Here is a 55,054-nt window from a genome sequence, read left to right on the forward strand (position 1 = left end):
GATTATTTCAGCCGAATCTCGAACAGTTGCGGCCAGCGTTTGCCGGTGACGAACAGGCGTTTGCCCGCCGCGTCCCAGGCGATGCCGTTCAGGACGTCGTCGTTGGGGTCGAGGTTCGCGCCCGTGGGGACCAGGCCGGTCAGGTCGATGAAGGCCTTGACCACGCCGGTCTCGGGATCGATGCGCGCGATGCGGTTGTCCTGCCAGATATTGGCGAAGACCTCGCCGTCGATCCATTCCAGTTCGTTGATCTGATCCAGCGGTCGGCCGTCGGCGGTGACGGAGACGCGGCCGGTCTCGGCCAGGGTTTCGGGGTCCAGAAAGCGCAGCTGGTCGGTGCCGTCGCTCATGATCAGGCGGCGGCCGTCGGTGGTCAGGGCCCAACCCTCGCCTGGATAGGAAAAGCCGCCCAGCGGCGAGAAGTCGTCCAGCTTCCAGATGAAGCCGATGTGGTTGCGCCAGGTCAGGCTGTAGAGCTTGCCGTTCAGCGTGGTCATGCCCTCGCCGAAATAGATGGTCGGCAGGTCGCGCTGACGCTCCACGCGGCCGGTCTCCAGGTCAACCTTGCGGATGAAGGACGGATACAGGCCCGTGCTTTCGTAGAGGCCGCCGTCGTGGAAGAAGAGGCCTTCGGTGAAGGCCCCCGTATCGTGCGGGTAAGCCCGCACGACCTCGTAGGACTGGACCGGGACCTCGGCCCTGACCGGCAGGGCGACGCCTGTCGTCAACAGCAGGCCGGCGGCAACGCCGGCGAGCCGGGACGACAGGCGCATCATGAGCCTCAGCCCCGCTCGGCGGCGGCTTCGGCCTCGGCCTTCTGGGCGCGGGCCTCGGCGGCGTTCGCCTCGCTGCGGGCCAGTTCGGCCTTTTCCTTCTTGGATGCGGATTTGCGACCCAGCATGTTCAACGCCTCAACACCGGCCGAGAAGGCCATGGCCGCATAGATGTAGCCCTTGGGCACATGATAGCCGAAGCCGTCGGCGATCAACACCATGCCGATCATCAGCAGGAAGCCGAGCGCCAGCATGACGACGCTGGGGTTCTTGTTGATGAAGTCAGCCAGAGGGTCGGCGGCCAGCAGCATGACGGTGACGGCGACCAAAACGGCGACGACCATGATCGGCAGGTGCTCGGTCATGCCGACGGCCGTCAGGATCGAGTCGATCGAGAAGACGATGTCCAACAGGATGATCTGGAAGATGGCCGCGCCAGCGTTGGCGATGACCACGTCCTTCTTGTCCATGACGTCGTGGCTGGGCGTCGGATCGACCGTGTGGTGGATTTCCTTGGTCGCCTTCCAGACCAGGAACAGACCACCCGCGATCAGGATCAGGTCCTTCCAAGAGAATTCATTGCCCATGAGGGTGAAGACCGGCTGCACCAGACCGACCAGCCAGGCGATGATCGACAGCAGGGCCAAACGCATGATCAGCGCCAGGCCGATACCGATGCGCCGCACCTTCTGCCGCTGATGCTCGGGCAGTTTGTTCGACAGAATTGAGATGAAGATCAGGTTGTCGATGCCGAGCACGACCTCCATCACGATGAGGGTCACCAATGCGGCCCAGGCGGCCGGATCGGAGAACAGAGGGATTATGCTGTCGAGCATGGGGGGTCCTGAGGGAGCGAAAAGCTTGAGCGGAAAGCGCTAGGGCCGACGCAGGTTCCGATCAAGCGATGGGGTGCGGCGTCATGGTCGCACCCCTTGGCGGGGCATTCGCCCGGATTTCTGCAGTTTGAGTTGCGGTTCTGACGAACTGTATGGCGTCTAGCGCCTTGAACTCACTTTCAGATTGGGCGCCAAAGGCCGCGCTAACAGCACGACCAGCAGGGCGATCAGGCCCAGAGCGCCGGGCAAGTCCATCCCGACGCCCAAAAACACCCCATGCCCTTGAACCAAGAGCCAGCCGCCGACGATGATGGTGATCACAACGGATGGCATGAGGGCCTGCCATGACGTTAGCTGTGCGCCGACGACCGCCGTCACGGCGGCCGCCAGGGTCGCGATCAGCCCAGGCCACAGCAGGATAAAGGCCGCTTCGGGCGCGACAGCCTGCACAACCCCTCCAAGGAACAGGACAAGCAAAATAGTGCCCAGCCACCCGCCCCAGGTCGTCTCGTCCTCGCCGGCGGGCCAAAGGCTCAGCCCCACAGCGACGACGGCCGCCCCGATGACCGCGAGGTTCAAACCGCCCAGAGCCGTCGCCACGACAGCGGCGCCGATGATGACCCCGGCGACGGTCCGGCGGCCGATCCGCGCCCGTCCTACGACCAAAGCGAGGACCAGCCCGGCAATGGCCAGCGCCACGGCGATCTCCAGGACCGCTAGGCGTCGCAGCAGGGTGTAATAGGTCTCGGCCGAGGCGACGCGGCTGCCCACTGGCCCGGCCAGAACACGCACGGCCTGACAGACGACAATCGCGCTGGCCAGCAGCCAAAGCCCGCCAAGCGCGCCCTTCACCACGGACATCCCGAGCAAGCCCGTGGCGTGGCGGGCGCCCCATGCGGCAAAGGCCGTCGCCAAGACCCCCACGGTCAGCAACAGCCAGCCGATCGCCGGCGAATGCTGGACGACAAACAGACCGAACACGTCGGCATAGACCGCGTTCTGCGTCGCCTGCGGCAGGGTCGGCGCCCGCAACAGGTCATCGGCCATTTCCAACGCCTGGGAGCCGATATGCTGCACGCTGCCCTGATCCAGCGCCTGCGGCGTCGAGGACGGCGCGTGGTACTGCGCCGGGCGCCCGATGAAGGCCAGATTGATCCCCGCCAGCTTGCGATCCGCCGCCACAGTGAAGTCCGTGCCATTGGGCATCAGCCGATAGACGAAGATGGCCAGGGCGTTGCTGGACGGCCCGCCCGTCGCCCTTCGGGTCGCCTGAGCATAGCGGGCGATGGTCTGGGCGTTGCCGGGTCCGGTCTCGAACATCATGGCGCGCCCGCCGCCGCCTCGCGCCTCCAGATTGATCACCGCGCCGATGTCGTCGCGCAGCGGATGCTCGCTGAAGAAGGCCCGCGCCCCATCCAGATTCAGCTCCTCGGCGTCGGTGAACAGGACCACCAGCGTCCGCTCGGCCCCGCCCCGCGCCTTTATCGCGCGCACGGCCTCCAGAATGGCGGCCACGCCGGTCGCATCGTCGGCGGCGCCAGGCGAGTTCGGCACGCTGTCGTAATGGGCCATCAGGACGACGGCGGGCAGGTCGGGGTCACGCCCCGGCAGGACCCCGACGATATTGACCGCCTGGACGCCCGTGGCGTTTCCGCCCTCCCGCTCGATCCGCGCGACGGCGGCGGGCGACAGGGCGCCAGTCTGCAGGCTGGGCTGAAGCCCCAGCGCCGTCAGCCTTTGGACCAGATAGGTCTGAACCTGCCGATGTTCGGCAGAGCCTACGGGATGCGGCGCTCGTGCGATCCGGTTCACGTCCATCATGGCGCGCGCGGCCGAGAACTGAACCGCAGGCGTCGAAGCGGGCAGCGGTTTGGGCGTCTGCGCGGTCAGCACCGCCAAGCCGAGGGCCGCCACAAGGGACGCCAGAAACAACACCCAACGCATATCCAATCCCCCGATCGCTCTGTCCCGCAATCCAGCCCCGAACCACCGCTCTGCGCAAGGCGTCCGATCAGCGCCGCACGATGTTCCGAGCCGCCAGATTGCCCGTGGCCCCGTCGCCGTCGTCCGCGCTGGACCCGAACGGCCAGCCGCGATCGTCGCCGCAGTAGCGTCGCCCGCCCTCGCGCGACCCGATCACCACTGCGCGCGGCCGCAACCAGCCCGCGCCGGTGAACAGATTGTCCGTAATTTGATTATAGGACGGCGTCTGGTGGCGGATCACGCCGTCCTCGCCGCAGTTGCGGTACAGAAACACCCCGCCTTTGCCGTGCAGCGCCAGCCGGTTGCCGACGATGCGGTTGGCGCCCGACCCGTCCACCGCGACCTGCTCGCGCCCGGTGCGGATATCGAAATCGTTGTCCTGGATGAGCGCGCCCGCGCTCTCGGCGTCCAGATAGATGGCGGTCGAGGTCGAACGGCCCACGAAGCGGGACCGCGTCACGGTGGTGCGCGTCACCCCCGGCCCGACATAGAGGGGAATGGTCCCCGCGCCCTCGAACCGAACCCGGTCCAGGGTGACGCGGATCGGCGCGGCGGACTGGGCCGCTTGCGTGTGTCCGGCGGTGCGTGACGAGGCCAGCAGGTCGCGCATCGATCCGCCCGCCCCCATGCCCCAGATCCGCACATTGCCGACGACGGTGCAGTTTCGGATCGTCACATCGACCGGCCGCGACCACCGATCGCCCTCGCGGCGAGACCAGACGGCGATGGTCGGGGCGGCGGTCGTCGCCGGGCCCGGCGCGCGGATCGTCCCGCCTCCGCAATCCAGTGATGCCCCTGAGCCTTCCGCGCCCTCGATCAGCACGCGACGGCGGATATCGACGCCCGACAGGTCGGCTTGGCAGGTCAGGCGATACGGCTGCGTCGATGGCGCCGTCAGCGCCGCCACCTCTTGCGGCGTGCACGGCCGGTCGGCCGGGGCCTGGAGGGTCAGCAGGGCGAGAGCCAGCGCCGCCGTCATATCAGGGCAAGGGGATCGCCAGGGCCGCGCGCTCGGCCGCGCAGCCGGGATTGGTCAGGCCGCTGCGACGCGCGGCCGCGAGCTCGGCCCTCGCCGCCGTCATGTCCGCCTGGAAGGCCGGGGTGGCGACGGCCTTGGCCGCGACGTCCCGCCCGATCCGTTCGCCGACCGCGAAATCGGTCGGATAATGCATGGCGCAGACCAGGCGGCTGACCCCGATCTCGTGGCCGATCCGGCGCACGGCCTCGGCCCGGTCCGGCTCCAGCGCCGCAAAGGCCTCGCCATAGGCCGTCGCGACCGCCGCGCTGCCTGACGGATAGGAGGCGCTGCGTCTCGCCGCCGGCGTCAGGGTCTGGCAGGCGCGGCGACTGGGATCTTCGCCGACCGGCCGCAGCCGCGCCTGGCGCGCCTTGACGCGTTCGGCCGCACTGTTCGCATCATGGAATATCCGCGCCATCACCCGGTCCAGCGCCGGCGTCTCGGCCGACCCCAGCCTCACGCCCAAGGCGCAGTCGAAATGTTGCAAGGCCAAGGGCGGACGCAACTCTGCATGGGCGGTCGCCAGCAGCCATCGGTCGCCGTCTTCCAGCACCACAAACCGCGCCGAGGCAGCCTTGTCCGCCAGGTCCGCGACGGACCCCGGCGCCGGGGCTGGCGGGACCGCATCCGTGAGTTGGGCGATCGCTTCATCGCCTAGGAAGCCCGCCATCGGTGTCGCTTCGCCCGGCTTGGGCGCGCCGGCGCACCCCACGGCCAGCAGGATCGCCGTCGCCGCGCTCAGGGCGGCGACCCGCTTCACTGACCGGCGCTCCAGCCCAGCTGGACCGAGGTCTCGCCGGACTCGGTCGGCGTGGCGACGACCTGCAACGAGGCGCCGTTCGTAGCGTCGGCCGCCGCGCCATAGGCGCGCGTCTCGCCCTGGTTCATACCGGCGACGGACCGCAGGCCCGCCTTCTCGGCGCGCTCGCGGTAGAAGGCGACGACCTCGTCCGGCGACGCGGTGGTGGTGAAGGTGACCAGGCTGCCCGGCCCGGCCTCGCCGCCAGCCGCCAGCGGCTGGCCGTCCACCTGTGCGCCCGGATAGAGGACCGCAAAGGACGGCGCCCCGTCGGCGGCGTCGCGCGCAGCCCCCCCTACAACGGCGGGCGCTTCGGCTGCTGGAGGCGTCGCATCAGCGACGACCGGCGCCGACGCTTCAGGCGCAGCCTTTGCCTCGACCGATTGGGCCGAGCGATCACATCCTGCGAGGCAAAACAGAACCACGACGGCGGAGGCCGCCAAGCGAAGCGTCATCGAGAGATCGTCCTTGGACCGAGAGGGTCAGAGCGCCACCGTGGCGCATGGTTGCGGCGGCGACAAGGCGCCCGCTCAGTCGGCGGCGTCGTCCTGATCCGCCGCGCCCTTATCGGCCGAGCCTTCTTGGGCCAGACGCGCATTGATCTTGGCCGAATCCGGGTCGTCATCCGTGCCTGCTGCCGACCCGCCGCGCAGCGAACCCGCCCGCGTGTCCGATCCCGAATCGCTGCCGTCCAGGGCGTCGATCAGCGTATCCGCCTTGTGACCCAGATCCGGCTTTTCGCCCATGTCGGCCGCTTCGCGGGCGTCGTCGCAATCCGCTTCGGGCTTGGTGGAATCGGTGTCGGTCATGACGCAGTCTCCGTTCGTCGAGATGAGGTTAAAGCGCCTGATCCGGTTGCGGTTCCAGACCCTCGCCCTTGATCCCCGAGGGACAGACCCGATCTAAGCGTCATGATCCCGTTTTCAGTTCTCGACCTCTCCCCCATCGTCGAAGGCGGCGACGCCCGTCGCGCCCTAGACGAGACCCTGGCCCTGGCCCAGGCCGCCGACCGGCTCGGCTATGAGCGGTTCTGGCTGGCCGAACACCACAATATGCCCGGCATCGCCAGCGCCGCGACAGCCATTGTCATCGGTCATGTCGCGGCGGGGACCGAGCGCATCCGCGTCGGCTCCGGCGGCGTCATGCTGCCCAACCATGCGCCCCTGGTCGTCGCCGAACAGTTCGGCACGCTGGAGACCCTGTTCCCCGGCCGCATCGACCTCGGCCTGGGCCGCGCGCCCGGCACGGACGGCGCCACCGCCCGTGCGCTGCGGCGCTATTTCGAAGGCGCCGATCAGTTCCCCCGCGACGTCGTCGAACTGATCCAGTGGTTCGAGCCGGCCGCCGAAAATCAGCCCGTCCGCGCCGTGCCGGGCGCAGGCCTGCGCGTGCCGATCTGGCTGTTGGGCTCCAGCCTGTTCAGCGCCCAACTCGCCGGCCAGCTCGGCCTGCCCTACGCCTTCGCCAGCCATTTCGCGCCCGAACTGCTGCTGGAAGCCCTGGCCCTGTATCGCCGCGAATTCGTCCCGTCGGACCGTTTGGCCGAGCCCCACGCCATGGCCGCGATCAATGTCTTCGCCGCCGACACGGACGCCGAGGGCGTGCGCCTGTCCACCTCGATGCAGCAGAGCTTCGCCCGCCTCTCGACCGGCAAGCCGGGCAAGCTGCCGCCGCCCGTCGACGACATAACCACCATCCTGACGCCGCAGCAGATCGCCGGCGCCAAGGGCCGGCTGCTCTATTCCGCCATTGGCGGCCCCGAGACCGTCAAGCGCCAACTGACCGACTTCATCGCCCTGACCGGCGTGGACGAGCTGATGGTCACCGGCATGATGTTCGACAATACCGCCCGCATCCGCAGCCTGGAGATCGTGGCCGAGGTGCGTGATCAGATGGCGACGAAGCAGGCGGCCTAGAGGACGTTCAGGAAATCCAGCAGCAGGCGGTTGATCTCGTCCGCCCGTTCCTGCTGGATCCAGTGACCCGCGCCCGGCACGACGACGGAGCGGATCAGGTTGGGCGCCCAGTCCTTCAGGCCCGCCTCGTGCCCGCCGGCGTAATGGCGCACAGGGTCGTCCTCACCGACGATGAACAGGGCGGGCGGGGTGATCGTTTGGTCCTGCACGAAGGCCGTCAGCGACCAGTTCAGGTCCATCGCCCGATACCAGTTCAGGGGTCCTTCGAATCCGCCGACTGAGAAGGCCTGCACATATTCGTCGAAATGCGCCTCGGTCATCCATGGCGGCAGGGTCGCCTCGTCGGCGATGGTATCCAGCAGGGCCACGCCTTCCGGCATGAAGCCGGTCGATCTGCGGTCGGCGGGGGTCGCGCCGTCATAGGCGTAAAACAGCTTCCTCAGCGCCATCGCCGGATCGGCGTCCAGCGCGCGGTGCGCGTCCGGCGCCTGGAATCGGCTGATATAGAGGTCGCCCAGCCGGGCCCGTTTCGAGATGGCGGCCATGGCGGCGGTGGGAGGTCCCTTGGGTCGGCGCGGCTGGAACGGCACCGACAGGCCCGCGACCGCCGTGAACAGATCCGGCCTCAACAAGGCGCAATGCCAGGCCACCGGCGCGCCCCAGTCATGGCCGACGACGACGCAAGACGCCTTGCCCAGCGCCCGGACCAGATCGACCATGTCCCCGACCAAGTGCAGAATGGAACAGGCCTCCACCGCCGCCGGCTTGTCCGTCCCGCCATAGCCCCGCATGTCCGGAGCGACGACATGATAGCCCGCCTGCGAGATCGCCTCGACCTGGGCGCGCCAACTGATCCCCAGTTCGGGAAAGCCGTGGATCAGCAGGACCAGCGGCGCGTTGTCATCCTCGAACCCGGCTTCCAGAACCTGTTGGACCAGACCGTCGGTCTTGATATGCCGGGTTCGCATCGCTTCCTCCGACGGCGTCTTCGCCGCTCATTATCGTCAGGACGGACATGACCCGCCTCGTCACCTTTGCGGACGGTACGACCGTTCCCGCCCTCGGCCAAGGCACCTGGGAGCTGGGCGACGACCCGGCCTGGCGCGATGAGGAGCAGCAGGCCCTGGCGCGCGGCATCGACCTGGGCATGACGCTGATCGACACGGCTGAACTCTATGGCGACGGCCGGTCGGAGCGGCTGGTGGGCGAGGTCATCGCCGGACGCCGCGATGAGGTCTTTTTGGTCTCCAAGGTCCGGCCTGAGAATGCGTCGGAGATGAAGATGATGCTGGCCTGCGAGAAGTCGCTGGAACGGCTCGGCGTAGAGCGGCTGGACCTCTACTTGCTGCACTGGGAAGGCCATGTGCCGCTCGAGGAGACCGTCGAAGCCTTCCGCGATCTGGTCGACGAAGGGATGATCGCCCGCTGGGGCGTGTCGAACCTGGACCTGCGCGCCATGGAGCAGTTGATGGAGATCGAGGGGGGCGAGGACTGCGCCGCCAACCAGCTGCTCTATAATCTCGCCTCGCGCGGGGTGGAGTTCGACCTCTTCCCGTGGATGCAGGCGCGCGACATGCCGATGATGGCCTATTCGCCGCTTGGGCGCGGTGAACTGCTGGAGCAGCCCCTGATCCGCGACATCGCCAATCGCCATTCCGCCAGCCCGGCCCAGGTGGCGCTGGCCGCCGTCCTGCGCCACGACGGCGTCATCGCCATCCCCAAGGCCAGTTCGGTCGAACACGTCGAGGCCAACGCCGACGTGCTGGACATCCAGTTCGACCTGGAGGATCTGGAACGGCTGGATGCGGCCTTTCCGCCCCCGAAACACGCCGTGCCGCTGGATATCATCTAGCCGCCGGCGACGATCGCCAGCCGCCGGGCCCGCTCGTCGTCCGTATACGGAACAACCGGCCCGCGCCCCCATACCGGATCGGGCCAAAGACTGTCGTCGCGGCGGCGGCCGACCACATGGACATGCAGTTGCGCCGTCACGTTGCCGATGGCGCCGACGTTCAGTTTTTCGACCGCACCCAGCCGACGAACCAGCGCCCCGGCCCGCACCGTCTCCTCCATCAACATTGTCCGCTGTTCGACGCTCAGATCCTCCAGCTCCACCGCCCCCTCGACGCAGGGGATCAGGATCAGCCAGGGAAAGCGGGCGTCGTCCTGCAGCCGCACATGGCACAGCGGCCATTCGGCGGCGGCGAGGGAGCCCGCCTCGAAGGCGGGCGCGACCTCGAACCCCATCAGTTCAGTCCGTAGATGACGCAGGCGCTGTCTGTCATCACCTGCAAGGGCGGTTGCAGCGCCAGCCGCGCCGCCTGAATGTCCGCCTCGCTGGGTCCCGATCCGCCCGCCATAGGCGCAGGAGGAGGCGCAGGCGGGGGTGCAAAGGCCGTCTCTGCTCGCACCCGCGAGCCCGTCACCACGATGTCGTCCACCGTCGTTTCCTGCCCGCCCCCTGCGGCGTAAGAAGGCCAGCCCGCCAGCACGTCCGTCTGACAGACCCGCCCCGACGGATCGATGATCTTGACCCGGCCCAGGGTCGCACCCGCATTCGTCGCCGCCGCCTCGGCCCGGCGACGCGCATCCTTCATCGCCTCGGCCTGCAGATTGGCCTTCCAGCTGTTGTCCGGCTCCAGGTTGAAGTTCACCTGTCCGATCGAGGTCGGACGCGAGGCCACGATGGTCGCATAGACCCGCTCGATCAGGCGTACGTCGCGCACCGTCACATTGACCGAAGCGTCGGCCTGATACCGGGCCACACGGTCGGCGCGGGTGTTGTCGCGCATCACCCCGTTTTCGTCGCGGTATTGGTCATAGAGCGGCCGGGTGGTGACGCTGGTCTCGACCCGCACCTTGTCCGCGCCATAGGCCGACAGGGCCTGGCTCAGCGCCCGAACCTGATCGGCGGCTGCGCGCGAGGCCTCGGCGACGCTGCGGTCCACCGACTGGAAGCTGGCCGAAACGAAGGCGCGGTTGGCCTGAATCTCCACCCGCACCTGGCCGACGGAGGCGATGACCGGATCACGCATCCACCAAGGCGCGGGGATATAGCGGTCGCCGATGGTCGCGGGCGGCGTCTGGGCCAGGACAGGCGTGGCGACCGACGCCAGCAGCAGGGCGAAAGCGAATGAACGGCGCATCGAAATCCTCCGGTTGTCGCCCGACCTTCGCAAGCCTGACAAAGGCCGTAAAGCGAGGTTCTTGCGACAGTCGCGCGAGGGGTCTAGACCGCCCGCACGATTAATCCCCTTTCGCACACGCAATAAACGGAGACATCCATGGCTCGCGCGAAGATCGCCCTTATCGGCGCCGGCATGATCGGCGGAACCCTGGCCCACGTGGCCGCGCGCGAAGCCCTGGGCGACGTGATCCTGTTCGACATCGCCGAAGGCACCCCGCAGGGCAAGGCGCTGGACATCGCCGAGGCCTCGGCCGTCTTCGGCCAGGACGTGGCCCTGAAGGGCGCCAACGACTATGCCGACATCGCGGGCGCCGACGTCTGCATCGTCACCGCCGGCGTGCCGCGCAAGCCGGGCATGAGCCGCGACGACTTGATCGGCATCAACCTGAAGGTCATGAAGGCCGTCGGCGAGGGCATCAAGGCCCACGCCCCCAACGCCTTCGTCATCTGCATCACCAACCCGCTCGACGCCATGGTCTGGGCCCTGCAGAAATTCTCGGGCCTGCCCAAGGAGAAGGTCGTCGGCATGGCCGGCGTGCTGGACTCGGCCCGCTTCGCCTACTTCCTGGCTGAAAAGACCGGCGTGTCGGTGCAGGACATCCACGCCTGGACCCTGGGCGGTCACGGCGACGACATGGTGCCGATGGTGCGCCACTCGACCGTCGGCGGCCTGCCCCTGCCGGACGCCGTCGCCGCGGGCTTCCTGTCGCAGGACGAGCTGGACGCCATCGTCGAGCGCACCCGCAAGGGCGGCGGCGAGATCGTGGCCCTGCTGAAGACCGGCTCGGCCTTCTACGCCCCGGCTGAATCCGCCATCGCCATGGCCAAGTCCTACCTGCTGGACCAGAAGCGCGTCCTGCCCTGCGCCGTCTGGCTGTCGGGCGAATACGGCCTGTCGGACCTCTACGTCGGCGTCCCCGCCCTGATCGGCGCCGGCGGCGTCGAGAAGATCGTCGAGTTCACCACCAACGACGAAGAAAAGGCGATGTTCGAAAAGTCCGTCGCCTCGGTCCAGGGCCTGCTGCAGGCCTGCAAGGACATCGATTCCTCGCTGGCTTAAGGGCCATCGAAGGGCGCTATCGCGCGGCTCGCGGAGCCGCGTTGCTTGAGCGCATTTTCGAATGCGGAAAAGGGCTGCGGAGCGATCCGCGGCCCTTCTTTTTTCCGTTCAAGCGGGCGGCGTATAGCCCATCTGGCCCGCAAACTGGGGCAGCAGTTGCAGCCAGACCGTCAACGGGTCCGCCAGTTGCGTCACGCCTTCGCCCGACAGCACGACGACATCGTACTGCACCGTCGCCGTCGGCGTTTCGGCGGCGGTGTGGAAGGCTTTCAGATAGCGGTTGTCGCGGTTCCAGGCGTTGACCTTGTCCAGCGTCGCGCCGGCGCCCGGCACCACGGCGCTGAACTGAACCTCGCCGCAGCCAGACGCCTCGCAGCCATAGAAGAAGACCGCCCAGGTCAGGCCCGCATTGGTCACGGTGAAGAAGGTCAGGCCGTTCTCGGTCTGCACAGGCCCGACCCGCCCGCCCAGCCCGGTGATCCACGTCGCGACCTCGGCCGGCGTCAGCCCGCGACTGGCCGTCGCCGGCGCCGTTTGCGCGAACGCTCCTCCCGCCGTCAGCGGCGATAAGGTCAAAGAAAGGGCGGCGGCGAGGGCGAGAGGGCGCATGGAAACACTCCGAGGGTCAGCCCTACCCTAGCCGTCAGTCGCGGACGTGCGCCAGCCAGTCCTTGCTCTGCATTTCATTGAAGCGCGACACGGTGCGCTCGAACTCGAACGCCCCCACCCCTTCGGTATAGAGAGCCTCCGGCTTGGCCGCCGCCAGCACGATGAGTTTGGTCTTGGCCTCATAGAGGGCGTCCACCAGGGTCACCAGACGCCGCGCCTCGTGGTGGTTGGCCGAACTCAGGATCGGCACGTCTTCCAGGAACAGGGTGTGGAACCGCTGGGCGATGGCCAGATAGTCCTGCGGCCCCAGCGGCCTGGCGCACAGCTCCGCAAACGTCGCCCGCGCCATCGATCCCACGGTGCGCTGCACCACCACATCGCGGCCCAACACGCTCAGGTGCGCCGGCTCCTCCGGTTCGCCCCCCTTCAGCTCGCGCCATAACGCCTCGAACGCCGCGCGGTCGTCCGGCGTGTGCCAGACCTGGGCCGAGGTCATCCGGTCCAGCCGCCAGTCCCGCGCCCCGGCCGTCTCGACCACCACGCAACGCTCGCGGATGATGCCGATGAAGGGCAGGAAGAGCTGGCGGTTGATGCCGTTCTTGTAGAGGTCCTCCGGCGCGCGGTTCGAGGTGATGGCCAGCACCACCCGATCCTCGAACAGGGCTTCGAACAACCGGCCCAGGATCATGGCGTCGGCGATGTCGGTGACCTGCAGTTCGTCGAAACACAGCAGCCGGGCTTCCGACGCGATCAGCTTCGCGATCGGCGGGATGGGGTCGTCGCCCCTGTGGGTTCCGAACACGGCCTTGCGGGTCTTCGCATCCCCTTCGCGCCACTGTTTCACCAGGTCGTGGATACGGGCCATGAAGGCGTGAAAGTGCGCGCGCGTCTTTCGCGGCTCCGGCGTCGCCGAATAGAACAGGTCCATCAGCATCGACTTGCCGCGTCCGGGCGGGCCGTAGAGATAGACGCCCCGCACCTCCGGCGCCTTGCCGAACAGGCCGCGTTTGGCCAGATCGACCTCGAGCCGCTCCAGCGCCGTGATCACGCTCTCCTGCGCCGGATCGGGCGTCAGCACGCCCTCTTCCACGCGGATGTCGTAGGCGTTGCGGATACGGGAGGTCATGGGAGGACTGCTTAAAGCCCGGCACAGTGAAAAGCGATTGCTTCGCGGCTGCGAACGCCTAAATGCACAGCACACACCAAACCGCGCTCAAGCAGCAAGGCTCCGCTGAGCCGAGCGGTAGCGCGTCCGAAGGACCAAGCATCATGGGTTATCGCGTCGCCATCGTCGGAGCCACGGGCAATGTGGGCCGCGAAATGCTGAACATCCTCGAGGAGCTGGAATTCCCCGTCGATGAAATCCACGCCATCGCCTCGCGCAAGTCCAAGGGCGTCGAGGTCTCCTTCGGCGACAAGACCGTCAAATGCCAGGACATCGAACAGTTCGACTTCTCAAAGGTCGACATCGTCCTGATGTCCGCCGGCGGCGCGGTGTCCAAGGAATGGTCCGAGAAGATCGGCAAGGCCGGTCCTATCGTGATCGACAACTCCTCGGCCTTCCGCAAGGACGCCGACGTGCCGCTGATCGTGCCCGAGGTGAACCCCGACGCCATCAAGGATGCGACCAAGAAGAACATCATCGCCAACCCCAATTGCTCGACCATCCAGCTGGTGACGGCGCTGAAGCCGCTGCACGATGCGGCCAAGATCAAGCGGGTGGTCGTCTCGACCTATCAGTCGGTGTCTGGCGCCGGTAAGGAAGGCATGGACGAGCTGTGGAACCAGACCAAGGCCATCTACGGCCTGGGCGACGCCACGCCCAAGAAGTTCCCCAAACAGATCGCCTTCAACGTCATCCCCTACATCGGTTCCTTCCTCGAGGACGGCTCCACCGACGAGGAGAAGAAGATGTCGGACGAGACGCACAAGATGCTGGACCCCGACATTCAGGTCACCGTCACCTGCGTGCGCGTGCCGGTCTTCGTGGGTCACTCCGAGGCCGTGAACGTCCAGTTCGACCGCCCCATCGAACCCGACGAGGCCCGCGCCATCCTGCGCGAGGCGCCCGGCGTGCTGGTCATCGATAAACAGGAGCACGACGGCTATATCACCCCCGTCGACGCCGCCAGCGAACATGCCGTCTATGTCAGCCGCATCCGCAAGGACCCGACCGTCGAGAACGGCCTGAACCTTTGGGTCGTGTCTGACAACCTGCGCAAGGGCGCCGCCCTGAACGCCGTCCAGATCGCCCAGCTGCTGGACGAGACCGGCGTGATCAAGTCGTCGTCGGGATATCGTTCGATCACGGTCTGACGCTCCACCCCGTCATCCTCGGGCTTGACCCGAGGAACGGATGTTCCGCCGCTGGTGCGAACGAGCGACGCATTGGCGCCCGCCGCGCCCGATCCTCGGGTCAAGCCCGAGGATGACGGCGGGGATGAAGGACCCCATGACCGCCTCCCCCTCTCCCAACGCCCCCCGCGCCGTCGGCACGGCCATCGCCTGCTATACACTGTGGGGGTTGCTGCCGCTGTTGTTCATGGCGATGGCGGCGCACGGCTTCGGCGCGCCCGAAATTCTGGCGCACCGGGCGGTCTGGTCGGTCTTCGTGGCGGGCCTGGTCCTGCTGCTGGCCGGGCAATGGGGCGAGGCGCGCCGGGTGCTGGCAACCCCGCGCACCCTGGCCTGGCTGGCCCTGTCCGCGCTGCTGATCGGCACGAACTGGAGCCTCTACGTCTTCGCCACCACGCATCATGCGACGCTGGAGGCCAGCCTTGGCTATTATATCAATCCCCTGCTCAACATGGCGGCCGGCGCCGTGCTGTTCCGCGAGAAGATCGACCGCTGGAGCGCGCTCGCCATCGGTCTCGCCGCCATCGGGGTCGTGATCCAGACGATCGCCCTGGGCCATGTGCCGATCATCGGCCTGACCCTGGCCGTCACCTTCTGCGCCTATGCGGTGATCCGAAAGCGCGTGCCCGCCTCGGCCCAGACTGGTCTGTTCGTGGAATGTCTGGTGCTGCTGCCCATCGGCGCGGTCTTTTTGGCCTGGCTGACCACCCACGGTCAGGCGGTCGGATTTGCGTCGCCCTCCGGCCTGATCTGGGCGCTGGTGAACGGCCCCGCCACCGTGATCCCGCTGGCGCTGTTCGCCTGGTCGGCACGCCGCCTGCCCCTATCCACGGTCGGTTTCATCCAGTTCCTGGCCCCGACGCTGCAGTTCGCCTGCGGCGTCGCGACCGGCGAGCCGCTGACCGTGCTGAGGATCGTCTCCTTCGTCTTCATCTGGGCCGGCGCCGGCGTCTTCGCCCTGGCCGCCTTCAATCGCAGCCGCGCCGCCAAGCGCGCCGTCGCCCTGTCCGAGCCGGTCTAGACGGCGGCGTAAAGCGCGTCCAGCAAACGCTTGGGGCGGGGGTCGCCGATCAGGTGCGGCGACTGGCGCGTCATCACATAGGCCGCCGACAGCTTCCGCGACGGATCGGCCATGGCCATCGACCCGCCCCAGCCGTAATGGCCGAAAGCGTCGTTCGGCCCGAACACCTTCAGCCCGTCATTGCGCATCAGCCCCGCCGCCCAGCTGATCGTATAGGGCAGCACCTTGTCCGGCCCATGGATGCGCTCGCGCGTCAGCTGATCCAGCATTCCCGCCGATAGCACCGACCGGCCGTCCAGCACGCCGCCATTAGCGACCACCCCAAGCATCTTCGCCAGCCCCAAGGCCGTGCCGTGCAGATTGGCCGACGGGATCTCCATCTCGCGCCAGGCCGCCGAGCCGCGCCCGCCCGGCGCCGAGCCGCGATCCAGGAAGGCCGCCTGTTTGATCGGATCGATGGTTCCCAGGCTGGGCGCCGCCGTGGGCTTGCGCATCTGCGCCACCCGTCCATGCTCGCTTTCCGGTAGGCCGATCCACAAGTCCAAGTCGGGGAAGTCCTGGCGCAGCGCCTGGCCCATCGTCCTCCCGGTCGCCCGGCGATAGACCTCATTGGCCAGATAGCCGACGGTGATCGGGTGATAGCCAGACGCCGTGCCCGGCGCCCACATCGGGGCCTGGGCCGCCAGTCGCGCCAGAACCGCAGACACATCGAACCAGATCGTCGGATCGACCGCCTCGGAAAAGCCCGGCAGCCCCGACTGGTGGCTCATCAACTGGGCGACGGTGACCTCCGCCTTGCCCGCCGCGCCGAACTCGGGCCACAGCGAGGCCACCGTTTGATCATAGTCGATCTGACCCGTCTCGACCGCGCTCGCCATCAAAATGGCCATCACCGCCTTGCCGGTCGAAAACACAGAGGTCAGGGTCGTGTCGGTAAACAGCGTCGTCCTGGCCGTATCCGCATGACCCGCCCACAGATCGACGACCGTTTCGCCCTCGACCAGCACGCTGAACCGCGCCGCCTGCTCGTTCAGCCCCTCGGGGGCCTCGGTGAAGTTGGCGGCGAAGGCCTCCCGCACGGCCTTATAACCGGGTGCGCAAACGCCGTGGATGTCGATGAGATCGGTCATGGGCCGGTCCTAGCGCGCCCGCCGCCCACGAAAAAGGCCTCCCGCCGAAACGGGAGGCCTCAAATCGTTCGATCCTTCGACGGATCAGGCCGCGACGACCTCGGTGGCCTGTTCGGCCAGGATGGTCAGGCCTTCGCCGTTCACGTCGGCGAAGCCGCCGTGGACGTCGTACTGGGTCTTGGCGCCGTTGTTATAGACGGTCACCAGACCCTCGCGCAGGGCGGTCATGAAGGGCGCATGATCCGGCAGAACGCCGAAGTCGCCCTCGACGCCCGGTGCATCGACCTGGTCCACGAGGCCCGAGAAGACCTCGCGTTCCGGCGAGACGAGGGAGAAGTTCAGCTTGCCGGCCATGATCAGGCTTCCGACGCCATCTTCTCGGCCTTGGCGACGGCCTCTTCGATGGAGCCGACCATGTAGAAGGCGGCTTCCGGCAGGTGGTCGTATTCACCGGCGACGATGCCCTTGAACGAGCGGATCGTGTCGGCCAGCTCGACGAACTTGCCGGGCGAGTTGGTGAACTGTTCGGCAACGAAGAAGGGCTGAGACAGGAAGCGCTGGATCTTGCGGGCGCGCGAGACGACCAGCTTGTCCTCTTCCGACAGCTCGTCCATGCCCAGGATGGCGATGATGTCCTTCAGGCCCTTGTACTGCTGCAGCACTTCCTGAACCGAACGGGCGACGTTGTAGTGTTCGTCGCCGATGACCAGCGGGTCCATGATCCGCGAGGTCGAGTCCAGCGGGTCAACGGCTGGGAAGATGGCCTGGGCGGCGATGTCGCGGCTCAAAACCGTCGTTGCGTCCAAGTGGGCGAACGAGGCGGCGGGCGCCGGGTCGGTCAGGTCGTCGGCGGGCACATAGATGGCCTGGACCGAGGTGATCGAACCCTTCTTGGTCGAAGTGATGCGCTCCTGCAGGTTGCCCATCTCGGTGGCCAGCGTCGGCTGATAGCCCACGGCCGAAGGGATGCGGCCCAGCAGAGCCGACACTTCCGAACCGGCTTGCGTGAAGCGGAAGATGTTGTCGACGAACAGCAGCACGTCCTTGCCTTCTTCGTCACGGAAGTATTCCGCGATCGACAGGCCGGTCAGGGCGACGCGAGCGCGGGCGCCGGGGGGCTCGTTCATCTGGCCGTACACCAGGGCGCACTTGGAGCCCTCGGTCGAGCCGCCGTTCTTGGACGGGTCCACGTTCACGTTGGACTCGATCATCTCGTGATACAGATCGTTGCCTTCGCGGGTGCGCTCGCCCACGCCGGCCAGAACCGAATAACCGCCGTACGCCTTGGCGATGTTGTTGATCAGCTCCTGCATGGTCACGGTCTTGCCCACGCCGGCGCCGCCGAACAGGCCGATCTTGCCGCCCTTGGTGTAGGGGCACATCAGGTCGATGACCTTGATGCCCGTGACCAGGATTTCCGACGAGGTCGACTGCTCTTCGAAGCTCGGCGCTTCCTTGTGGATCGGGCGGTATTCGGTGGTGGCGATCGGGCCGGCTTCGTCGATCGGCTGGCCGACGACGTTCATGATGCGGCCCAGGGTGCCGGGGCCGACCGGCGCCTGGATCGACGAGCCGGTGTCGGTCACGGGCTGGCCGCGCGTCAGGCCTTCGGTCGTGTCCATCGAGATGGCGCGGACCATGTTCTCACCCAAGTGCTGGGCGACTTCCAGAACCAGGGTGAAGGGCTCGCCCGTCTTCTGGTCGATGTTCTGGGTGTGCAGGGCGTTGAGGATCGCCGGCAGGTGGCCGTCGAACTCGACGTCGACGACGGCGCCGATGACCTGGGCGATCTTGCCCGTGGCGACGGCCGCGCCGGGCGCGATCGCGGCGACAGGCGCCTTCTTGACGGCGGGCTTTTTGGCGGCGGGTTTCTTGGGGGCGACGGTGTCGGTCATGGTTGGGGTCCGTATCGGAATGTCTGTTCGGTCGGGATCAGAGGGCTTCGGCGCCGGCGATGATCTCGATCAGCTCGGTGGTGATCTGGGCTTGGCGCTTGCGGTTGTATTGCAGCGTCAGGGCGTTGATGAGGTCGCCCGCATTGCGCGTGGCGTTGTCCATCGCCGCCATTTGCGAGCCGAAGAAGCCGGCTTGGTTCTCATACAGCGCGGCCAGAATCTGGGTCGTCAGCGCGCGCGGCAGCAGGGTTTCCAGGATTTCCTCTTCCGAAGGCTCGTACTCATAGACCGCGCCGTTCAGGTCGATCGGGGCCGCGTCGCCCTCGACCACGGCCGGAATCAGCTGCTTGGCCGTCGGGACCTGTTGGATCACCGACTTGAACTGGCTGTAGAACAGGGTGACCACATCGGCCTGACCCTCTTCGAACGCCGTGGCGATCATCTCGGCGACCGGCTGGGCCGACGGCAGGCCGATCGTCTTGTGGTCCGACAGTTCGAAGGTGTGGACCACCTTGTCGCCGTATAGACGCGCCAGCTGATCGCGCGACTTTTTGCCGACGGCGATGATCTTCACGTCCTTGCCGGCGTTGATCAGGCTGTTGATCCGCTCGCGCGCGGCGCGGATGACGTTGGTCGAGAAACCGCCCGCCAGACCCTTGTCCGCCGTCGCCACGACGATCAGGTGACGCTGGTCCTGACCGGTGCCCGACAGCATCTTGGGCGCGTCGGCGCCCGAGACGCCGGCGGCCAGATTGGCGATGACCGAGGCCATCTTCTGCGCATAGGGCCGGGCGCTTTCGGCCTGGTCCTGGGCGCGCTTCAGCTTGGCCGCGGCGACCATCTGCATGGCTTTCGTGATCTTCTGCGTGGCTTTCACGCTTCCGATCCGATTGCGCATTTCCTTGAGGCTGGCCATCCGGCGCTTACTCTCTCAGCTTACCAGACGGGTTCAGGCGAAGGTCTTGACGAAGGCGGCCAGGATGTCCTTCAGCTCGGCTTCGAGGTCCGAGGTCAGGTCCTTCTTGGTGCGGATGCCTTCAAGCAGGCTGGCGTGGTTCGCATGGATGCGCGCCAGCAGTTCCTTCTCGAAGCGGCCCACGTCGCCGACGGCGATGCCATCGATGTAACCGCGCGTGCCGGCGTAGACCGAGACGACCTGCTCTTCCATCGCCAGCGGCGAATACTGCGGCTGCTTCAGCAGTTCCGTCAGGCGGGCGCCGCGCGCCAGCAGCTTCTGGGTCGAGGCGTCCAGGTCCGAGCCGAACTTGGCGAAGGCGGCCATCTCACGATACTGGGCCAGCTCGCCCTTGATCGAACCGGCGACCTTCTTCATCGCCTTGGTCTGGGCCGACGAGCCGACGCGCGACACCGAGATGCCGACGTTCACGGCCGGACGGATGCCCTGATAGAACAGGTCCGATTCCAGGAATATCTGGCCATCGGTGATCGAGATCACGTTGGTGGGGATGTAGGCCGAGACGTCGTTGGCCTGGGTTTCGATGATCGGCAGGGCGGTCATCGAGCCCGAACCGTAATCTTCGTTCAGCTTGGCCGAACGCTCCAGCAGGCGGCTGTGCAGGTAGAAGACGTCGCCGGGATAGGCTTCACGGCCGGGCGGACGGCGCAGCAGCAGCGACATCTGGCGATAGGCCACAGCCTGTTTCGACAGGTCGTCATAGACGATCAGGGCGTGCATGCCGTTATCGCGGAAGAACTCGCCCATGGCGGTGCCGGCGAACGGGGCCAGGAACTGCAGCGGGGCCGGTTCCGACGCCGTGGCGGCGACGACGATTGTGTACTCCAGCGCGCCCGACTCTTCGAGGGTCTTGACGATCTGGGCGACGGTCGAACGCTTCTGGCCGATGGCGACGTAGATGCAGTAGAGCTTGGCGCTCTCGTCGTCGGTCTTGTTGACGTTCTTCTGGTTCAGGATGGTGTCGACGGCGACGGCGGTCTTGCCGACCTGACGGTCGCCGATGATCAGCTCGCGCTGGCCGCGGCCGACGGGGATCAGGGTGTCGATGGCTTTCAGGCCGGTTTGCATCGGCTCGTGAACCGACTTGCGCGGGATGATGCCGGGCGCCTTGACGTCGACGCGGCGGCGCTCGGTGAACTGGATCGGACCCTTGCCGTCGATCGGCTCGCCCAGCGGGTTGACGACGCGGCCCAGCAGACCCTTGCCAACCGGAACGTCCACGATCTCGCCCAGGCGGCGCACGTCGTCGCCCTCGGCGATGGCGGCGTCGGCGCCGAAGATCACGGCGCCCACGTTGTCGCGCTCGAGGTTCAGGGCCATGCCCTTCACGCCGGCCTTGGTGAACTCGACCATTTCACCGGCCTGGACATTGTCCAGACCGTGGATGCGGGCGATGCCGTCGCCGACCGACAGCACGCTGCCGACGTCGGAAACGTCGGCTTCGACGCCGAAGTTGGCGATCTGCGACTTGAGGATGGCCGAGATTTCAGCGGCGCGGATGTCCATGACGGGCTCTCTGTTCTTCAGTCTTCTGCGGGTGCGCCGTTCAGGCGCGCATTCTGGGTGGCGGGAGCGCGTTTACGCGCGCTTGAGGGCGAACTTCATCTGGTCGAGCTTGGTCTTCAGCGAGGCGTCGAACAGTTTCGAGCCCACCTTGACCTTCAGGCCGCCCAGGATCGACGGATCGACGCGCGCGGTCAGTTCCGGGGCCTTGCCCAGGCTCTTCGACAGGGCGGCGGTGATGGCGGCGACCTGTTTGGCGTCCAGCGGCTGGGCCGAGACGACCTCGGCGGCGACGACGCCGGCGTGTTTCGCGTAGCGCGCCTCGAAACCGGCGATCACGGCGGGCAGATCCTTGGCGCGATGGTTCTGAGCCAGCAGACCCAGGAAGTTGGTCGTGGTCTGCTCGAACTTGGCCGTGGCGGCGATGGCCACCAGACCCTTGGCCTGGTCGGGCGCAGCGATGACGGGCGAGGTCGCCAGGCGACGCAGGTCGGCGCTTTCGCTCCAGGCCGCCTTCAGCGACTTCAGGTCGGCGCGGACGGCGTCCAGGCGGCCGGTTTCCAGCGCCAGGTCGAACAGCGCCTGTGCGTAGCGATCGCCGACTTCCGTCGTTCTGAAATCATCAGCCACTGATTAGGGTCCGAGGTCGTTGTGTCAGGGTCGCAACCGACTGCGAGGCTCGCAACGGTCAAAAGCTTGAAATGCTTACGGAAAGCACGACGGAGGCCGTATCCGTAAATACGCCCCCTTCAAGCCGGGCGCCTGATAGCACGGGGTTTCGCCGCTCGCAACATTGCGTGAAGGCGCGCCGATGCCGCAGGGGCCGCATCGCCATCTCGTTTCCTCGCCACGCGTGGGGAGGGGGACGCGGAGAGGTGGCGAGAGCGGATGGAACGGGGGCGGATCTGAAACGGCTCGCTCCGGCGACACAAGGTGCGCCTTCTAAGGGTAGAGGGGGAATACTTGATCGCACTCGGGACGGTTTCGCAGGGACCGCCGACCCGTCGGAGGCTTATGGCGTAGGCGATAGGACTGCCGCCTTTTGTCCCTATCAGCATGATGGCGGGCAGCGTGGCGGATCGCCTGAGCGATGCATCTACGTCAAAATCGGTCGTGAGATTTCCGATGTTCTTGTTTTGATCGATGAGAACATCTTGTGAACCAGAACAAACCATGCACATAGTCCGCCTCACGAAACGGGGGCGGGTCCAGGCGGGTCTCTCCCAAGCTGAATGACGGGAATCATGGCAAGGGAGACGAAGGCAATGGCTTCACAGGCGGCACTCAAATTGGTGGGCAAGGACGACGGCGACAAGCAACGCGCCCTGGAGGCGGCGATCGCGCAGATCGATCGCGCCTTCGGCAAGGGTTCGGTGATGAAACTGGGCAAGGCGGGCGTGGTCGCCGAGATCGACAGCGTCTCGACCGGCTCGCTGGGCCTGGACATGGCGCTGGGCATCGGCGGCCTGCCGGTCGGGCGGGTGATCGAGGTGTTCGGCCCGGAATCCTCGGGCAAGACGACGCTGGCACTGCACACCGTCGCGGAAGTGCAGAAGAAGGGCGGGGTCGCCGCCTTCGTCGACGCCGAACACGCGCTGGACCCGGTCTACGCCCAGAAGCTGGGCGTCAATCTGGATGATCTTCTGGTGTCGCAGCCGGACACTGGCGAGCAGGCGCTGGAGATCGTGGATACGCTGGTCCGGTCGGGCGCCGTGGACATTGTGGTCGTCGACTCCGTCGCAGCCCTGACGCCGCGCGCCGAGATCGAGGGCGAGATGGGCGACAGCCTGCCGGGCCTTCAGGCGCGCCTGATGAGCCAGGCGCTGCGCAAGTTGACGGCCTCGATCTCCAAATCGAAATGCATCGTGCTGTTCATCAACCAGATCCGTCACAAGATCGGCGTCATGTACGGCTCGCCCGAGACGACGACGGGCGGCAATGCGCTGAAGTTCTACGCCTCGGTGCGTCTGGACATCCGCCGCACCGGCGCGATCAAGAACCGCGACGAGGTGGTTGGCAACACCACCCGGGTCAAGGTGGTCAAGAACAAGGTCGCCCCGCCGTTCCGCGAGGTCATCTTCGACATCATGTATGGCGAGGGTATTTCCAAACTGGGCGAGGTCATCGACCTGGGCGTCAAGGCCGGCATCATCGAGAAGTCGGGCAGCTGGTTCAGCTATGACTCCACCCGGATCGGTCAGGGCCGCGAGAATGTGCGCGAGTTCTTGAAGCAGAACCCCGACATTGCGGCCTCGATCGAAAAGGCCGTGCGCGCCTCGACCAACAAGATCGCCGACGAACTGCTGGGCACGCCCGAGCCGGACGAAGGCCAGGATCTGGAAGGCTGACGCCAGCCTCCGAGGCTGGGCGGACTGTCAGAGTTTGTCCCGGTCTCGGTCCGGTCTTTTCACCGCTACTCCGTCGCCCCTAGCGACCCGCCACCGACCCCGCGAAGGGCGCCGGAGCGACCCGCTCGACCTCGTGTCGGGCGGGTCTTTTTTATGCCCTCGTCATTCCGGGCGGAGGGCCGCTTGGCCCGAAGACCCGGAACCCAGCGGCGCTGAAGGCGAAACCTATCCGCCGCACGACCTCGCGCAGCGAGTCCGCGACAGGTTCGCGCTTTCGCGCGCCGCTGGGTTCCGGGTCTTCGCTACGCTTCGCCCGGAATGACGAAAGGGCAAAGGCGCGCCAAACGAAAACGGGCGACCCGAAGGCCGCCCGTTCCGTCTTCTGTGGATGTCCGCGACCGATCAGGCGGCGGCCTTCTCCGGGGCGAACTTGCCATAGAAGGTTTCGTTCTTCGCGGCCATGTCGCGCAGCAACTGCGGTACCTTGAAGCGGTCGCCATAGGTCTCGGCCAGACGGTCTGCGGTTTCGACGAATTTGGCCAGGCCGATGCCGTCGATCATGCTGATCGGACCGCCGGTCCAGGGCGCGAAGCCCCAGCCCAAGATGGCGCCCAGATCGGCTTCGCGCGGATCGTCGATGACACCTTCTTCCCAGCAACGCGCCACTTCGACGGCCTGGCGATACAGCAGACGTGTCTTCAGCTCGTCGATCTGAGCGAAGGCGGTCGCCTCTTCCGGCTGATCGATGCCCTTGGTGGTGGGGGCCAGTTCGCCCAGACCCTTCCAGATCGTCTTGGGCTTCTGATCGTAATCGTAGAAGCCCTTGCCGTTCTTGCGACCGAAGCGACCGCCCTCGACCATCTTGGCGACGATGTCGGCGCCTTCCGACGGGACGTATTTGTCGCCCAGATCCAGCGCCGTCTGTTTGGCGATCCTGTAGGACAGGTCCAGGGCGACGTCGTCGTGCATCTCCAGCGGGCCGCGCGGCATGCCGGTCATGCGACCGACATTGTCGATCAGGGCCGGGCCGTAGCCCTCTTCCAGCATCGCCATGCCCTCCATCAGGAAGGTGGAGAAGCAGCGCGAGGTGTAGAAACCGCGGCTGTCGTTGACGACGATCGGCGTCTTCTTGATCTTCAGCACATAGTCCAGCGCCTTGGCGATGGCGGCCTGACCCGTCTGTTCACCCAGGATGATCTCGACCAGCATCATCTTGTCGACGGGCGAGAAGAAGTGGATGCCGATGAAGTCCTCGGGCCGCACCGAGGCCTCGGCCAGGCCGGTGATCGGCAGGGTCGAGGTGTTGGAGCCGAACACGGCGCCCTCGGCCAGTCGCGCCTCGGCGCGCTTAGTCACATCGGCCTTGATCTCGCGGTTTTCGAACACGGCCTCGACGACCAGATCGGAACCCTTGATCAGCTCATAGTCCGTCGTCGCCGTGACTGAACCCAGCAGGGCGTCGTATTTCTCCTGCGTCAGCTGACCGCGTGAGAGGCGCTTCTTCAGCAGCTCCTCGACGTGGGCCTTGCCCTTGTCGGCGGCTTCCTGCGTCTGGTCGATCAGGATGGTTTCGATGCCGGCCAGCGCCTGCACATAGGCGATGCCCGCGCCCATCATGCCGGCGCCGATGACCGTGACCTTCTTCGGATCGGACTTGGGCACGCCGGCCGGGCGCACGGCGCCCTTGTCCAGCTCCTGCTTGGACAGGAACAGCGAACGGATCATGGCCTGGGCCTGCGGCGTCATCAGGGTCTTGATGAAGTAGCGGGTCTCGATGCGCAGGGCCGCGTCGATCGGCACCTGGGCGCCTTCATAAACGGCCTTCATCAGGTTCACCACGGCCGGATAGTTGCCATAGGACTGCTTGCGCAGCATGGCGTTGCCGACCATGAAGTTCTGAATGCCGGCCGGGTGATAGGGGCCTCCGCCGGGCAGTTTGAACGACTTTTCGTCCCAAGGCTGGACGGCCTTGCCGCCGTTCTTGATCCAGGCCTTGGCGGCCTCGACCGACTGGCCCTTCTCGACCACCTCATGGACGATGCCGGCGCCCTTGGCGTCATTCGGGCGGAAGGACTTGCCCTCGCTCATCGCCATCATGGCGTTCTGAACGCCGACCAGACGCGTCAGGCGCTGGGTGCCGCCGCCGCCGGGGAACAGGCCGACCTTGATCTCGGGCAGGCCCAGCTGGATCTTGTTGTCGTTCTCTACCACGCGGTAGTGAGCGGCCAGCGTGAACTCCAGTCCGCCGCCCAAAGCGAGGCCGTTGATCGCGGCCGCGATCGGCTTGCCCGAGGTTTCTAGCGCACGGAAGGCGCCGTTCAGCTTCCAGCCGGCGTCGAACGCCTTTTGCAGGTCGCCGCCGCCCGACAGCACGCCGCCGGCCATGTCGCCCAGGTCCGCGCCGGCGCAGAAGCCCGAGGCCTTGCCCGAGGTGATGACGGCGCCCTTGATGGCGTCGTCGGTCTTGATGCGTTCGACCAGCTCGGGGATTTCCTTCATCACCGAAGAGGTCAGGGTGTTCATCGAACGGCCCGGAACGTCGAAGGTGACCAGGGCGATGCCGTCGGCGTCGACGTCGATCTTGAAGTTTTCCATATCCATTTACTCCTGGATCAGACGCGTTCGATGACGGTGGCGGTGCCCATGCCGCCGCCGATGCACAGGGTGACCAGGGCGGTCGACTTGTTCGAGCGCTCCAGCTCGTCAAGCGCGATGCCAGTGATCATGGCGCCGGTGGCGCCGAGCGGGTGGCCCATCGAGATGCCGCCGCCGTTCACGTTCATCTTGGCGTGGTCGATGTCGAGCGCCTGCATGTAGCGCAGGACGACGGCCGCGAAGGCCTCGTTCAGCTCCCACAGGTCGATGTCGTCGGGCGTCATGCCCAGCTTATTTAGCAGCTTGCGGGTCACATATTCCGGGCCGGTCAGCATGATCGACGGCTCCGAGCCGATCGAGGCGCCGCCCAGGATCTTGGCGCGCGGCTTCAGGCCCAGGGCCTGACCGGCTTCCAGCGACCCGATCAGCACGCCGGCCGAACCGTCGACGATGCCGGACGAGTTGCCCGGCGTGTGGACGTGATTGACGCGCTCGACCTCGGGATAGCGCTGGTTGATCACGCCGTCGAAGGCCATTTCGCCCATCATCGCGAAGGAGGGGTTCAGGCCGCCGAGCGCCTGCATGTCCGTGTTCGGACGGATCGTCTCGTCATGATCCAGGATGGTCAGGCCCAGCTGGTCCTTGACGCCGATCACCGAGTTCTTGAACCTGCCCTCGGCCCAGGCCTTGGCGGCGCGCTTGTGGCTTTCGACCGAATAGGCGTCCACGTCGTCGCGGCTGAAGCCGTATTTGGTGGCGATCATGTCCGCCGACACGCCTTGCGGCACGAAATAGGTCGGGAAGGCCGAGGAGGGGTCGGTCGGCCAGGCGCCCATATCCGAACCCATCGGCACACGGCTCATGACCTCGACGCCGCCGCCGACGGCGAAGTCGGCCTCGCCGGACTTCACCTTGGCCGTCGCCATGTTCACGGCTTCCAGGCCCGAGGCGCAGAAGCGGTTGATCTGGACACCCGCAGTATATTGCGACCAACCGGCCGAGAGCACGGCCGTACGCGCGATGTCGGCGCCGAGTTCGCCCACGGGCGTGACGCAGCCCAGGATGACGTCGTCAACCTTGGAGGTGTCCAGGTCGTTGCGGTCACGCAGCGCTTCCAGCACCTGGGTCGCCAGGCTGAGGCCGGTGATCTCGTGCAGCGAGCCGTCCTTCTTGCCCTTGCCGCGCGGCGTGCGGACGGCGTCGTAGATATAGGCGTCAGCCATGGAAATGCGTCTCCATCTTTGGGCCCATCCTCAACGTGCAGCAGGTCGCGGCACGACGGACAAGGCGGTTCCAAGCGTGGACGCCAAGAACCCTACGTTTACGTCAACGTCAAGTAATAAGCCGCGTGATCGCGGCCGCTTGCGGCGGATGCTTTGACTGACTGAAGGTATGAGAGCGTGGGAACGCCGGCCGAGCGCCCGCTGTCAGCGCGGCGGAATACGGGTGGCGCCACCAGTGATCTTGCAGGCGTATTCGGTCTGGGGACGGCCGGTCTGAACGCCAGTCGGCGTCAAAATGCCTTGGTCACGCGTGCAGGCGGCCTCCAGAGCGTTCAGGTCCTGCTGATAGCTATTGGTCGCGCCCATCGAGCCGCAGCCCGAAAGCAGCGGCAGGACAACGGCGGCGGAAAGGATGAGGATACGCATGGTTCGCTGCTCCCTTTGGAGCGTCAACCGCTCCGCATAGCCCCCCGGCCCTGGAAGACTACTGTGTCGCCGACAGCCTGACCAGCTTGCCATTCTGCTCGTCGGTGATGGCCCAGACCGACCCGTCGGCGCCGACCGCCACGTCGCGGATGCGTTCGCCTAAGTCTGTCAGCAGGCGCTCTTCGCCCACCACCCGGTCATTCTGGATCACCAGACGCGCAATATGTTTTTCCTTCAGGCCCGCGACCAGCAGGTTGCCGTCCCAGCCGGTGAACATGGCGCCCTGATAGAAGATTGCGCCGCCGGGTGCGATCACCGGATCCCAGTAATAGACGGGCTGCTCGGTGCCATCCTTTTGCGTCGCGCCGCTGTTGATCTGACCGCCCGAATATTCGACGCCGTAGGCCGCATCCGGCCAGCCGTAGTTGGCGCCGGCCTTGTCCAGATTGACCTCGTCGCCGCCGCGCGTGCCGTGTTCGATGGTCCAGATGGCGCCCGTTCCCGGCTGAACGGCAACGCCCTGGACGTTGCGGTGTCCCAGGCTCCAGATTTCCGGCAGGGCTCCGGCGCGGCCGACGAAGGGGTTGTCCTGCGGGACCGTGCCGTCGGCGTTGATGCGGATGGTCTTGCCCATGTGCGAGCCTAGATCCTGCGCCTGGGGCCGCATAGGCTTGTCCGAACGCTCGCCCAGGGTGATGAACAGCTTGCCATCCGGCGCAAAGGCCAGGGACGACCCGAAATGCTTGTCGCCGTCATAGACGGGCAGGGCGCGGAAGATGACCTGAACATTCTCGACGCGCGATCCGTCGTCCGACAGACGCCCGCGCGCGACCGAGGTGGCGTTTCCGCCCTCGCGCGGTTCGGCATAGCTCCAATAGATCATGCGGTCTTGCGCAAAGCTCGGCCCGACGATGACGTCCAGCAGGCCGCCCTGACCGCGCGCATCGACGGCGGGCAAGCCAGCGACCGGTTCGCCGACTTGGCCTTGAGCGGTGATGATGCGCAGACGACCCGGCTTTTCGGTAACCAGCCAGCGGCCGTCGGGCAGGGCCGCCAGACCCCAGGGGTGGACAAGGCCCGAGGCGACCACCGTATGGGTCATGGCCTGTTCGGTCTTGACGCCCGGCGCGCGGGTCTGGCCGGGGAAGGCCGGTTGCTGATCGGGATTGTTCGCCGGACGGGTTTCCAGCGAGGCCCCGGCCTGAGGCGCAGCACCGGTGCTCTCGCTATTTGCGCCACAGGCGGTGGCGAGAACGAGCAGGGATGTCGAGGCGGCGGCGACGATCAGGCGCATGAAGGGCGAGCTCCGGCTGGGCTTTAGGCAGTCGTTACGAAACGGCGAGACCAGCGTTACCGTTCCTGTGGCAGGGCATCTTGCGCTCTATCGCCGCAGGTTCTGGTCCGAGACGACTTGAACCGCGCGCCCGACGGCGATATAGGCACGCCTCTTTCGCGCTGGCCCCGGCCTGGCGCAGGGCCCGGGACTGGGTAGCTCAGATGGTTAGAGCGGTGGATTCATAACCCACAGGTCGGCGGTTCGATCCCGCCTCCAGTCACCACCTCATTCCCGCTGCAACCTGCGCCGTTGTGCTGCGTTTTCGGTCGAGTTCTCAACCTTGACCGGAGTTTCGTCGTGACGATCCGAACCAAAGCCATGATGGCGGCCGTCGCCGCAGTCACGCTGGGCGCGGCGGCCTGCACCCAGGCCGAGCAGGAAAAGACCGAGGCGCATGCCGAGGCTGCGGCCGACAAGACGGCCGATGTGGCGTCTCAGGCCGGGGAAGTGATCGAGGGCGGCGCCATGAAGGCGGCGCAGGCGGTCGAGAGCGGTGCCGGCAAGGTCGCCGACAAGCTGGAAACCGAACAGGCCGAAGCGGCGGCCGAGGGCAAGCCCGGCGCGATCAATCCCGCGACCGATCAGCGCGTGCCGGCCGACAACAACTAAAGTCGATCAGGCGGGGGGCGGCGCGCCGCTTTCCGCCAGGATCGCATCGATCAGGGCGCGGGCTTCCTGGCTGGACCAGTCCGCCTCGCCTCTCATGACGGCGCGGATGCGGCCCTGACGATCCAGGACGATGGTCTGCGGCATGGCGCCCTTGCCGGGAAACTCGAACGGCAGTTGGAATTTGGCGTCGCTGTAGAAGGGCAGGGGCGCGTGGTCGGCCAGGAAGCGTTTCGCGTCGGCTGCGGCGTCGGGCGTGGCGTCGACGTTGATGGGCAGGACGACCAGATCCTCGTTCGTCTCATAGGCCTTCGCCAGCGCCTGCAGCGTGGGCATCTCCGCCTTGCAGGGCGCGCACCACATCGCCCAAAGGTTTACGACCACGACCTTGCCCTGGAAGGCCGAGAAGCGGACGGCCGTGCCGGTGCGGTCGCGGAAGGCGTATTCGGGCGCCGGCGGCGTCTCGGCCGGGGTCGAAAGCGTGGCCAGGGATCCGACCGCGAAGCGCGCCAGGTCGCTTTTTGGCGCAGCAGCGGTGGTTGTGTTCCCTTCGACTTGCGCCTTCTGGCGATGATTGGCGTATAGCGACATCGCCATGCCGCCGGCGCCGGCGATGGTGCTGACGACGACGACCGCGCCGACGACCGCCCAGATCGCCTTTCTTGAGCCGCTCATGACCGAAACACCTTCTTCCGACGCCAATCCATCCGGCGGTTCGACTGCGCCGGTGAAGCCCGCGGGTCAAGACATGTGGGGCGGACGCTTTTCGTCGCGCCCTGCCGAGATCATGCAGGCGATCAACGTCTCCATCGGCGTGGACCAGCGCCTGTGGCGTCAGGATCTGGTCGGATCGCGGGCCCACTGCCGTATGCTGGCCAAGCAGGGCATCATCGCGCAGGGCGATGCTGACGCGATCCTGGGCGGGCTGGACGCCATCCAAGCCGAGATCGAAGCCGGGACCTTCCCGTTCCGGGATCAGTTTGAGGACATCCACATGAATGTGGAGGCGCGCCTCAACGAACTGATCGGCGAGCCGTCCGGCCGCCTGCACACGGCGCGCAGCCGCAACGACCAGGTCGCGGTCGATTTCCGCCTGTGGGTCCGCGACGCCTGCGATCGCTCGGTCGCGCAGTTGAAGGCGCTGCAGGCCGCGTTGCTGACGCGCGCCGAACAGCATGCCGGCGACCTCATGCCCGGCTTCACCCATTTGCAGACCGCCCAGCCCGTGACGCTGGGCCACCATCTGATGGCCTATGTCGAGATGTTCGGGCGTGACGCGGGGCGTTTCGCCGACGCCCGCGCCCGGATGAATGAAAGTCCGTTGGGGGCCGCAGCCCTGGCCGGTTCGCCCTTCCCCATTGATCGTCAGGCGACGGCGTCGGATCTCGGCTTCGACCGGCCGATGGCGAACTCGCTGGACGCCGTGTCGGACCGCGACTTCGCATTGGAAAGCCTGGCGGCCGCCTCGATCACGGCGGGCCACCTGTCGCGCTTGGCCGAGGAGATCGTTGTCTGGATGACGCCGATGTTTGGCTTCGCCAGCCTGCCCGACGACCTGACCACCGGCTCGTCGATCATGCCGCAGAAGCGCAATCCGGATGCCGCCGAACTGGTGCGGGCCAAGACGGGCCGGATCATGGGGTCTCTGGTCGCCCTGTCCACGGTGATGAAGGGGCTGCCACTGGCCTATTCCAAGGATATGCAGGAGGACAAGCCGCCGGTGTTCGAGGCCTTCGACGCGCTGGATCTGGCCCTGGTCGCCATGACGGCGATGGTTTCGGCCCTGCAACCCAACACCCAACGGATGGCCCAGGCGGCGGGCGCGGGCTTTTCGACCGCCACGGACTTAGCCGACTGGCTGGTGCGCGAACTGAACCTGCCGTTCAGGAAGGCGCACCATGTGACGGGTGCGGCGGTCAAACGGGCGGAAGGGTTGGGCGTGGATCTGTCGCAACTGCCGCTGGAAGAATTGCAGAAACTGGAGCCGGGGATCACCGAAGCGGTTTACAAGGTGCTGACCGCCGAGGCTTCGTGCCAAAGCCGCCAAAGCTATGGGGGAACCGCGCCGGAACAGGTCCGTGCGCGCATCGCCGACTGGAGAGCCCGCCTGTGAAAAAATCTCTGATCCTCGCGGGCGCGTTCGCCCTTCTGACCTCCGCCTGCGGCCGGATGGCCGATCTGGAATCGCCGGTGCGCGAGACCGAGCGTGCGCCGCGCAGCAGCCGCGCGCCGGGGCTGCCCGAGCCGGCGACCATGAACCGTCCCTCCAGCAGCGTGCCGATCGACGGCGGCCCGTCCAACCCGATCGGCGCCGGCGCCGCCCAGAACGACCCGCGGTAAGTTGCACCATTTCGACCTGAAGGACGGCGCCCTCCATGCCGAGGGCGTGCCGCTGGAGCTGATCGCGGACGAGGTCGGCACACCGGCCTATGTCTATTCGACCGCGACGTTGAAGCGGCATTACGGCCTCCTGCGCGCCGCCGCCGATGCGCATCGCGACGCTTTGGGCGAGGCCCTGATCGCCTTTGCGGTCAAGGCCAACTCCAACCTGTCGGTGCTGGCGACCTTGGCGAAACTGGGGTCCGGCGCGGACACGGTGTCGGAGGGTGAAATCCGCCGTGCTTTGGCCGCCGGTGTGCCGTCCGACCGGATCATCTTCTCCGGCGTGGGCAAGACCGATGTGGAAATGGCCTTCGCCATCAGCGTCGGCGTGCGTCAGATCAATGTCGAATCCGGCGCCGAGCTGGATCGGCTGATCGCCGTTGCAGCCATGATGGATGCGTCTCCGGCCATCGCCGTCCGGGTCAATCCGAACGTGGGCGCGGGCGGTCACGCCAAGATCACTACGGGCGGCAAGGGCGACAAGTTCGGCGTGCCGGTCGAGGAGGCGATGGACCTCTATGCCCGCGCATCGGCCTCGCCCCATGTCACGCCGGTGGGCTTGGCTTGCCATATCGGCAGCCAGATCACCGACCTTGAGCCGCTGAAGGCCGCCTTCGAGGTCTTGGCGGACATGACGCGCAAACTGCGGGCTCAGGGTCATGCCGTGACCCGCCTGGATCTGGGGGGCGGGCTGGGCGTGCCGTATTCCGGTGGGACCGAGCCGCCGTCGCCGGCCGAGTATGTCGCCATGGCCGCGCGGGTTCTGAACGGGCTGGATGTCGAGGCGGCGTTCGAACCGGGCCGGCTGCTGGCCGCAAACGCAGGCGTGCTGCTCAGCCAGGTAATACAGGTCAACGAACGCTCGGACGGACGACGCTTTTTGGTGCTGGACGCGGCGATGAACGACCTGATGCGGCCGGCCCTGTACGACGCCTTCCACGACATCCAGCCGGTCAATCCGCGCGAGGGCGGGGCGACGGCCTATGACGTGGTCGGGCCGGTGTGCGAGACGGGCGACACCTTCGCGCGTGACCGCGAGCTGCCGCCGCTGGAGGCCGAGGACCTGATCGTCTTCACTGGCGCGGGCGCCTATGGCGCCGTGATGTCGAGCGAATACAACAGCCGGCCCCTGATCCCCGAGGTGCTGGTGGATGGCGATCAGTGGGCCGTGATCCGGCCACGCCCGACCTATGAAGAGATGTTGGACCGCGAGCCGTTCGCGGACTGGCTGTAAGGAGTCGATTTCCGCTCGACTGTTATAAAGTAACACGCTATAGGCCGGTCATGTCTCCCGGCCCCGAACAGTCCGTCATGCTTTCCCTGCTGGGCGGCGGCTTCGTTGCGGCCTTTCTGCATGCGGCTCTGCCGACCCACTGGCTGCCGTTCACCCTGGTTGGGCGGGCGCAAGGCTGGCGACCGTCGCGGATCCTGATGGCGGTGACGGCGGCGGGGTTGGCCCATATCGCCACGACGGCGGTGGTCGGCGGTCTGATCGTGGCGGCGGGTCTGGCGCTGGATCAGTGGATCGAGGGCGTGCTGCCCCACCTGGCGGCGGTGCTGCTGTTCCTGTTCGGCGCCTTCTATCTGGCGCGCGCGACCCTGAAGCGTCCTGCCATGGCCGGCGGGCCTGCGGTCGAGACGCCCGAGCCGGCCGTGTCCGACAAGGCCGCCTTCCTGGGTCTGGTCGCCATGATGGCGATCTCGCCGGGTGAAGTGCTGCTGCCCATCTATCTGTCGTCGGCCTCGGCGGGCCTTGGAGCCCTGGCGCTGCTGACCGTGGTGTTCGCGGCGGGGACCGTCGCCGGCATGGCGGTCTTCACGGCTCTGGCCAGCGCTGGCGCCTCGATCCTGCGGCTGGAGCGATGGGCGCGGTACGAGGGGGCGGTGCTGGGCGTGGCCCTGATCGCCTTGGGACTCGTTGTCGCCATGCACCAACACTGAAGAGATATTACATGATAACATTCAATGCGTTATCATGTAGCGGCTTGGCTGTTTCGCCAGAGGGCGTATAGGCGAGCCATGAACGCCGCCCACGACCACAGCCCCAGCCACCGGCATGACCACGATCATGCGGGTCACGGCCATGGGCATTCTCACAGCCACCACGGACACAGCCACGGCCACGGCGGACACAGCCATGGCCCGGTGGACACCGGCGACTGGCGCTATGCCGTCGGATTGGTGGTCAATCTGCTGTTCGTGGCGTGCGAATTCGGCGCGGGGCTGATCGCGGATTCGACCGCCCTGTTGGCCGACGCCGGGCATAATCTGTCGGACGTGCTGGGTCTGGCCATGGCGGGCGGCGCGGCCTGGCTGGCGCGACGCGGCGCGCATGGGGCGGCGGGCGGTCGGCGGACCTATGGGTTCGGCAAGGCGACGGTGCTGGCCGCGCTGGGCAATGCGCTGCTGCTGATCTTCGCCTGCGGGGCCATCGCGTTCGAGGCCGTGAGGCGGTTCAACGAGCCTGCGCCGGTCGGCTCGGGCGTCATCATGGCGGTCGCCGGCATCGGCTTCGTCATCAACCTGGGCACGGCCCTGCTGTTCATGAAATCGCAGCACGACCTGAATGCGCGCGGCGCTTATCTGCATATGATGGCCGACGCAGGCGTGTCGCTGGGCGTGGTGCTGGCGGGCGGGCTGATCATGATGACCGGCTGGTCGGTCGTCGATCCGCTGGTCAGCCTGGCGATCGTGGTCGTGATCCTGTGGTCGACCTGGGGCCTGCTGAAGGACTCGGTCAATCTGGCCATGGACGGCGCCCCGACGGGCGTGGACGTGCCGTCTTTGGAACAGGCGCTGGTCGGCCTGCCGGGCGTGCGAGCCGTGCATGATCTGCACGTCTGGGGACTGTCGACGACCGAGACGGCCCTGACCGCCCACCTGGTCCACGACCGCGCGGACACGGCGGCCCTGATCTGCGAGGCCCAGGCCGTGGCGAAGCGCTACGCCATCGGCCATACGACCTTGCAGCTGGAGACCGAGCCTCTGCCGGATTGCCCGGGCTGCTGAACCCTTAGGCCTGTTCGAACGTCACCGGCGCGCCCCAGAATTGGGACACCAGTTCCGACTGCGGCCCGGCCTGGCCGGTGGTCAGGAAGTCGCGGCGCCCGCTGTCGCCCAGATCGTATTCGGGGTGCGCCTTGAAATAGCGCTCCAGCGCATCCGCCACCGCCGTCGGCTGTTCGATCAGAACGGTGCCGGCCGGCAGGGCCTGGGCGAACAGTTCGGCGACGATCTCATAGTGGGTGCAGCCCAGGATGGCCTTGTCCGGGTAGCGGCCGATGCGGCGACGCAGCGCATCGACGTGGTCGTCGATCACCACCTTCAGCTCCTCCGGCGGCGCACCCAGCTCGATCAGGCCCGCCAGGCCGGGGCAGGGTTCGGAAAAGACGGCGATGTCCTCGCGCCGTTTGTCGATCTCGATCTCATAAACGCGGCTGATGGCCGTGGCGGCGGTGCAGAAGACGCCGGTGATGTCGATGGAGGCGACCTTCTCGCCCTCCTGCGGGCGCTCGGCCTCGAAGCTCCACGGCTTGCCGGTCGCCGCCTCGATGGTCGGAACGATGATGCCCAGGATGTTGACCGGGCGGCCCAGACGCTCGCGAAGACCCGGCAGCCAGGTCTGTTGCAGACGGCGAAGCGCAATGGCGCTGGCGGTGTTGCAGGCCAGGACGACGACGGAGGCGCCGGCCTCGAACAGCCTTTCGCAGCCGGTTTTCGTCAGTTCGACGATGTCTTCGCCGCCGCGCCCGCCATAGGGGGCGTGGGCCTGGTCGGCCAGATAGACGAAGTCCCGCTGGGGGAAGCGCCGGGTCAGTTCGCGGTGGACGGTCAGGCCGCCCACGCCGGAGTCGAAAACGCCAATAGCCATGGCCCGGCTTTAGAACAGTGCGACGACGTATCCAACCGGATTGGCGACAAGTTTATCCCCGCGTCAGGTGACGGGGGCGATCCATGCGCCTAAGTGTAGCGCTGACCATGATCTTGTTTCGGAGCATTCCATGCATAGACGCCAGCTTCTCATCGCGGGCGGCAGCCTGATGGCCCTGTCGGCCTGTGCCTCAACGGGGGCTTCCACAGGCGCGACCTCGGGCGGGTCCGCCGCGGCGCCGTCCGCCGCCAGCGTCGCCGAGGAAGCGCGCATCGCCCGCGCCGTCCTGCCCAGCCAGACGCCGCGCGCCGAGCTGCTGCAGGCCTGGACCGGGAAGTATGATGGCGTTCCGCCCTTCGACAAGGTGACGCCGGCCAAGCTGCGCGAAGCCATGCTGGAAGGCATCGAACTGCAACGCGCCGACATCGCCGCCATCGCCAACAACCCCGAGGCCCCGACGTTCGCCAACACCATGGCGGCGCTGGAGCTGGCCGGCGAGCCGCTGGACCGGGCGTCCAACGTCTATGGCGTGATGACCTCCAACATCGGCGGCGAAGCCTATGACGCGGTCGACACCGAGCTGTCGCCACTGCTGTCCGCTGCTTCTGACGAGATCACCTTCAACGAGAAGCTGTTCCAGCGGGTCAAGACCGTCGCCGACACCGCGGACGCGGCGGGCCTCAGCGCCCAGCAGAAGCGTCTGGCCGAGCGTCGCCGCGACTCCTTCGTCCGTTCGGGCGCCAATCTGGACGCGGCCGGCAAGGCCGAACTGGGCCGGATCAACACCGCCCTGTCCAACGCATTCACCCGCTTCGGCCAGAAGGTCGTCGCCGACGAGAATTCCTGGACGCTGATCCCCAACGAAGCCGGTCTGGCGGGCCTGCCGGCCTCGAACAAGGCGGCCGCCGCCAGCGCCGCGCGCAGCCGCAACCTGCAAGGCTGGGCGATCCTGAACACGCGTTCGGCGGTCGATCCCTTCCTGACCTTCGCCGACGATCGGGCCCTGCGTGAGCAGGTCTGGAAGAAGTTCGTCAATCGCGGCGACAACGGCGACGCCAACGACACCAACTCGACCATCGCCGAGATCGTGAAGCTGCGCGACCAACGCGCCAAGCTGCTGGGCTATCGCAACCACGCCGAACTGCGCATGCAGGACACGATGGCCAAGACCCCGGCCAATGCTCAGGTTCTGATGGATCGCGTCTGGACGCCGGCCAAGGCCCGCGTCGCCGAGGAAGTCGCCGACATGAAGGCGATCGCCGGCTTCGACATCGAGCCGTGGGACTACCTCTACTTCGCCGAGAAGGTGCGTAAGGCCAAGTACGACCTGGATCAGAACCAGCTGAAGCCCTACTTCGAGCTGAACGCGGTCCGCGCCGGCTCCTTCGCCATGGCCGAGCGCCTGTACGGCTTCCAGTTCAAGAAGCTGCCCAAGGGATCGGTGCCGACCTTCGAGCCCGACGTCGAGGCCTATGAGGTCTATGACAAGAGCCGGGACGGCCGCCTGATCGGTCTGTACTACACCGACGACTACGCCCGTCCGGGCAAGCGTTCGGGCGCCTGGATGACCACCTATCGGTCCTTCTCGCAGTTGGACGGCTCCAAGGTCATTCTGGCCTCGAACAACAACAACTTCACCAAGCCGGAGCCGGGCGAGCCCGTGCTGATCTCGCTGGACGACGCCGAGACCCTGTTCCACGAGTTCGGCCACGCCCTGCACTACCTGTCGTCGGTGGTGACCTATCCGTCATACGGCAATACGCCGCGCGACTTCGTCGAATATCCGTCGCAGGTGCACGAGCACTGGGTGCTGAGCCGGCCGATCCTGGACGGCTATCTGAAGCACTATCAGACGGGCGCGGCCATGCCGGCCGAACTGGTCAACAAGATCGAGGCCGCCGCCACGTTCAACCAGGGCTATGCGACGGTCAGCTATCTGTCTTCGGCGATCGTGGATATGGACCTGCACACCCAGGCCGTGCCCCCGACCGACATCGACGCGTTCGAAAAGGCCAGCCTGGCGCGGATCGGCATGCCCAAGGAGATCGTGATGCGGCACCGCCTGCCGCAGTTCAATCACCTGTTCACGTCGGACGCCTATTCGGCGGGCTACTACAGCTATCTGTGGTCCGAGACGATGGACGCCGACACCTGGGCCTATTTCGAAGAGTCGGGCGACGTGTTCAATCCGGACATCGCCGGCCGCTTCAAGTCGATCATGCTGGCTCCCGGCAACACCACGGACCGCGCCGAAGCCTATCGCGCCTTCCGCGGCCGCGACCCGGACGTGGCGGCCCTGCTGAAGGTCCGGGGCTTCCCTGTTTCTTGATAAAGGGCGCTACCGCGCTTCGCGCTGCTTGAGCGCAATCGCAAATGTGACGGCCGGCGGAGCGATCCGTCGGCCGTTTCGTTTGGCTGAAACCTGCCCTAGAGCAGGTCGAGACCCGCGCAGATCCCGGAACACCGCATGACCGTCGTCGCCTCCTACGTCTATCGTGACGGTCAGCGCGTACGAGAGGCGCCGCTGACGCCCGAGGGGCTGGCGCTGGAGCCGGGCGAGTTCGTCTGGATCGGCCTTTACGATCCGACGGACGCGGAGATCGAGACCCTGGTCGATCGGTTCAAGCTGCATCCGCTGGCGGTCGAGGACGCCCTGGCGGCGCACCAGATGCCCAAGGTCGAGGTCTATGGTCGCGAACTGTTCGTCGTGGCGCGCACGGCTTTGAAGATCGACGATCGCATCGCCTACGGCGAAACGCACGTCTTCGTCGGCGACGACCATGTGGTCAGCATCCGCCACGGCTCGGCCCGCGCCCACAACCATTTGCGCACACAGCTGGAAGCCTCGCCCCTGCAGCTGAAAAAGGGTCCCGATTTCGTCCTGCACGGCATTCTGGACTTCATCGTCGACGCCTATGCCCCCATCGTCGACGACGTCGAGGACAGCGTACTGGAGATGGAGCAGCGGACGCTGGACGCCTTCCTGTCGCGCCTGGAAATCCGGCGGCTGTTCACCCTTCGCCGCGAGCTGCTGAAGTTCCGGCGCATCCTGGGGCCGATGGAAGAGGTGCTGGGACGGCTTCAGTCGCTGGACCTGCCCTGTATCGATCCGGATGTAAGGCCCTATTTCCGCGACGTGGGCGACCACGTGCGGCGGGTGAACAGCCGGTTGGGGGGATTGAACGACATCCTGTCGTCGGTGTTCGAAGTGGCCAACCTGCTGGAGCAGCAGCGTCAGGGGCTGATCACGCGCAAGCTGGCCGCCTGGGCCGCCATCCTGGCGGTGCCGACGGCCATCGCCGGCATCTACGGCATGAACTTCGAACACATGCCCGAGCTGCGCTGGGAATACGGATACTATGCGGTCTTGGTCGTGATCGCGGCCATCTGCGCGGCGCTGTATGTGACGTTCAAACGGACGAAGTGGCTGTAGTCAGCCGCTGTTTCGCAAGCCCGCCGCCACGCCGTTGATGGCCAGAAGGATGCCTTCGCGGACGCGGGGGTCGTCGTCGCCTGCGCGGCGGCGGCGGATCAGTTCGATCTGGACGTGGTTCAGCGGCTCGACATAGGGCATGCGCAGCCGGATCAGCCGGTCCAGTTCGGGCTGGCCGCCCAGCAGAGCGTCATGGCCGGTGATGGCCAGGATGGCGTCATGGGTGCGCTGCCACTCCTCGCGGATTTCGCCATAGATGCGTGAGGCAAGAGAGGCGTCGGGCACCAGGGTCGCGTAGCGACGGGCGATGGTCATGTCGGACTTGGCCATGACCATCTCCATGTTCTGAACCAGCGTCTTGAAGAAGGGCCAGGCCTCGGCCATCGCCTTCAACTCGCCCATGTCCTTGCCCTGCACCGCCGAGCCGAAACCGAACCAGCCGGGCAGCATGACCCGGCTTTGCGACCAGCTGAACACCCAGGGAATGGCCCGCAGATCCTCGATCCGCGTCGAGGCGGTGCGCGACGACGGGCGCGAGCCGATCTTCAGATCGGCGATCTCGGCGATGGGGGTGGCGGCGCGGTAGTAGTCGACGAAGCCGTCGGTCTCATAGACCAGCTTGCGATAGGCGGCCATCGAACGCGCCGACAGGTCCGACAGGGTCGCGCCGTGTTCGGCGGTGAAGGCGTGGTCCGTCCCCTTACCCAGCGAGGCCAGCATGGCGCCGCAGGTCAGGGCGTCCAGATTGCGAAGCGCGATCTCCGGCTCGCCGTATTTGTTGGCGATGACCTCGCCCTGTTCGGTGGTGCGGATGCGGCCCTGGACCGTGCCTTCGGGCTGGGCCAGGACGCCGGCGAAGGACGAACCGCCGCCGCGCCCGACCGTGCCGCCGCGCCCATGGAACAGTTGCAGCTTCAGCCCGTGCTTCTGCGTCACCTCGACCAAGGCGCGCGAGGCCTCGTGCAACTCCCAGCCCGAGGTCAGGTAGGAGCCGTCCTTGTTCGAATCCGAATAGCCGATCATCACCTCCTGCACGCCTCGCGCCTTGGCGACGGCGAGGGCGGACGGCTCCTGCAGCAGCCGCTCCAGCGTTGGGCGGGCGGCGCGAAGGTCTTCAATGGTCTCGAACAGGGGCGCGGCCTGGATGGGACAGGCGGCGGGGTCTTCGGGTCGGTAGAGACCGACTTCCTTGAGCAGCAGATAGACTTCCAGCAGGTCGGACGCCGCATCCGTCTTGGACACGATATGGGTGCGGATCGCCTGGGCGCCGAAGGCGGCGAGCGCGGTCGCCGCCGCCTGAAGGATGGCGCGTTCCTTCAGCGTTTCCGGTTCATAGTCGGCATAGGGGCTGAACAGCAGGCGCGACGAGGCCAGTTCGGCGGCCAGCACCTTCAGCCGGCCCTCTTCGTCCAGCGTCAGATAGTCGAGTTCGACGCCCGCGACCTTCAGCAGGTCGGAGACGACGCGTTCATGGACGTCGGCATTCTGGCGCATGTCCAGTGTCGCCATATGGAAGCCGAACACCTCGACCGCCGTGATCAGATCGCTGAGCCGGTCGTCGGCGAAGACGCCGCCGTGGTGCCACACCAGGCTGTCGTGAAGCGTCTTCAGATCGGCCTCGAAGGCGTCGGGGCCGGGATAAGGTTCAGCCTGGACCGCGGGGCGACGGGGCGGTGGAGCGTCGCCCAGCTTCTCGTGCGTGGCGGCGAGGCGGGCATAGACGCCGGTCAGGGCGCGACGATAGGGCTCGTCCGCGCGGTGGGGCGACGGATCATGGGCGGCGTCGGCCAGGGCCTGAAGCGCGGGCGACACCTGGGCCAGTTCGGCGGCGAGGCTGAGTTCGGCGCCCAGGGCGTGCACCTCCTCCAGATAGAAGGTCAGCACGGCCCGCGCCTGGGTGCGGAAGGCGGCGGCCATCACCGTGGCGTCCACGTTCGGATTGCCGTCGCGGTCGCCGCCGACCCAGGTGCCGACGCGCATGAAGGGCCTCAGCTCGGGCGCCTCCAGCAACCGCCGCCAGGCCGACAACTGCTTGGGCGCGACGTGCAGGAAGATGCGGTCCAGGAAGGAGACGACGGTGTCGATCTCGTCCTGCACCACCAGGCCCTGGGTGCGGACCAGGCGCGTGGCCCACAGGATGACGATCTGGCGGCGCAGCGGTTCGGCGATGGCGTCCAGGGTGCAGGCGTCGCCGGCCTTGTCGCAGGCGTCCAGCAGGTCGGTGATGGCGGCGATGCGGTCGATGACGCTCTTGCGCCGGACCTCGGACGGGTGGGCGGTCAGGACGGGCGAGATCAGCGACTGATCCAGCAGGGCGCGCACGGCCTCGCGGTCCACGCCCTGGTCGGCCAGACGCTTCAGCGCGCCTTCCGGCGTGTCGGGCCGGGCGCCGGCTTCGGCCTGGCTCTGGGCGCGACGGCGGGTGGAGCGGTCCTCGGCGATATTGGCCAGCAGCGAGAACAATGCGAAGCCGTGCGCCAGACCGGCCGCCTGATCCACCGACATCGCGGTCAGCAGCTTCTCCAGACGCTTGGCGGGGTGCGAAGCCGGGTCGCGGTGATAGGCGATCGAGGCCTGTCGCACCGCCTCGACATGGTCGAACAGGGCCTGACCGCCCTCGTCGCGGATGATGTCGCCCAGAATGCCGCCCAGCAGTCGAACTTCGTCACGCAGGGCGTCGTCGGCGGCGGGGCTCATCATCTCATATATCCTGGGTAGGCGCGGGGAGGTCGGCATCTGGAAGGGCGAAGTCGCCCGCGTCAACGCACGATCCGTGACAGCCGCTCCCAGAAATCACCGCGTCGATCATGGTGAACCGCCCGTTAGGGTTTCTTAACCGACGGCGCCCGATGATGCGGGCGTAGGATTCCAGATCGGTTCCACTCTTGCCCATGTTCGCCAAACGCCAATCCGCACTCGCCGCCACCGCCGGGACCGCCCCGCGCGGCAAGGACGGCCCGAGCCTGAAACCTGTCGTCGACGCCCTGAAGAAGCCGCCGGTTGCCGCAGGTCTGGCGGGCTTGCTTCTGCTCAGCACCAGCGCCCTGTTCCTGACGGTGCTGGGTGATCCCAAGGCGGGAACACCCTCGGCCCATGTCGCGCTGGAACGCGAGGCGCCCGCAGCGCGAGCGCCGGCGCCGACGGGCTTCGAAGCCTTCTCCATGGGCGCGATGGGGCTGTATCAAAATCTGGCGGGCGGCGCCGATCCGGCCGCAGGCGGCGACGCCGTCATCACCCTGCCGGACGGCGGCAGCGTCTCGGGTCAGGGCGCACCCATCACGGCGCCGGTCCACGCGGCCTCGCCCTTGGCCAAGGCGCCCATCGCCGGCCTGTCGCAGCCCGGATCGAACGGTCCCCTGCCGATGATCGCGCCCGACGGCCGCGTGCCGGCCCAGGCCTATGCTCGCCCGTTCCGTCCGAACGGCAAGCCGCGCGTGTCGCTGATCGTCGGCGGGCTGGGCCTGAACGCCGTCACCACCCGCGCGGCGATCGAACGCCTGCCGCCGGAGGTCACGCTCAGCTTCGTGCCCTATGCCGACAATCTGCAGGGCTGGATCGACCAGGCGCGCGCGCAGGGCCATGAGGTCATGCTGGAAATGCCGATGGAGCCGACCGGCTATCCCGACAACGACCCCGGCCCCTATACGCTGCTGGCCGACGGCGGCGCCGACGACGTAACCGCCAAGATGGACTGGCTGCTGAGCCGCGCCACCGGCTATTTCGGCGTGACCAACTATCTAGGCGACCGGTTCGCCGGCTCGGACACGGGCATGAACGCCTTCCTGAGCGTCCTGCGCCAGCGTGGCGTCGCCTTCCTGGACGACGGCTCGTTCCAGCGTCGGCCGGGCGCCTGGGCGCGGGCCAGCGCGGACCGCGTCATCGACCGGACCCAGTCGCCCGCCGCCATCGTCGCCGCCCTGAATGGTCTGGAGGCCCAGGCCAAGCTGCGCGGTTCGGCCCTGGGGGCCGGCTTCAGCTATCCGGTGACGGTCGAGGCCGCCGCCCGCTGGACCGCCGGTCTGGAACAGCGCGGCCTGCAACTGGCGCCGGCATCGTCCCTGTCGATGCGGCCGGGGCGCTAGTGTCCGATCTCGACGCCTATCGGCCCAATGTCGGGGTCGTGCTGTTCAACCGCGAGGGTCTGGTCTGGTACGGCCAGCGGCACGCCACGCCCGGCCCGCATAACTGGCAGTTCCCGCAAGGCGGCGTCGATGCGGGTGAGGATCTGGAAGCCGCCGCCCGCCGCGAACTGCATGAGGAAACCGGCGTCACCTCGATCGAACTGCTGGCGCGGACGGACGACTGGATCCTGTACGACTTCCCGCCCGAAGCCATGAACAACGCCAAGGCCTGGCGCGGTTTCAAGGGGCAGAAGCAGCAGTGGTTCGCGTTCCGCTTCACCGGCGACGAGTGCGAGATCGATCTTGCGGCCGACGACGAGGTCGAGTTCGACGCCTGGCGCTGGGGGCCGTTGTCGGACGCCTGCGACCTGATCGTGCCGTTCAAACGGCCGGCCTATGAACAGGTCGTCGCCGCCTTCTCGCACCTGGCGGCATAGAAAAAGGGCGGCGCGAACGCCGCCCTTTCATAGTTGGCCTTGAAACGGCTTAGGCCGCTTCAGCCTTCTTCTCCGCCTGGCCTTCGATCAGCGGCTGGCCGGCGCCGATTTCGATACGGCGGGGCTTCAGCGCCTCGGGCAGTTCGCGCTTCAGCGAGATCGACAGCAGACCGTTGACCAGATTGGCGTCGTTGACGACGACATAGTCGGCCAGCTGGAAGCGGCGCTCGAAATCGCGCTCGGCCAGGCCGCGATGCAGATAGGTCTTCTGCGTCGCCGTATCGTCATTGGCGGTCTTGCGGCCGGTTACGGTGAGCAGGTTTTCCTTCACCTCGATGTTCAGCTCGTCGGGGCTGAAGCCGGCGACGGCGATCTCGATGCGATAGGCGTTCTCGCCCGTGGTCTCGATGTTGTAGGGGGGATAACCCGTATCCTGGCTGGTCGCGCGCGAGGCGTTTTCCAGCAGATTGGCCAGACGGTCGAAGCCGACGGCCGAACGGTACAGCGGGGTGAAATCATAGGTACGCATCAGCATCCTCCTGAGGATCAGCAAGGTTGAGCCGCCCGGCGTTTTGGCCCGGACGGTGGGAGATCAGATCGACGACCCGAAACCGGCGCCATCAGTCTGGAGAACCCGAAATCGGCGTCCTCGGAAGCAAAGATGGGAACCGGCGAAACGGCGTCAAGGGCGCCGCCCGCACGATTTTGCTTGCGTCAAATCCGCCTGTGTCTCGCGAAGTTCATTTGCGCGGGCGGTCCGCCTGCCTATGGAGAACGACCTGAACCTGGAGCCCTCGATCATGCGCCTTGCCGTTTACGGCCTCGCCGCCGTCCTGCTGTCCGCCGCCCCCGCCCTGGCCCAACAGTCGCCCCAGACCCAGGGCGCGTGGACGCCGCCGCGCTCGGCCCTGTCCAGCGCCATGCCGACCTTCTCCGACGACACGGCCTTGCAGACCGCCATCTCCGCCGAGAGCCGGCCCGCCGCCGACCGGGCGCGCGACGTCTATCGTCATCCGTATGAATCCCTGACCTTCTGGGGCCTGACGCCGGGCATGACGGTGGTGGAGATCGAGCCGGGCGGCGCCAGCTGGTGGCGTCACATTCTAGAGCCCTATGCGGCGGCGACCGGAGGTCGCTATGTGCCGGTCAATCGCCCGCTGGAAAGCATGGGCGTGGCGGATGGAACCGCCGACTTCATCCTGGTGGCCCGCGCCTTCCATAACTGGTCGCGCGACGGCCGGACCCAGCCGTATCTGCAGGCCTTCTTCAAGGCCTTGAAGCCCGGAGGCGTGCTGGCCGTCGAACAGCACCGCAGCGCGGAGGGTCTGAATGTCGCTGACGTCGCCTCCACCGGCTATGTGCCCGAAAGCTACGTGATCCATGAGGCGCGCAACGCCGGCTTCGTGCTGGAGGCGCGCAGTGAGCTGAACGCCAATCCCAAGGACGACCACGATCACCCGTTCGGCGTCTGGACCCTGCCGCCCATCCGCCAGTCGGCCGCGCGCAACGATCCGTCGGGCCGCACCCTGACGCCCGACGAACGCGCCGCCTTCGACGCCATCGGCGAGAGCGATCGGATGACCCTGCGTTTCCGCAAGCCCGAATAGGCCGTCTTGCGTTTTGACCGGACCTGCGAACCCGATTAAGCCCAAGGCGTCAGGGTGCGTCGGACGCGGGTCCCGGCATCCTGCGGAGGTTTTGAATGGCTGATCGTCTGGCGAGCGCGAGCGGATTGTCGCGTCGGTTTTTGCTGAGCGGCGCTGCGGCGCTGGGGCTGACCGGCGTGGCGGCTTGCGGGCGCAAGGACGAGGCCGCAAAGGCGCCCGCCGCGCCGCCCACGCCCGCGGGGCCGCCGGAAGGCTCGCTGGAATGGGCGGTTCAGGGATCGTGGCGCTCGGCCCAGGACAAGGCGCGCGCCGCCTTCCGTCACCCGATGGAGACGCTGCGTTTCTTCGGTCTTCAACCCAAGATGACGGTGGTGGAGTTCTGGCCCGGCAGCGGCTGGTACACCGAAATCCTGGCCCCCTATCTGACCAAGGGGGCGGGAACCTATGTCGCCGCCCTGTTCCCCGAGGGGCCGACCGCCGATCCGGCGCAGGCCGTGCTGAACACCGCCTTCCGCACGCGATTCTCCAGCGACAAGAGGCTTTATGGCGAGCCGCAGTTTTCAGTCTTCGGCGCGGGGTCCGGTCCGGTGATCGCGGCGGGCACGGCCGAGATGTGCCTGTTCATGCGAACCCTGCATGGCTGGATGGCGGCGGGCATTGCGGAAAAGGCCTTCGCCGACGCCTTCGCCGCCCTGCGCCCCGGCGGCATCCTGGGTGTCGAGCAACATCGACTGTCCCCAGCGGAGGATCAGGATCCGGTCGCGGCCAACGGCTATGTCCAGGAAGCCTTCGTGCGCCAGTTGGCGGCCGAAGCGGGCTTCGTCTTCGTCGAGGCGTCCGAGATCAACGCCAATCCGGAAGACACCAAGGATCACCCGTTCGGCGTCGACACCCTGGCGCCCACGCGCCTGACCGCGCCGCGCGGCGAACCGGCTGACCCCGCCTTCGACCGATCCAAATACGACGCGATCGGCGAGAGCGATCGCATGACCTTGAAGTTCAGGAAGCCCGAGTGAACCGCGCCCAAGCCTTCGCCGCCAACGCCCCGCTGATGGGGGTTCCTGGCGCCGCCCCGCCGCCCGGCGGAAAGGGCGACTGGTTTCGCGGCGCAGGCGGAATGCGCCTGCGCGCCGGGCTGTGGAAGCCGTTTCATCTCGCTGCGGACAAGGTGCGCGGCACCGTCGTGCTCAGCCCCGGCCGCACCGAGCCGATCGAGAAATACTATGAGGTGATCGGCAACTTCCTGGCGCGCGGCTGGTGCGTGCTGACCCACGACTGGCGCGGCCAGGGGCTGTCGGCGCGGCTCTTGCCGGATCGGCTGAAGGGGCACGCCCGTGCGGTCGAGGAGTTTCTGGACGACTACAACCGCCTGCTGAACGCCTATGAGGACCAGTGCCCCAAGCCCTGGATCATGGTCGGTCACTCGATGGGCGCGTGCCTGAACCTGCTGTCGCTGGAAAGCGGCGAGGACCGGTTCGCCGGCGCGGTTCTGTCCAGTCCCATGCTGCGCATCAAGACCGGCAAACGGTCGATGTGGTCGGTCAAGCTGGTGGTGCGCTGGAACATTCGCCATGGCCAGGCGGGCGACTATATCCTGGGCGACCCCGACGATCCGTTCGACCACAACTTCGCCGAGGACGCCCTGACCTCGGACGAGACCCGCTATGAGATGTGGCGTCAGCAGCTTTACGCCTGCCCGCATCTGGCCATCGGCGGTCCCACCTATGGTTGGCTGGCCTTTGCGCTGGACGCCGGCGAGCGCGCGCTGAAGCCTAAGGCCCTGAAGGCAGTCAAGGCGCCGGTCGTGATCGTCCAAGCCAGCGCCGACGACGTGGTGTGGAAACAGACCAACCAATGGGCCGCCAAACGCATCCCGCGCGGCCGCTACGTCGAGGTCGCCGGCGCCAAGCACGAGGTCATCATGGAGGCCGACGACCTGCGCGCGGTCTTCCTGAACGAATTCGACGCCATGGCCGATTTGGTCGCGCCTGCGGCGGACGCGGTCACGGACCCGGCGGCGACGACTGCGGACGGGACGGCGGGCTGATCGTTCAGGCGGCGGTTTCGGCGCGCCAGCGTCGGTCGATCGTCTGAGTGACGCCGCATAGCTGCAGGAAGGCGACGGCGACGCCGGGTCCGGTCTCGGCCTTCACCAGAAGGGGAAGAACGATCCACTCGCGCGGGAAGCGCATGACCATCACGTCGTCGCTGGCGCGCAGGTGCGGGCAGTATTTCATCGAGCGGTCGACGCAGCGACGGTGCAGGGGCGCGATCGAGCCGGCGTCGATCATGACCCGGTCGTCGGCGATGTCGGCGCGAACCTGACCGCCGCGCGCCCTGAGCTGACCGGCGCATCGTCGCGCGGCGATCTGGGTCCAGCGATCGCCTTCCTCAGTCGGCTCGCCGCACATAGGGCACAGCATGCGCGCGACCGTGAGACGTTGTCGGACCAGATGGTTCTTTGAATATTGCGGCTTGCCGGCGCCGGGCGCGCTGGCCTGCATCAGGGCGAGACGACCGCCGACGGTTCGGCATGGTGCGGCGCCCGTAATCTCTTCTCCGGTCCAGCTCGTGACCCAGGGCACGTCGACGCCGACAACCAGTTTGGACTGCCCAGCCATCGAAATCCGTCCCCTCAACCGTCCGCACCCTGACGCCGTCTCTCGACCTGCGTCAATATGCGCCAGCTCGTAGGTTCAGGCGGCCGCGCGTTTCAGCGTCACCAGCGCCTGGTCGATCAGGCGCGCGTCGCCGACGGCCAGGACCTGGCCCCTGTCGTCCGGTGCCGCGCCGCGCCAGTTCACCACCTTGCCGCCCGCCGCCTCGATGACAGGCACGAGGGCGGACCAGTCCCAAGGCTTCAGGCTGGTCTCGGCGACCAGATCCATCTTGCCCGCCGCCACCATGGCGTAGGCGTAGGCGTCGCAGCCGAGGCGCGCCAGGCGGGCGGTCGCACGCACCTGGGTCCAAGCGCCCAGTTCGGCGCCGTTGAAGATGTCGGGGTCCGTGGTCGAGATGACGGCGTCGGTCAGCGTCTCGCAGGACCGCACGGCAAGCGGCGTCTCGACATCGCCGCGCAACAGGCGCGCGCCGGACGGGCCGCCGATGTAGATTTCGTCCAGATAGGGCTGGGCGATGACGCCGACGGTCGGCTTGCCGGCCGTGCAAAGGGCGATCAGCGTGGTCCACAGCGGCAGGCCTGAAATGAAGGCGCGGGTGCCGTCGATGGGATCCAGCACCCAGACGTGCTCGGCGTCCGGCCGATCCTCGCCATACTCCTCGCCGATGACACCGTGGTCGGGATAGCGGGCGGCGATGAGGCGGCGGATGGCGGCCTCGGCCTGTTTGTCGGCTTCCGTGACGGGATCGAAGCCGGCCGCGCCGCCCTTGTCCTCATGCCCGAGGTCCGAGCGGAAGAAGGGCAGGGTCACGCGCGCGGCTTCGCGCGCCAGTTCGATGGCGAAGGCTTCGTATTCGGTCATGAGGCTCCCTTACCGCGCTTTCGCCGGCATGGGCGCCCCTTGAGACGTGCAGATCGGGCAGACGCGCAGATCAGGCGGCGGCCACGTCGCCCGCATGCAGGGACTTGGCCAGATCCAGCAAACGCCGGCGGGGCCGTTCGTCCAACTGATAGTAGGCCTGAATCAGATCCAGCGTTTCCTTGCGCGAAAAGACTTCACCGCCCTTGGGCGTCGGTGCGTCGGCCTCCATCGCCTCGGCCAGGCCATCGTAGAAATAGGCGACGGGCGTTTCCAGCGCCTCGGCCAACTGCCACAGGCGCGCGGCGGAGATGCGGTTGGCGCCGCATTCGTACTTCTGAATCTGCTGAAAGCGGATGCCGACCTGAACGGCCAACTGCTGCTGGGTCAGACCCAGCAGGCGGCGACGGCGGCGCAGGCGCCGGCCCAGATGAAGGTCGATGTCGTCGGCCATGACGGTGATCCTCGTCTCAACGTCTGTCCCGATGCGGGACGACACACGTCGATCACGGCAATCGCCGTGCCGGATCGCGCCTAAGGCGAATTCGACCTTATTGCGGCAAGGTTTGAACGAGGACGCAACCGTATGGCCCGAGCCGCATTTACTGCAACAGCTTGGCTTTTAAAGGAAGGAACCACAGCATGGGTCTCGGAATCATTGGTTGGCTCGTCATCGGCATCGTCGCCGGCTGGCTGGCTGAAAAGGTCATGGGCCGCAATCACGGCCTGCTGACGAACCTGATCGTCGGCGTCGTCGGCGCCCTGATCGGCGGCTTCATCGCTGCAAACGTCTTCGGTACGCCGGTTGGCGGCTTCAACTTCGTCACGCTGATCGTGGCGTTCCTGGGCGCCTGCCTGCTGCTGTTCCTTCTGGGACTGGTCAAGCGTCGCGCTTGATCCGACAGTAGGTCGATAAGGAAAAGGGCGGCTCTCGCTAGCCGCCCTTTTTGCTGCGTCACTGTCGGGGCTGGATTGCGGGCAGACGAAAGGGCGGCCGGGAAACCCGACCGCCCTTGATCATCCAGCCTTGGAAGACTGTCTTATTGCGGCTCGGTCGGAGCCGGCGTGGCGCTGTCCGGGGCGGGAGCAGCCGGTTCGGTGGTCGCCGGTTCGGTCGGTTCTGTCGGTTCAGCAGCAGGTTCCGCGGTCGGCGCGGGAGCGGCGGCCGGATCAGCGGCGGGGGCCGCCGGGGCGCCGGCGATCGGAGCGGCGGCGTCGAACTCGGCCTTGGTGTACGCCACCACGACGCCGGTTCCTTCCTGGCGGATTCCGCTCAGCGGCACGGCGCGAAGCTGGCCGTCGGCGCCGCGAACGGTGAGTTCCTGCTTGCCTTCGGCGTTGTTCTGAACGCCTTCAAGCTTGCCCAGCTCGCCATCAGGACCGGAAACGCTCGATCCGGGGTTCAGCGACAGCGATTGCTGCGAGGACGCAGCGGCGGCAGGCGCGGCGGCGGGAGCGGGCGTGGTTTCTTGCGCCAGAGCCGGCGCGGCGGTCATGAAGGCGGCGGCGGCGCCAGCCAGAAGAGCGGTCTTGATGGTCATGGGAGACTATCCCCTGTTACACGGGCCCGACGCCCGCACCCCTATATACTCCCCCTGTTACGGATTGTTTCGTGTGCCCCGAAATGACCTTGGCAGCGCCCCGGTTGGACGATTCTTGGTCTATGTTCGGGCGATCCGCGATTCGAGAGGCCACGTTTGTCCAGCCGCCCCCGGCATACATCCGGTCTGATCCGCCGACTGGCGGGACTGGCCTTCGAGCTGACGCCTCAGATCTTTGCGGTGCTGGCCTTTGGCGCAGGCGCGCTGATGCTGGCCTCTGCGGTGACGCCAGAGTTCGACGGTCGACTGCGTCAGCTGACCGGCGTGGTGTCCCCGATCCTGATCGACCTGTCGCACTTTGTCGGCAGCATCGCCGGTTTCCTTCTTCTGCTGTTGTCGGCCGGTCTGTGGCGGCGTCGGCGCGGCGCCTATTGGGCGGCCCTGCTGGTCCTGGCGGCCGGGGCGGTGTTTTCGGTGCTGAAGGGTTTGGACTGGCAGCAGGCGACGGATCTTCTGGTCGTCGCCGCCCTGCTGGCGCCGTGCCGCACGGCTTTCAACCGGCGCTCGCGGCTCAGCGAGCCGCTGCGGCCCAGCTGGCTGTTGCTGCTGACGGCGGTCGTGGCGGCCATGCTGTGGCTGGGCTTCTTCGCCTATCGCGACGTGGCCTATAATGACGAGCTGTGGTGGCGCTTCCTCAGCGATCGTCAGGCGTCGGGTTTCCTGCGGGCCGGGCTGGTTCTGGCGATCCTGACGCTGGTCGTGGCCGGGCGCTCGCTGTTGAGTTCGCCGGGCGCCCACAGTCACGGCCCGGCCAGCAAGGCTGACATCGATCGCGCGCTCCAGGCCTTGCGGGCGGCGAATATGGCGACACCAGAGGCCTGGCTGGCCATGCTGGGCGACAAGGCGCTGATGTTCAGCCCGTCGGGTTCCAGCTTCCTGGCCTATCGCGTGCGAGGCCGGCGCTGGATCGCCATGGGCGAACCGGCAGGGCTCAAGAGCGAACGGCTGGAGTTGCTGTGGTCCTTCACCGAAATGGCCGACAGCTATGGCGGGGCGGCGGTCTTCTATTCGGTCAGCGAGGAGGTGCTGGGCGACCTGGCGACCATGGGGCTGGCGGTGCGAAAGGTCGGCGAAACGGCCGTGATCGACGCCCACCGGTTTTCTTTGGAGGGCAAGGGCAAGCAGAACCTGCGCACGGCCATCAATCGCGCCGAGCGTGAAGGCTCCTCGTTCGATGTTCTGCCGCCCGGTTCGGCCGCAGCGATCGCGGACGAGCTGCGCGAGATTTCCAACGCCTGGCTCGCCATGCACGAGGGCTCGGAGAAATCCTTCTCCTTGGGACGCTTCGACGTCGACTATCTGGACCTGACGCCGCTGGCGGTGGTCAAGGAGGGCGGTCGCATCGTCGCCTTCGCCAATCTGCTGACCTCGCCGGACGAGGCGGCGGTGGATCTGATGCGGCATCGGCCGGACGCGCCGCATGGGGTGATGGACTATCTGTTCATCCGCTGCGCCCAATGGGCCAAGGCGGAGGGGCTGGCCAGCTTCGACCTGGGCATGGCGCCGCTGGCGGGGCTGGAGGATCGTCGCATCGCGCCGGTCTTCGCTCGCGTCGGCGCCCTTGTGTTCGAAGAGGGCGGGGCGCTGTACGGCTTCCAGGGTCTGCGCAGCTACAAGGCCAAGTTCGGCCCGGACTGGCGCTCGCGCTTCATCGCCGCGCCGGTTTCGACGCCGCTGCCGCTGGCCCTGCTGGACGTCGCTTTGCTGACCAGCGGCGGCTGGCTGGGAATGCTGGGGCTGAAGAAGGCCTAGGTCAGCAGCGCCTTCAGCACGCCATCCAGCACCGGGCGGCCGCGCTCGGTGGCGATCAGTCGCTCGGCCTTCAGCATCAGGAACCCGTCGGCGATCAGGTCCGCGACCGGCGCGCATTCAGCCGACAGGCCGAGCGCCGACAGCAGGGCGACAGGCGCGCCTTCGGTGGTGCGCAGGGCCAGCAGCAGCCGTTCTTCGGCGGCGTCGGCTGCAGTCTGGGCGTCGCGCTCGGACCAAGGCGTGAGGCCCGAGACGCCCGCCACATAGTCGGCGATGCGGCGGTGGGCGACGGTCGCGGTCCTGACGCCGTCCAGCGTCAGCCGGCCATGGGCGCCGGGGCCGACACCCAGATAGTCGCCGCCGCGCCAGACATGCAGATTGTGCGACGACCGGGCGGCGGGACCGCGCGCATGGTTGGAGACCTCATAGGCTTCGAAGCCGGCGGCCGAGAGGACATCCTGGGTGGTTTCGTAGAGAGATGCGGCCCGGTCCTCGTCCGGCGGGGTCAGGGTTCCGCGTGCGAAGGCCCGACCAAAGGCGGTCGTCGGCTCTATGGTCAGCTGATAGGGCGAGACGTGTTCGAACCCGAGCGCCAGCGCCGCCGTCAATTCGGCGGCCCAATCTTCAGGCCTCTGGTCCGGGCGGGCGTAAATCAGGTCGATGGACAGACGGTCGAAGGCGCGGCGGGCCAGATCGACCGCGCGCAGGGCCTCGGCCGCCGCATGGTCGCGACCCAGAAAACGCAGGGCGGCGTCGTCCAGCGCCTGAACCCCCATCGACAGGCGGTTGATCCCGGCGTCGGCCAGGGCGGCGAACCGGCCGGCCTCGGCGTCCGTGGGATTGGCCTCCAGCGTGATCTCGATGTCGCCGGCGGGCGGGAACAGGTCGCGGGCCGCCGCCACGATCCGCGCGACGGCGTCGGGCGCCATCAGCGACGGCGTGCCGCCTCCGAAGAAGATCGAGGCCAGCCGTCGCGGGCCTGTCAGATCTCTCTGGGCGCACAGGTCGGCCAGGATCGCCTCGACCAGCCCGGCCTGTTCCTCGGTGCGCCCGCGATCGCGCACGACGTTGAAGTCGCAGTAGGGGCAGATGCGTGCGCAATAGGGCCAGTGGACGTAGAGGCCGACGTCCGATCCCGGATCAAGCGGATCAGTCAATCAGGGCGGCTCTCAGCTTGGTGAAGGCGACGGTGCGGTGGCTGATGGCGTCCTTGGCCGCCGGCTCCATCTCGCCAAAGGTCCGGTCGCCGCCAGTCGGAATGAAAAGCGGGTCGTAACCAAACCCCCGATCCCCGCGTGGGGGGAAGGTCAGCTGGCCGTGAACCTCGCCCTGGACCACGACGCAGGGGCCGTCCGGCCAGGCGACCGCCAGGGCCGAGGTGAACCAGGCGGTGCGGTCCGTCGCGCCGATCTCTTCCAGCCGCTCCTCGACCTTCTTCATGGCGACGGCGAAATCCTTGCCCGGCCCGGCCCAGCGCGCAGAGAAGATGCCCGGCGCGCCATCCAGCGCCGCGACCGACAGGCCGGAATCGTCGGCCAGCGAAACCTCGCCCGACAGTTCCGCCGCGTGGCGCGCCTTCAGCATGGCGTTGCCGGTGAAGGTGCTCTCCGTTTCGTCGGGTTCGGGCAGGTTCAGCTGGCCGGCGGTGACGAGTTCGTAATTTCCGCCGAGCAGCGCCGAGATTTCTGGAACCTTACCGGCGTTATGCGTCGCCACGACGATCCGCATCCCTTTGATAAGCTTGAGATTCATCGTCGATCAGGCTCCTGAAACAGTCTATTGCCAAAGTTTAATATCGTTAAACGATATGTAACGTGCCTTTTTCGCCCGCACGGCCTATCTATTGATCGTCAGGAACGAGGTCGCAGCGTTCAGGACTTCCGGAAAACCGGGAACGATCATGCGGCTAACAAATCCAAACGGCGATAATCGCCTAAACAAGAAAGACGGAGAACCACAATGCATACGATGAACACCTCGATGTGGCTCGACAAGGTCGGCGCTGCTTTTGTCAGCACCGTTCTGATCGCCGCCCTGCCCACCGCCTTGGTCGTCACCCTGTTCCAAGCTCTTTGATCCCTCTCTTTTCGATCACTGGAGCTTTGACGACCTGCATGAAGACCGCGATGTATAGAGCCGCGCGCGGGTTCGCCGGACCCCGCGTGGCCATCGCCCCGCCTTCCCCGGCTTGAGATCAAAAAGACCATGCGCCTGCCCCTGCCGCCAAATCCGCTGAAGCGAGGCGAGGCAAGCGTTCCGAACTGGCTGGGCGCGCCGATCAAGGCGCTCGGCCCGGGTTCGGTGTCCAGCGTGCTGAAGGTGGTGCTGGACGTCGCCTATATCCTTCTCTGGCTGATAACCGGTGTCCTGCTGCTGCTGGTCATCGCCGCGATCTTCATTCCCCTGGACAATGTGAACATCACCGTCAGCGGGGATTCCGGCGGCAAGCAACTGCCGCTGACGCGCACCCTGCTGCTGTTCGGTTTGGGCGCCGCGACCGCCTATTTCGGCGGGTTCATGCTGATCCTGCGCAGCCTGCGCCGCATCATCCGCACCCTGACCATGGGCGACCCGTTCCAGCCCGATAACGTCCGTCGCCTGCGCCAGATCGGCCTGACCCTGGCGGTCGTGACCGGCGGCGTCTGGGTGGCCCAAGGCTTCGTCGCCAAGCGGCTGGCGCCCGGCGTCATGGATCCGCAGGGCTTCGGCGAACTGCTGACCCCCATCTTTTCCGTGCTTATCGTCTTCGTGCTGGCGGAGGTGTTCCGCGAGGGCG

General features: G+C 67.0%; 54 protein-coding genes and 1 tRNA gene (1 of these 55 only partly in view). 23 read left to right on the top strand and 32 right to left on the bottom strand.

Annotated elements, in window-relative coordinates; all coding sequences use genetic code 11:
* Positions 1–2: 2 nt before the first annotated feature.
* The 7 genes from JX001_RS03485 to JX001_RS03515 all read right to left on the bottom strand — a co-directional run bounded on the left by JX001_RS03485 (position 3) and on the right by JX001_RS03515 (position 6,218).
* Positions 3–776: a glutaminyl-peptide cyclotransferase gene (locus tag JX001_RS03485; protein WP_205682321.1), complete on the bottom strand. Its 774-nt coding sequence runs from the start codon at positions 774–776 to the stop codon at positions 3–5.
* A 5-nt stretch (positions 777–781) separates the two neighbouring features.
* Positions 782–1,609 carry a TerC family protein gene (locus JX001_RS03490; RefSeq protein ID WP_205682322.1) on the bottom strand — a complete coding sequence of 276 codons (828 nt, stop codon included), beginning with the start codon at positions 1,607–1,609 and terminating at the stop codon, positions 782–784.
* Positions 1,610–1,768: 159 nt separating this feature from the next.
* Positions 1,769–3,553, bottom strand: a complete 1,785-nt coding sequence (locus tag JX001_RS03495) for a M20/M25/M40 family metallo-hydrolase (RefSeq protein WP_205682323.1) — start codon at positions 3,551–3,553, stop codon at positions 1,769–1,771.
* Between the two features lie 67 nt (positions 3,554–3,620).
* Positions 3,621–4,571 (bottom strand): right-handed parallel beta-helix repeat-containing protein, encoded by a 951-nt coding sequence (locus JX001_RS03500; protein WP_205682324.1) that lies wholly within the window; start codon positions 4,569–4,571, stop codon positions 3,621–3,623.
* Position 4,572: 1 nt separating this feature from the next.
* Positions 4,573–5,370 carry a phosphatase PAP2 family protein gene (locus JX001_RS03505; protein WP_205682325.1) on the bottom strand — a complete coding sequence of 266 codons (798 nt, stop codon included), beginning with the start codon at positions 5,368–5,370 and terminating at the stop codon, positions 4,573–4,575.
* The gene (locus tag JX001_RS03510) at positions 5,367–5,864 is read right to left on the bottom strand and encodes a hypothetical protein (protein WP_205682326.1); all 498 of its coding nucleotides are present in this window, start codon (positions 5,862–5,864) and stop codon (positions 5,367–5,369) included. The genes JX001_RS03505 and JX001_RS03510 overlap by 4 nt, the downstream gene beginning before the upstream one ends.
* 75 nt (positions 5,865–5,939) lie before the next feature.
* The gene (locus JX001_RS03515) at positions 5,940–6,218 is read right to left on the bottom strand and encodes a ribonuclease (RefSeq protein WP_205682327.1); all 279 of its coding nucleotides are present in this window, start codon (positions 6,216–6,218) and stop codon (positions 5,940–5,942) included.
* Positions 6,219–6,320: 102 nt separating this feature from the next.
* Here JX001_RS03515 and JX001_RS03520 point away from each other — a divergent pair, with 102 nt between their 5' ends.
* Entirely contained in the window at positions 6,321–7,325 is a 1,005-nt protein-coding gene (locus tag JX001_RS03520) for an LLM class flavin-dependent oxidoreductase (protein ID WP_205682328.1), read from the top strand.
* Here JX001_RS03520 and JX001_RS03525 read toward each other — a convergent pair.
* Entirely contained in the window at positions 7,322–8,293 is a 972-nt protein-coding gene (locus JX001_RS03525; protein ID WP_205682329.1) for an alpha/beta fold hydrolase, read from the bottom strand. The two genes, JX001_RS03520 and JX001_RS03525, sit on opposite strands and share 4 nt — an antisense overlap.
* 47 nt (positions 8,294–8,340) lie before the next feature.
* Between JX001_RS03525 and JX001_RS03530 the strand changes: the two genes are divergently transcribed.
* Entirely contained in the window at positions 8,341–9,177 is an 837-nt protein-coding gene (locus JX001_RS03530) for an aldo/keto reductase (RefSeq protein ID WP_205682330.1), read from the top strand.
* Here the strand turns inward: JX001_RS03530 and JX001_RS03535 are convergent.
* On the bottom strand, positions 9,174–9,575 hold the full coding sequence (locus tag JX001_RS03535; RefSeq protein ID WP_434082635.1) for an HIT domain-containing protein: 402 nt from the start codon (positions 9,573–9,575) through the stop codon (positions 9,174–9,176). The genes JX001_RS03530 and JX001_RS03535 overlap by 4 nt on opposite strands.
* Complete coding sequence (locus JX001_RS03540; protein ID WP_205682332.1) at positions 9,572–10,471, bottom strand: SIMPL domain-containing protein; 900 nt, start codon at positions 10,469–10,471, stop codon at positions 9,572–9,574. Before JX001_RS03540 ends, JX001_RS03535 begins: the two co-directional genes overlap by 4 nt.
* Positions 10,472–10,609: 138 nt before the next feature.
* Here JX001_RS03540 and mdh point away from each other — a divergent pair, with 138 nt between their 5' ends.
* Entirely contained in the window at positions 10,610–11,572 is a 963-nt protein-coding gene (mdh, locus tag JX001_RS03545; RefSeq protein ID WP_045809972.1) for a malate dehydrogenase, read from the top strand.
* Positions 11,573–11,680: 108 nt separating this feature from the next.
* Here mdh and JX001_RS03550 read toward each other — a convergent pair whose 3' ends face one another.
* Together JX001_RS03550 and zapE are read right to left on the bottom strand one after the other, a co-directional pair.
* Positions 11,681–12,181: a YbjN domain-containing protein gene (locus JX001_RS03550; protein WP_205682333.1), complete on the bottom strand. Its 501-nt coding sequence runs from the start codon at positions 12,179–12,181 to the stop codon at positions 11,681–11,683.
* Positions 12,182–12,215: 34 nt separating this feature from the next.
* Positions 12,216–13,307, bottom strand: coding sequence for a cell division protein ZapE (zapE, locus tag JX001_RS03555; RefSeq protein WP_205682334.1), 1,092 nt, complete (start codon positions 13,305–13,307; stop codon positions 12,216–12,218).
* A gap of 143 nt (positions 13,308–13,450) precedes the next feature.
* On the opposite strand from zapE, the gene JX001_RS03560 reads away from it, so the two are divergent.
* Together JX001_RS03560 and rarD are read left to right on the top strand one after the other, a co-directional pair.
* The gene (locus JX001_RS03560) at positions 13,451–14,497 is read left to right on the top strand and encodes an aspartate-semialdehyde dehydrogenase (RefSeq protein ID WP_205682335.1); all 1,047 of its coding nucleotides are present in this window, start codon (positions 13,451–13,453) and stop codon (positions 14,495–14,497) included.
* Positions 14,498–14,633: 136 nt separating this feature from the next.
* A complete protein-coding gene (gene rarD, locus JX001_RS03565; RefSeq protein ID WP_205682336.1) occupies positions 14,634–15,557 on the top strand; it encodes an EamA family transporter RarD in 924 nt (307 codons plus the stop codon).
* Here rarD and JX001_RS03570 read toward each other — a convergent pair.
* The 6 genes from JX001_RS03570 to JX001_RS03595 all read right to left on the bottom strand — a co-directional run bounded on the left by JX001_RS03570 (position 15,554) and on the right by JX001_RS03595 (position 21,691).
* Complete coding sequence (locus tag JX001_RS03570; protein ID WP_205682337.1) at positions 15,554–16,687, bottom strand: serine hydrolase domain-containing protein; 1,134 nt, start codon at positions 16,685–16,687, stop codon at positions 15,554–15,556. The genes rarD and JX001_RS03570 overlap by 4 nt on opposite strands.
* Positions 16,688–16,771: 84 nt before the next feature.
* Positions 16,772–17,041: an ATP synthase F1 subunit epsilon gene (locus JX001_RS03575; protein WP_017506810.1), complete on the bottom strand. Its 270-nt coding sequence runs from the start codon at positions 17,039–17,041 to the stop codon at positions 16,772–16,774.
* A gap of 2 nt (positions 17,042–17,043) precedes the next feature.
* The gene (gene atpD, locus JX001_RS03580) at positions 17,044–18,582 is read right to left on the bottom strand and encodes a F0F1 ATP synthase subunit beta (protein ID WP_066628188.1); all 1,539 of its coding nucleotides are present in this window, start codon (positions 18,580–18,582) and stop codon (positions 17,044–17,046) included.
* Between the two features lie 37 nt (positions 18,583–18,619).
* A complete protein-coding gene (locus JX001_RS03585; RefSeq protein WP_045809980.1) occupies positions 18,620–19,498 on the bottom strand; it encodes a F0F1 ATP synthase subunit gamma in 879 nt (292 codons plus the stop codon).
* Between the two features lie 33 nt (positions 19,499–19,531).
* Positions 19,532–21,064: a F0F1 ATP synthase subunit alpha gene (gene atpA, locus JX001_RS03590; protein WP_055754289.1), complete on the bottom strand. Its 1,533-nt coding sequence runs from the start codon at positions 21,062–21,064 to the stop codon at positions 19,532–19,534.
* Positions 21,065–21,136: 72 nt separating this feature from the next.
* Positions 21,137–21,691 carry a F0F1 ATP synthase subunit delta gene (locus tag JX001_RS03595; RefSeq protein ID WP_205682338.1) on the bottom strand — a complete coding sequence of 185 codons (555 nt, stop codon included), beginning with the start codon at positions 21,689–21,691 and terminating at the stop codon, positions 21,137–21,139.
* 635 nt (positions 21,692–22,326) lie between these two features.
* Between JX001_RS03595 and recA the strand changes: the two genes are divergently transcribed.
* Entirely contained in the window at positions 22,327–23,409 is a 1,083-nt protein-coding gene (recA, locus tag JX001_RS03600) for a recombinase RecA (RefSeq protein ID WP_055807377.1), read from the top strand.
* Between the two features lie 402 nt (positions 23,410–23,811).
* On the opposite strand, the gene JX001_RS03605 is transcribed toward recA, so the two are convergent.
* From JX001_RS03605 to JX001_RS03620, 4 genes are all read right to left on the bottom strand, one after another.
* Positions 23,812–26,004 (bottom strand): 3-hydroxyacyl-CoA dehydrogenase NAD-binding domain-containing protein, encoded by a 2,193-nt coding sequence (locus tag JX001_RS03605; RefSeq protein ID WP_205682339.1) that lies wholly within the window; start codon positions 26,002–26,004, stop codon positions 23,812–23,814.
* Positions 26,005–26,021: 17 nt separating this feature from the next.
* On the bottom strand, positions 26,022–27,227 hold the full coding sequence (locus tag JX001_RS03610) for an acetyl-CoA C-acetyltransferase (RefSeq protein ID WP_039243871.1): 1,206 nt from the start codon (positions 27,225–27,227) through the stop codon (positions 26,022–26,024).
* A gap of 204 nt (positions 27,228–27,431) precedes the next feature.
* A complete protein-coding gene (locus tag JX001_RS03615; protein ID WP_066553113.1) occupies positions 27,432–27,653 on the bottom strand; it encodes a hypothetical protein in 222 nt (73 codons plus the stop codon).
* Positions 27,654–27,711: 58 nt separating this feature from the next.
* Positions 27,712–28,947, bottom strand: a complete 1,236-nt coding sequence (locus JX001_RS03620; protein ID WP_205682340.1) for a PQQ-dependent sugar dehydrogenase — start codon at positions 28,945–28,947, stop codon at positions 27,712–27,714.
* A gap of 188 nt (positions 28,948–29,135) precedes the next feature.
* Here JX001_RS03620 and JX001_RS03625 point away from each other — a divergent pair.
* A tRNA-Met gene (locus JX001_RS03625) sits at positions 29,136–29,212 on the top strand.
* Positions 29,213–29,286: 74 nt separating this feature from the next.
* Positions 29,287–29,598 carry a hypothetical protein gene (locus JX001_RS03630; RefSeq protein ID WP_205682341.1) on the top strand — a complete coding sequence of 104 codons (312 nt, stop codon included), beginning with the start codon at positions 29,287–29,289 and terminating at the stop codon, positions 29,596–29,598.
* Between the two features lie 6 nt (positions 29,599–29,604).
* Here JX001_RS03630 and JX001_RS03635 read toward each other — a convergent pair whose 3' ends face one another.
* Positions 29,605–30,270, bottom strand: coding sequence for a TlpA family protein disulfide reductase (locus tag JX001_RS03635; RefSeq protein ID WP_205682342.1), 666 nt, complete (start codon positions 30,268–30,270; stop codon positions 29,605–29,607).
* On the opposite strand from JX001_RS03635, the gene argH reads away from it, so the two are divergent.
* The 5 genes from argH to JX001_RS03660 all read left to right on the top strand — a co-directional run bounded on the left by argH (position 30,269) and on the right by JX001_RS03660 (position 34,986).
* Positions 30,269–31,708 carry an argininosuccinate lyase gene (gene argH, locus JX001_RS03640; protein ID WP_434082626.1) on the top strand — a complete coding sequence of 480 codons (1,440 nt, stop codon included), beginning with the start codon at positions 30,269–30,271 and terminating at the stop codon, positions 31,706–31,708. The two genes, JX001_RS03635 and argH, sit on opposite strands and share 2 nt — an antisense overlap.
* Positions 31,705–31,935 (top strand): hypothetical protein, encoded by a 231-nt coding sequence (locus JX001_RS03645; protein ID WP_112863291.1) that lies wholly within the window; start codon positions 31,705–31,707, stop codon positions 31,933–31,935. The genes argH and JX001_RS03645 overlap by 4 nt, the downstream gene beginning before the upstream one ends.
* 1 nt (position 31,936) lies before the next feature.
* Positions 31,937–33,211, top strand: coding sequence for a diaminopimelate decarboxylase (lysA, locus tag JX001_RS03650; RefSeq protein WP_205682343.1), 1,275 nt, complete (start codon positions 31,937–31,939; stop codon positions 33,209–33,211).
* Positions 33,212–33,261: 50 nt separating this feature from the next.
* Positions 33,262–33,918: a hypothetical protein gene (locus JX001_RS03655; protein ID WP_205682344.1), complete on the top strand. Its 657-nt coding sequence runs from the start codon at positions 33,262–33,264 to the stop codon at positions 33,916–33,918.
* A 78-nt stretch (positions 33,919–33,996) separates the two neighbouring features.
* The gene (locus JX001_RS03660; RefSeq protein ID WP_205682345.1) at positions 33,997–34,986 is read left to right on the top strand and encodes a cation diffusion facilitator family transporter; all 990 of its coding nucleotides are present in this window, start codon (positions 33,997–33,999) and stop codon (positions 34,984–34,986) included.
* Positions 34,987–34,990: 4 nt separating this feature from the next.
* On the opposite strand, the gene JX001_RS03665 is transcribed toward JX001_RS03660, so the two are convergent.
* Entirely contained in the window at positions 34,991–35,848 is an 858-nt protein-coding gene (locus tag JX001_RS03665; RefSeq protein WP_205682346.1) for a glutamate racemase, read from the bottom strand.
* 130 nt (positions 35,849–35,978) lie between these two features.
* Between JX001_RS03665 and JX001_RS03670 the strand changes: the two genes are divergently transcribed.
* Both JX001_RS03670 and JX001_RS03675 read left to right on the top strand, forming a co-directional pair.
* On the top strand, positions 35,979–38,177 hold the full coding sequence (locus JX001_RS03670; RefSeq protein WP_205682347.1) for a M3 family metallopeptidase: 2,199 nt from the start codon (positions 35,979–35,981) through the stop codon (positions 38,175–38,177).
* 138 nt (positions 38,178–38,315) lie between these two features.
* Entirely contained in the window at positions 38,316–39,281 is a 966-nt protein-coding gene (locus JX001_RS03675; protein ID WP_205682348.1) for a magnesium and cobalt transport protein CorA, read from the top strand.
* On the opposite strand, the gene ppc is transcribed toward JX001_RS03675, so the two are convergent.
* Complete coding sequence (ppc, locus tag JX001_RS03680; RefSeq protein WP_350354484.1) at positions 39,282–41,981, bottom strand: phosphoenolpyruvate carboxylase; 2,700 nt, start codon at positions 41,979–41,981, stop codon at positions 39,282–39,284. It lies immediately after the preceding gene.
* A gap of 191 nt (positions 41,982–42,172) precedes the next feature.
* On the opposite strand from ppc, the gene JX001_RS03685 reads away from it, so the two are divergent.
* Both JX001_RS03685 and JX001_RS03690 read left to right on the top strand, forming a co-directional pair.
* Positions 42,173–43,363 carry a divergent polysaccharide deacetylase family protein gene (locus JX001_RS03685; RefSeq protein WP_205683062.1) on the top strand — a complete coding sequence of 397 codons (1,191 nt, stop codon included), beginning with the start codon at positions 42,173–42,175 and terminating at the stop codon, positions 43,361–43,363.
* Entirely contained in the window at positions 43,363–43,839 is a 477-nt protein-coding gene (locus tag JX001_RS03690; protein WP_205682349.1) for an RNA pyrophosphohydrolase, read from the top strand. The genes JX001_RS03685 and JX001_RS03690 overlap by 1 nt, the downstream gene beginning before the upstream one ends.
* A gap of 49 nt (positions 43,840–43,888) precedes the next feature.
* Here the strand turns inward: JX001_RS03690 and JX001_RS03695 are convergent, their stop codons facing one another.
* Positions 43,889–44,368 (bottom strand): Hsp20 family protein, encoded by a 480-nt coding sequence (locus tag JX001_RS03695; protein ID WP_026108379.1) that lies wholly within the window; start codon positions 44,366–44,368, stop codon positions 43,889–43,891.
* 271 nt (positions 44,369–44,639) lie between these two features.
* Between JX001_RS03695 and JX001_RS03700 the strand changes: the two genes are divergently transcribed.
* The 3 genes from JX001_RS03700 (at position 44,640) to JX001_RS03710 (ending at position 47,493) form a co-directional block, all read left to right on the top strand.
* Positions 44,640–45,446 carry a class I SAM-dependent methyltransferase gene (locus JX001_RS03700; protein WP_205682350.1) on the top strand — a complete coding sequence of 269 codons (807 nt, stop codon included), beginning with the start codon at positions 44,640–44,642 and terminating at the stop codon, positions 45,444–45,446.
* Positions 45,447–45,541: 95 nt separating this feature from the next.
* Entirely contained in the window at positions 45,542–46,462 is a 921-nt protein-coding gene (locus JX001_RS03705; protein WP_205682351.1) for a class I SAM-dependent methyltransferase, read from the top strand.
* A complete protein-coding gene (locus tag JX001_RS03710) occupies positions 46,459–47,493 on the top strand; it encodes an alpha/beta fold hydrolase (RefSeq protein ID WP_205682352.1) in 1,035 nt (344 codons plus the stop codon). Before JX001_RS03705 ends, JX001_RS03710 begins: the two co-directional genes overlap by 4 nt.
* Before the next feature lie 4 nt (positions 47,494–47,497).
* Here JX001_RS03710 and JX001_RS03715 read toward each other — a convergent pair whose 3' ends face one another.
* From JX001_RS03715 to JX001_RS03725, 3 genes are all read right to left on the bottom strand, one after another.
* The gene (locus JX001_RS03715) at positions 47,498–48,067 is read right to left on the bottom strand and encodes a hypothetical protein (protein WP_205682353.1); all 570 of its coding nucleotides are present in this window, start codon (positions 48,065–48,067) and stop codon (positions 47,498–47,500) included.
* A gap of 75 nt (positions 48,068–48,142) precedes the next feature.
* Positions 48,143–48,928 carry a histidinol-phosphatase gene (gene hisN, locus JX001_RS03720; RefSeq protein WP_205682354.1) on the bottom strand — a complete coding sequence of 262 codons (786 nt, stop codon included), beginning with the start codon at positions 48,926–48,928 and terminating at the stop codon, positions 48,143–48,145.
* Between the two features lie 70 nt (positions 48,929–48,998).
* Entirely contained in the window at positions 48,999–49,379 is a 381-nt protein-coding gene (locus JX001_RS03725) for a helix-turn-helix domain-containing protein (protein WP_205682355.1), read from the bottom strand.
* A 188-nt stretch (positions 49,380–49,567) separates the two neighbouring features.
* Here JX001_RS03725 and JX001_RS03730 point away from each other — a divergent pair, with 188 nt between their 5' ends.
* The gene (locus tag JX001_RS03730) at positions 49,568–49,822 is read left to right on the top strand and encodes a GlsB/YeaQ/YmgE family stress response membrane protein (protein ID WP_017504935.1); all 255 of its coding nucleotides are present in this window, start codon (positions 49,568–49,570) and stop codon (positions 49,820–49,822) included.
* 143 nt (positions 49,823–49,965) lie between these two features.
* On the opposite strand, the gene JX001_RS03735 is transcribed toward JX001_RS03730, so the two are convergent.
* Positions 49,966–50,466 (bottom strand): hypothetical protein, encoded by a 501-nt coding sequence (locus JX001_RS03735; protein ID WP_205682356.1) that lies wholly within the window; start codon positions 50,464–50,466, stop codon positions 49,966–49,968.
* 156 nt (positions 50,467–50,622) lie between these two features.
* On the opposite strand from JX001_RS03735, the gene JX001_RS03740 reads away from it, so the two are divergent.
* Complete coding sequence (locus JX001_RS03740) at positions 50,623–52,278, top strand: GNAT family N-acetyltransferase (RefSeq protein WP_205682357.1); 1,656 nt, start codon at positions 50,623–50,625, stop codon at positions 52,276–52,278.
* Here the strand turns inward: JX001_RS03740 and hemW are convergent.
* Together hemW and rdgB are read right to left on the bottom strand one after the other, a co-directional pair.
* Entirely contained in the window at positions 52,275–53,435 is a 1,161-nt protein-coding gene (gene hemW / locus JX001_RS03745) for a radical SAM family heme chaperone HemW (RefSeq protein ID WP_205682358.1), read from the bottom strand. The two genes, JX001_RS03740 and hemW, sit on opposite strands and share 4 nt — an antisense overlap.
* Positions 53,428–54,030: an RdgB/HAM1 family non-canonical purine NTP pyrophosphatase gene (gene rdgB / locus JX001_RS03750; protein WP_205682359.1), complete on the bottom strand. Its 603-nt coding sequence runs from the start codon at positions 54,028–54,030 to the stop codon at positions 53,428–53,430. Before rdgB ends, hemW begins: the two co-directional genes overlap by 8 nt.
* A 453-nt stretch (positions 54,031–54,483) precedes the next feature.
* Here rdgB and JX001_RS03755 point away from each other — a divergent pair, with 453 nt between their 5' ends.
* Positions 54,484–55,054: the 5' portion of a DUF2975 domain-containing protein gene (locus tag JX001_RS03755; RefSeq protein ID WP_055807460.1), read on the top strand. Its footprint extends 35 nt past the window's final position; 571 of the gene's 606 nt are visible here — the first part of the coding sequence; its start codon is at positions 54,484–54,486; its stop codon lies beyond the right edge, outside the window.

Origin of the sequence: Brevundimonas fontaquae, from assembly GCF_017086445.1 — a bacterium.
In the GTDB taxonomy this organism is placed as follows: domain Bacteria; phylum Pseudomonadota; class Alphaproteobacteria; order Caulobacterales; family Caulobacteraceae; genus Brevundimonas; species Brevundimonas fontaquae.

What these genes read in the sequence shown, in the direction of transcription:
- JX001_RS03635 (WP_205682342.1), bottom strand. Translation starts at nt 30,270, where the DNA reads ATGAGCGGCTCAAGAAAGGCGATCTGGGCGGTCGTCGGCGCGGTCGTC.
- JX001_RS03665 (WP_205682346.1), bottom strand. Translation starts at nt 35,848, where the DNA reads ATGGCTATTGGCGTTTTCGACTCCGGCGTGGGCGGCCTGACCGTCCAC.
- JX001_RS03515 (WP_205682327.1), bottom strand. Translation starts at nt 6,218, where the DNA reads ATGACCGACACCGATTCCACCAAGCCCGAAGCGGATTGCGACGACGCC.
- JX001_RS03715 (WP_205682353.1), bottom strand. Translation starts at nt 48,067, where the DNA reads ATGGCTGGGCAGTCCAAACTGGTTGTCGGCGTCGACGTGCCCTGGGTC.
- JX001_RS03660 (WP_205682345.1), top strand. Translation starts at nt 33,997, where the DNA reads ATGAACGCCGCCCACGACCACAGCCCCAGCCACCGGCATGACCACGAT.
- JX001_RS03655 (WP_205682344.1), top strand. Translation starts at nt 33,262, where the DNA reads ATGTCTCCCGGCCCCGAACAGTCCGTCATGCTTTCCCTGCTGGGCGGC.
- JX001_RS03675 (WP_205682348.1), top strand. Translation starts at nt 38,316, where the DNA reads ATGACCGTCGTCGCCTCCTACGTCTATCGTGACGGTCAGCGCGTACGA.
- ppc (WP_350354484.1), bottom strand. Translation starts at nt 41,981, where the DNA reads ATGATGAGCCCCGCCGCCGACGACGCCCTGCGTGACGAAGTTCGACTG.
- JX001_RS03730 (WP_017504935.1), top strand. Translation starts at nt 49,568, where the DNA reads ATGGGTCTCGGAATCATTGGTTGGCTCGTCATCGGCATCGTCGCCGGC.
- JX001_RS03620 (WP_205682340.1), bottom strand. Translation starts at nt 28,947, where the DNA reads ATGCGCCTGATCGTCGCCGCCGCCTCGACATCCCTGCTCGTTCTCGCC.
- JX001_RS03670 (WP_205682347.1), top strand. Translation starts at nt 35,979, where the DNA reads ATGCATAGACGCCAGCTTCTCATCGCGGGCGGCAGCCTGATGGCCCTG.
- atpD (WP_066628188.1), bottom strand. Translation starts at nt 18,582, where the DNA reads ATGACCGACACCGTCGCCCCCAAGAAACCCGCCGCCAAAAAGCCCGCC.
- JX001_RS03530 (WP_205682330.1), top strand. Translation starts at nt 8,341, where the DNA reads ATGACCCGCCTCGTCACCTTTGCGGACGGTACGACCGTTCCCGCCCTC.
- JX001_RS03700 (WP_205682350.1), top strand. Translation starts at nt 44,640, where the DNA reads ATGCGCCTTGCCGTTTACGGCCTCGCCGCCGTCCTGCTGTCCGCCGCC.
- JX001_RS03525 (WP_205682329.1), bottom strand. Translation starts at nt 8,293, where the DNA reads ATGCGAACCCGGCATATCAAGACCGACGGTCTGGTCCAACAGGTTCTG.
- hisN (WP_205682354.1), bottom strand. Translation starts at nt 48,928, where the DNA reads ATGACCGAATACGAAGCCTTCGCCATCGAACTGGCGCGCGAAGCCGCG.
- mdh (WP_045809972.1), top strand. Translation starts at nt 10,610, where the DNA reads ATGGCTCGCGCGAAGATCGCCCTTATCGGCGCCGGCATGATCGGCGGA.
- JX001_RS03695 (WP_026108379.1), bottom strand. Translation starts at nt 44,368, where the DNA reads ATGCGTACCTATGATTTCACCCCGCTGTACCGTTCGGCCGTCGGCTTC.
- JX001_RS03705 (WP_205682351.1), top strand. Translation starts at nt 45,542, where the DNA reads ATGGCTGATCGTCTGGCGAGCGCGAGCGGATTGTCGCGTCGGTTTTTG.
- recA (WP_055807377.1), top strand. Translation starts at nt 22,327, where the DNA reads ATGGCTTCACAGGCGGCACTCAAATTGGTGGGCAAGGACGACGGCGAC.
- JX001_RS03495 (WP_205682323.1), bottom strand. Translation starts at nt 3,553, where the DNA reads ATGCGTTGGGTGTTGTTTCTGGCGTCCCTTGTGGCGGCCCTCGGCTTG.
- JX001_RS03605 (WP_205682339.1), bottom strand. Translation starts at nt 26,004, where the DNA reads ATGGAAAACTTCAAGATCGACGTCGACGCCGACGGCATCGCCCTGGTC.
- JX001_RS03735 (WP_205682356.1), bottom strand. Translation starts at nt 50,466, where the DNA reads ATGACCATCAAGACCGCTCTTCTGGCTGGCGCCGCCGCCGCCTTCATG.
- argH (WP_434082626.1), top strand. Translation starts at nt 30,269, where the DNA reads ATGACCGAAACACCTTCTTCCGACGCCAATCCATCCGGCGGTTCGACT.
- JX001_RS03540 (WP_205682332.1), bottom strand. Translation starts at nt 10,471, where the DNA reads ATGCGCCGTTCATTCGCTTTCGCCCTGCTGCTGGCGTCGGTCGCCACG.
- JX001_RS03725 (WP_205682355.1), bottom strand. Translation starts at nt 49,379, where the DNA reads ATGGCCGACGACATCGACCTTCATCTGGGCCGGCGCCTGCGCCGCCGT.
- JX001_RS03550 (WP_205682333.1), bottom strand. Translation starts at nt 12,181, where the DNA reads ATGCGCCCTCTCGCCCTCGCCGCCGCCCTTTCTTTGACCTTATCGCCG.
- rarD (WP_205682336.1), top strand. Translation starts at nt 14,634, where the DNA reads ATGACCGCCTCCCCCTCTCCCAACGCCCCCCGCGCCGTCGGCACGGCC.
- JX001_RS03610 (WP_039243871.1), bottom strand. Translation starts at nt 27,227, where the DNA reads ATGGCTGACGCCTATATCTACGACGCCGTCCGCACGCCGCGCGGCAAG.
- rdgB (WP_205682359.1), bottom strand. Translation starts at nt 54,030, where the DNA reads ATGAATCTCAAGCTTATCAAAGGGATGCGGATCGTCGTGGCGACGCAT.
- atpA (WP_055754289.1), bottom strand. Translation starts at nt 21,064, where the DNA reads ATGGACATCCGCGCCGCTGAAATCTCGGCCATCCTCAAGTCGCAGATC.
- JX001_RS03510 (WP_205682326.1), bottom strand. Translation starts at nt 5,864, where the DNA reads ATGACGCTTCGCTTGGCGGCCTCCGCCGTCGTGGTTCTGTTTTGCCTC.
- JX001_RS03490 (WP_205682322.1), bottom strand. Translation starts at nt 1,609, where the DNA reads ATGCTCGACAGCATAATCCCTCTGTTCTCCGATCCGGCCGCCTGGGCC.
- JX001_RS03575 (WP_017506810.1), bottom strand. Translation starts at nt 17,041, where the DNA reads ATGGCCGGCAAGCTGAACTTCTCCCTCGTCTCGCCGGAACGCGAGGTC.
- JX001_RS03615 (WP_066553113.1), bottom strand. Translation starts at nt 27,653, where the DNA reads ATGCGTATCCTCATCCTTTCCGCCGCCGTTGTCCTGCCGCTGCTTTCG.
- JX001_RS03560 (WP_205682335.1), top strand. Translation starts at nt 13,451, where the DNA reads ATGGGTTATCGCGTCGCCATCGTCGGAGCCACGGGCAATGTGGGCCGC.
- zapE (WP_205682334.1), bottom strand. Translation starts at nt 13,307, where the DNA reads ATGACCTCCCGTATCCGCAACGCCTACGACATCCGCGTGGAAGAGGGC.
- JX001_RS03520 (WP_205682328.1), top strand. Translation starts at nt 6,321, where the DNA reads ATGATCCCGTTTTCAGTTCTCGACCTCTCCCCCATCGTCGAAGGCGGC.
- JX001_RS03485 (WP_205682321.1), bottom strand. Translation starts at nt 776, where the DNA reads ATGATGCGCCTGTCGTCCCGGCTCGCCGGCGTTGCCGCCGGCCTGCTG.
- JX001_RS03570 (WP_205682337.1), bottom strand. Translation starts at nt 16,687, where the DNA reads ATGACCGATCTCATCGACATCCACGGCGTTTGCGCACCCGGTTATAAG.
- JX001_RS03685 (WP_205683062.1), top strand. Translation starts at nt 42,173, where the DNA reads ATGTTCGCCAAACGCCAATCCGCACTCGCCGCCACCGCCGGGACCGCC.
- JX001_RS03585 (WP_045809980.1), bottom strand. Translation starts at nt 19,498, where the DNA reads ATGGCCAGCCTCAAGGAAATGCGCAATCGGATCGGAAGCGTGAAAGCC.
- JX001_RS03500 (WP_205682324.1), bottom strand. Translation starts at nt 4,571, where the DNA reads ATGACGGCGGCGCTGGCTCTCGCCCTGCTGACCCTCCAGGCCCCGGCC.